The following is a 57,671-nucleotide window of genomic DNA, read 5'->3' on the forward strand; positions in this document are numbered from 1 at the left end:
TTGCAGCAAAATAAAATCATAAAAAAGAATTTTTTGGAAGTCGTTTTTTATTCTGTACTCATTGAGTTTGTCGGAATAGCTCATTTGTATATTGCTATGATTGCTTTGGGCTTTACACCTTCGCTTGCTGCCGCCGTACTGGGCTATATTATTTCAGTTATATTTTTGATTGTTTCTCCCTTTCTCCGTGGGCTCGGTGCGATCGAAATTTCGATGAGTTTTATATTGATACAATTTGGTTTTGATAGTGTCAGTGCTATAGCCATTACTTTTTTATACCGTTTCTTTGAATTTTGGATTCCATTGTTGGCCGGGGCACTCATTTTTGCTTTCAATGCTAATAAATTATTGATGCGTGTTTTGCCTTCTTTTTTGCTTTTTGTTTTGGGATTAGTAAACATAGTATCCGTTTTAACTCCGGCTATCTCAGAACGTTTACACATTTTGAAAAATATTATCGCTGTTTCGGCTATTAAAGCCTCGAATTATTTTGTGATAACGGCGGGCTTATTTATGCTGGTGAATGCTGCTTTTATGCTAAAGGGGCTTCGTAATGCCTGGTGGTCTGCTGTTTTTTTAACTACTATTTCAATTATCGGGCACCTTACCAAAGCGATCGATTATGAAGAAGCTGTAATTGCCCTGATTGTACTCGTGAGTTTAATTATTACCAGAAAAGAATATTATATAAAAAGTAACTCCCATTTGCAAAGTATTGGGCTAAAAACGGTTTTAATTAGCATTGCAGCAGTCTTATTGTATGGGATTCTGGGGTTCTATTTTCTGGATAAAAGACATTTTGATATTGACTTTCATTGGCAGGAATCCATAAAATATGCACTGCAAAACTTTTTTTTAATCGGAAGTTCAGATTTGGTACCGCTTGACAGATTTGCAAGACACTTTTTACTATCGATCAACATCTGTGGTTTTTTATCAATTACATTTCTAGTTTTTGCTTTAATACGGCCTTACACCATAAAAAAAGAAGCGGTAGAAGATGATTTTTTGTCGGCATCCGAACTTTTGAAACAGTATGGGACCTCTTCTTTGGATTATTTTAAAACCTATGATGATAAAAACATCTTTATCGCTGAAAGTAAAAGATCCTTTCTGGCCTATCGTGTTGCCGATAGTTTTGCTGTAGTCTTAGAAAACCCCGTAGCGGCATCAGTAGATGAAATCAAACAATGTATAATCGAATTTGATGTTTATTGTTACGAGAACGGCTTAAGAAGCATTTATTATCGGGTGCCGGAAGACAACTTAGATTTGTTTGCTTCACTGCATAAAAAAAGCTTATTTATCGGACAGGAAGCTGTTGTCGATCTGTCTGTATTTACAATGGAAGGGGGAGCCAAAAAATCATTACGTAATGCGATTAGTAAAGTCAAAGAGAAAGGCTTTCAAACAACAATTTATACTGCACCCGTAAAAGACGGATTGCTGCAAAAAATAAAAGCAGTAAGTGATGAGTGGCTCGTGAGCACCGGGAGAAGTGAAATTGTTTTTTCGCAAGGCAAGTTTGAATGGGAAGAACTCAAACAGCAAACCATTATTACAGTAGAAAATGCCGAAGAGAAAATAGTTGCCTTTTTAAATGTCATTCCTGATTTTGCCAAAGGAGAAGGGACTTATGATTTGATTCGTAAAACCAATGATGCCCCAAACGGAATCATCGATTTTATACTTTTGGAACTTTTCGCTTATTTAAAATCGCAGGGCTGTACTTCAGTCAATTTAGGATTGGCGGCAATGAGCGGAATTGAAGATGCAGATAGTTTTCCCGAAAAATCGATGAAGTTTGCCTATGAAAGAATTAAATATTTTTCGCACTACAAAGGATTGCGTGATTTTAAAGAAAAATTCTCTCCGGTATGGTACAACAAGTACTTGGTTTATGCGCATGATTACGATTTGCTACAGGCTCCATTAGTTTTAAACAAAGTTGTAAAACCATAAGTGAGAACATGAAAATGAGGAAGGCAGTGCATGTAAATTGGGTTAAGATCATGGCAATAGTCTGTATTATTACCTGCATCTCTGATTTTCTGGTGTTATTTTTATTAGGAAGTTATTATCGGGGGTATAGTCAGATGCACAACACCATTAGTTATTTGGGGGCAACAGTGAGTCCGGTTTCAGAATCGATTTCCATATGGTGGATCATTGTCGGGGTTGTATTTATTTTTTTTGGAACCGTTTTAAAAAGAGCATTTGATAAAAACCATAAAGGAGTAAAGCTCGCTTCTTTGTTAATTATAATGTATGGCTTAGGAGAAGGGATTGGTTCGGGACTATTTAAAGCAGATGTAATAGACGGTAAAAGGACTCTTTCATTTTTGCTGCATGACATTGCCGGGGGTATTGGAATTGTTGCTGCTTTGCTGTTGCCTTTAGTGATGTGTACCGTAATTTTAAAAGAAAACAACCCTCGTTTTTATAATTTCTCCTGGATTAGTTTTAGCATTGGAAGTCTTACTCTCTTATTATTTGCACTTCATTTTCCTTCTGATACGGGAGCTTTAATCGCTTCGTACAAAGGATTGTGGCAAAGACTTTTTCTGTTGAATTTGTATGCTTATTTTATATCAGTTTCAACCATAATGTATAATAAGAACACTATAGTTTAGGATTTCGTAACGTTAAAAAGTAATTCAAATGAGCAAAATCATAACACTTTTTCTGTCGGTTTTTATTTTTAGTACCAATGCTTTTGCTTTAACAACAGATACCATAAAAGTTGGAGCATTTGGAAAAGTCATGATATATAAACCAAAAACAGCACCAACTGCGGTTGTATTGTTTGTTTCCGGCGATGGAGGATGGAACAGTGGCGTTGTTGAAATGGCTAAAAATATTGTCGATCAGGGTGCTGTAGTTGCTGGTATTGATATTCAGCATTATTTTAAGGAAATAAAAAAAGAAAAAGAAAAATGTTATTACCCGGCCGGAGACTTTGAAGAGCTTAGTTTGCTGCTGCAAAAAAAGATCAGGATCAAACAATATTTAAAACCAATATTGGCCGGATATTCTTCAGGAGCAACTTTAATTTATGGAATGCTGGCTCAGGCACCTGCTAATACTTTTAGCGGAGCCATTGCTTTAGGTTTTTGTCCCGATATCGAAACAGACAGGACTTTATGCGACGGCTCAGGACTTACTTCGCATGTTTTAAAAGAAGGGAAGGCTTATTTTCTTGAAAAAACAGAAAAATTATCGGCTCCTTTTATCGTGCTTCAGGGAACTACAGATCAGGTTTGTAATTATGCCGACACAAAAAAATACATGGAAGGCATAAAGCAGGGAAAATTAATTACATTGCCAAAAGTGGGACATGGATTTACTGTTACTAAAAATTGGTTGCCGCAATTTATCGAGGCCTTTAGAGAGATCTTAAATACGCCAACATACAGCGAACAGAAATCACAACAAAATTCTTTGCTTAAAGAGCAGCATTTGATACCCTTGGCTTTCGAAATGCCGTTAACATTGATTCCGACAAAAAATAAAGACGAAGTTTTACCCATTGCCTTTTTAATTTCCGGGGATGGAGGATGGACAAGTTTTGATCAATCTGTTGGTGAAGCCCTGGCCGAAAAGGGAATTGCAGTAATAGGACTGGATGCCCAGAAATATTTTTGGAATGCAAAAGCACCCGGAGAGACCTCGGAAGCAATAGCTAAGGCCGTTGAACATTATTTACAGCAGTGGAAAAAAAAAACATTTATACTTGCAGGCTATTCATTTGGAGCCTCTATAATTCCGTTTGCTGCGGGTAATTTTCCAGAATCATTAAAAGAAAAATTAAAAGGCCTGTATCTATTGTCTCCTGACGTGAAAGCCGATTTTGAAATTCACATTGCAGACATGCTGAGTATGGAAAGTGCAAATGATACTTATGATGTTATTTCCGAAATAAAAAAAGTCAAATCGTATAATCCGATTTGTTTTTTTGGGGATGAAGAAGATGCCGCAACCCGTAACAGGTTTTCAGAATCGGGGATCAAAACTATTGAACTGCCAGGTTCGCACCATTACAACAATGACTACAATAAAATAGCAGAAAGTATTCTGAAAGAAATCAAATAAAGCAGGGGCTTTAAAAAAAACAAAACGACTCCTTTTGTTGAGTAAAAGGATAGCTAAATATAGATTTTAAGTTGTTGTTTTTTAAATGTTTGAAAATAATTTTGAAAAAAAGTCTTTTTTGAGGTAACAAATAATATAGCACTGCATCAAAAGGGAAACTTTAAAAAATTAAACATTATGAAAACGAAATCAATTTTACTTGTCGTGTTACTGCTTCTTATTTCAAAACCTGTTTTTTCTCAAACTGCCTTTAAGGTAGAAGTAAAAGGTAAAGGAGCACCGGTGTTGTTATTTCCTGGTTTTGGCTGTACAGGAGAAATGTGGAATGAAACCGTAGCCGAGCTTTCTAAAAATTACGAATGTCACATTTTTACTTTTGCAGGATTTGGCAACGTTCCTCCAATTGAAAGTCCATGGCTTTCTACCATAAAGAATCAGATTGTTTCTTATGTAAAAACCAAAAAATTGAAGAAAGCTACATTAATTGGTCACAGTTTGGGAGGGACTCTGAGTTTGTGGCTAGCCTCTGAAGAAACCAATTTGTTCAAAAAAGTAATTATAGTTGATGCGCTACCTGCAAGTGCGGCACTAATGATCCCTAACTACAAAGGAGAAGTTATTCCTTATGACAACCCGCAAAGCAAAATGATGCTGGCTATGGATCAAAAGGCATTCAATGCGATGAATTTCCAAACGGCCTCTTATATGTGTCTGAACAAAGAAAAACAAAAAACAATCAGTGAGTGGATGAATGCTGTCGATAGAAAAACCTATGTATACGGTTATATTGATATGCTTAATTTAGATTTGCGCAACGAAATTGCTAAAATTAAAATTCCGGTAGTAATTTTAGCAGCAACAAATCCGGATCTTGTTACTGTACAAAACACCTATAAAGCCCAGTACGAAAAGCTGCCGTCTGTTAAAATTTATTACGCAGCAAACTCAGCTCATTTTGTAATGTATGATCAACCGGAGTGGTTTATGGAAAAAGTAAAATCAGAAATAAAGTAGGGTGATTAAAAGAGAACAATTTAACGAGATATACAACAAACATTACAATAAAGTGTTTCGTTTGTGCAAGGGTTATTTTTGTGGAGATGTTGCATTAGCATCAGATGCAGCTCAGGAAATTTTCATAAAAGTATGGGAAAATTTAGATACATTCCGAAATGAATCGAGTATTAGTACCTGGATTTATAGGATTACAGTAAATACATGTCTTCTCTATTTACGCAAATCTTCTTCCAGAAAAGAAATCAGGGCAGATGTTCTTCCTCAGGTTGCTTCAGAAACCTATTCAAACGAAAAAGAAGAACAACTTCAGCAAATGTATCAATGTATACAAAAGCTTGAAGAGACCAATAAAATGATCATTCTGATGACCTTAGACGGTATAGAATATCCGGAAATATCAGAAGTAATCGGGATAACCGAAGAAACACTTCGGGTTAGAATTCATCGAATAAAAAAAAGTTTAACGCAATGTGTACAAAATGAAAACATTTGAAGAATTACAAAATATTTGGGATCAGCAAGCAGAATCCAATACAAAACCAGCTGCCACTGATATTATTAACAAAGCAGAGGCGCATACAAAAAAAATTAAACGCAACCATTTTTGGACCAGAGCAATTTTGAGTTTAACTTCGATCATACTCATCTTTTATTATATTTGGGTAGGAGCCTATAAACAAACATTGTTTAGTTTTGGATTGGGAACTATGATTGCAATGCTCGTATTTCGTATCGTTTTAGAGTGGGTTAGTGCAGAAAAATTAGAGCATTTAAAAACAGATGTTCCCTTATTGGAATACAGTAAACAGGCACAGCAGTTTTATCAGTGGAGGAAAAAAATCCACTACATCTTTACACCAATAATCTACCTGACCTATAGTGCCGGTTTTGCATTCCTTTTACCCATTTTTAAAGAAAATTTTTCCAGAGGCTTTTACCTTTATATTGTATGCAGTGGTTTTGGTTTTTTGCTGCTGTTCGGATTATTGATGATCCGAATTATTAAAAAAGAAATGCAGCTTTTGGATTTCTTAAAAAATGTCTCTTAGAAAAAGCGAAAAACAGGGAAGTTTCTGAAATTACATGGCGGATAACGAAGGGTTGTTCGCCATTAACCCGCAAAGGAATGATTTAGAATTTGGAATTTTTTATTTGAATTGTAACTGTTTTACAAACTGATTTCTTTGTCTATCTTTGTAAAATGAATGAAAACTTAGATCCCACCACAAAAGGATACAATCCGGAAGAATTAGATCTTGAAAAAAGATTGCGTCCACTGTCATTTGATGATTTTGCAGGACAAGATCAGGTTTTAGAGAACCTAAAGATTTTTGTTGCTGCGGCTAATCAGCGTGGTGAAGCACTCGATCACGCCCTTTTTCATGGACCTCCGGGATTAGGGAAAACTACTTTGGCTAATATCCTGGCCAATGAGCTCGAAGTGGGAATTAAAATTACTTCAGGGCCTGTTTTAGATAAACCGGGAGATTTGGCAGGCTTGCTTACCAATCTTGATGAAAGAGACGTTCTATTCATTGATGAAATACATCGTTTGAGCCCTATAGTCGAAGAATATTTGTACTCGGCTATGGAGGATTTCAAAATAGACATTATGATCGAATCCGGTCCAAATGCCAGAACGGTCCAAATCAATCTGAATCCTTTTACTCTGATAGGAGCCACAACGCGTTCGGGATTATTGACCGCTCCAATGCGAGCCCGTTTTGGAATTTCATCTCGTTTACAATATTATACTACTGAACTTTTGACGACAATTGTCGAAAGAAGTTCTTCTATACTTAAAATGCCAATTTCATTAGATGCCGCTATTGAAATAGCGGGCAGAAGCCGTGGGACACCTCGTATTGCAAACGCATTATTGCGAAGAGTTCGTGATTTTGCACAAATAAAAGGAAATGGAACGATAGACATCGAAATTGCACGTTATGCCCTAAAAGCCCTAAATGTCGATGCGCACGGATTGGATGAAATGGATAATAAAATTCTGTTGACAATCATTAATAAATTTAAGGGAGGACCAGTAGGGCTTTCTACTTTGGCGACGGCTGTCTCTGAGAGCAGTGAAACCATTGAAGAAGTCTACGAACCCTTTTTAATTCAGGAAGGATTCATTATGCGTACTCCACGCGGACGTGAGGTTACAGATAAAGCGTATAAACATTTAGGAAAAATAAATACCAACATTCAGGGCGGATTGTTTTAATCCTGTTAGACATGTCTGAAAATAAAAAATACAAGTACCCGAACAAGCTATCGATCGTTAGGTTCTTTTTGGATGCCGAAGGAGTGCGTAAAAACCCTATTCCTTTCCATAAAAGATACTTTGAGCAGTTTGGAGACTCTTTTTCGTTAAAAATAGGACGGTCGAAACATTTAATTTTATCTCGTGATAATGAGATTGCCCAACATATTTTACAGAAAAATCAGAAGAACTATCACAAATCTAAATTTCAGTCTGTTTACCTTTCAAAATACTTAGGAAAAGGACTTTTGACTGTTGATGGTGAATTATGGCTGAAACAAAGACGGCTGATTCAGCCTGCATTTCACAAGCAAAAGATGAATCAGTTGGTCATGAACATGAACAAAACGATTGTTTCAGAGCTAAAGGAAATAGTAGAGGAAAAACCCATTGATCTTTTTCCTGTTATGAGCCAGCTGGCATTTAATGTAGTGGCCAAGTCGCTGTTTCATCTCTCGGTTTCTGAAGAAAAATTAAATCGTATAAAATTTATCATTGAAGAAGTTCAGAACTTTTTAATCAAAGAAATTCGACTTCCGCACAAAGCGTGGTGGTTTTCGATAAGCGGTCAGGTTACAAAACATCTTGAACTGGCTGAAGAGAACAATCGAATTATTCAGGAAATTATCGAGGATCGAAACACTTCAGGAGAAGAAGTAAACGACTTACTTCAGTTGCTTTTGGAAACCCGTTATGAAGATACTGGTGAAGGAATGTCGGTAAAGCAATTGATAGATGAAATTAAAGTTCTTTTTATTGCCGGACACGAAACCACTGCAAATGCATTAACTTTTACACTGTACCTTTTAGGAAGAAATTCGGAAGTGCAGCAGAAAGTGCTGAATGAAATCCTGGAAATAGAATCGCAAACAGAGAACGTGGTAGAACAATTGCAGCAGATGACTTATCTGAATGCTGTTATAAATGAATCAATGCGTTTGTATCCACCTGCCTGGATAACAGACAGACAAAATGTTGAAGACGATATTATCGGGCAGTACCATTTAAAAAAAGGGACTTTAATTGGAGTTTCTTTTTATGAGTTACATAGAAACCCTAAATATTGGAAAAACCCGGAGGAATTTATTCCGGAACGCTTTCTGGGAGAACAGAAGAAACACTCCATGCAATATTTTTATCCTTTTGGTGCCGGACCAAGAATGTGTATTGGAGCTGGATTTGCGATCTATGAAATGTGCCTTACCGTGGCTCATATTGTGAAAAAGTATGAACTTAAATCAGAAGTTGATGCGATTAGGTTCAATCCGTTAATTACCTTAAAGCCTGTTGGAGTAGAAGTTTTATTCTTTAAAAGATGACAATCAATTCTAAAGAGACATATTCAGAATTCATAAAATCCGAAGCCAAAAGGCTTGGTTTTCTTTCTTGTGGAATATCCAAGGCGGGATTTCTGGAGGAGGAGGCGCCACGTCTTGAAAAATGGTTAAATAACAACCATCATGGGCAAATGGGGTATATGGAGAACTATTTTGACAAACGTTTAGATCCTACTTTATTAGTAGATGATGCCAAGAGTGTAGTGTCGCTTTTACTAAATTATTATCCAACAGAAACTCAGACCGAAGAAAGTTTTAAAATTTCAAAATATGCTTACGGTCAGGATTATCATTTTGTTATTAAAGAGAAATTAAAGGAATTTTTACACTCGATTCAGGAAAATATTGGCGAAGTATCAGGCCGGGCTTTTGTTGATTCAGCACCCGTTTTAGATCGGGCCTGGGCAGCAAAAAGTGGACTGGGCTGGATTGGTAAAAGCGGAAACCTGCTGACTCAGAAAGTAGGATCTTTTTATTTTATTGCAGAACTTATTCTTGATTTAGAATTGGAATATGATCATGCCACAACAGATCATTGCGGATCTTGTACCGCTTGTATTGATGCTTGTCCAACACAGGCAATAGTTGCTCCTCACGTAGTAGACGGCAGTAAATGCATCTCGTATTACACCATCGAACTCAAAGAAAACATTCCTTTTGAAATGAAAGGTAAATTTGATGAATGGATGTTTGGTTGTGATACCTGTCAGGATGTTTGTCCGTGGAATCGATTCTCAAAGCCGCATTCCGAGCCTTTATTTAATCCCAATCCTGAATTACTTTCTTTTTCAAAAAAGGATTGGATCGAAATTACCGAAGAAACTTTTCGATTAGTTTTTAAAAATTCCCCTATCAAAAGAACCAAATTTGATGGTTTAAAACGCAATATCATTTTTCTGGAGTAAAACTGAAAATAAGGCGCTATTTTTCTGTTTTTTTTTATTTTTTAACGATTTAAGATGCTTGTTATTAGTTTTTTAGAACAACAAATATAATCTTATTGATGTAACTGATTAAAAATCAACAACATAGTTTTTGTTGTTTTTTGTTATTTATAACTATCTAATAATCAATGTGTTTATGTGAGTGATAAGCTTTTTTTTATTAAATTTGTGTTAAGCCCCCCCAAGTTTTACTGTCATTACATTGTTTTTAATTCAAAAATTCTAATTTATGAAATTAAATTACTCTGATAGATTACATAAAGGACTAAATAAAACGCTTTTCTTTTTTTTATTTGTACTTCCAGTTTATACTTTTTCGCAAAATTGTACTGTAAATGCAAATGCGGACAGAACAATTTGTCCGGGTGGAGCTACAGCTTTACCTCCTGACCAGTTTTATTTACTGGGAACAGCAAATACAGCACCGGGTACTAGTTTTTTGGTAGATCCGGTATGGAGCCAGATCGCAGGGCCGGCGGTACAGATAGTCGATCCAAATTTACAGCAAACTTTAGTAACAGGAGCAGTTCCGGGAAATTCTTATACTTTTAGGTTAACCGCTAAATGTGCTGATGGTTCAACAGTATTTGATGATATTATAATGGTGATTTCACCACTCACCCTTGCAAATGCAGGAACAGATCAAACATATTGTCAGGGAACTTATGCCTTAAATGCAAATACAGTTGGAGGAACAGAAACGGGAACCTGGTCAGTTGTAGGAAATAATAATGCCGGAGTTACGGTTAATAGTCCAAATTCTCCAAGCAGTTCCATTACAGTCTCAGGAAATAGTTCGGGTTCAACTACTTTAAGATGGACTATAACAAATGGTTCCTGTACCTCAACGGATGATGTCATTATTTCAAGTCTGGGGGGAAGGATGCCAGTCACTGCGGGAGCTGATATTACACTTTCAAAGTGTTATTCATCTACCCAAACGGCAACCCTTAATGGAAGTTTTGGAGGGAATACTCCGGGGCAACAACAAGGAACCTGGACAGTTGTTTCCGGACCTAGTATACCTTCTTTTACCAATGCAAATAGGAATAATACAGCGGTAACCGGTTTATTAGAAGGAACCTATGTTTTTAGATGGACAGTTGCGGGAATCTGTGCAAATGGGGTAGACGAGATGACAGTGATAGTTCCGCCACCAACGGCTGATGTTACTAATGTCAGTGGCTCTACAGCTTATTTTTGCGATGGACGAACCTCAACAATTCTACAGGGAACCATACCTTTATATGTAAATGAAAGTGTACAGTGGACGCAAACGGGAGGTCCAACGGCGGTAATTCAAAATCCGACTTCTCCTTCCACGGTGGTCTCAGGAATGACCACATTAGGGACTTATACTTTTTTATATACATTGACTAATAGTGTAACAAATTGTGTAACAACTGCTAATTACGTTGTTGTTTTAGAAGATATAATTTCGATTTCAGGAGGTCCGAATCAAACCTTGGGATGTGATGAATCTGAGGCTATAATTCCTGTAACTTTTACAGGTAATGGACAAATGAGTTGGCAATTAATAGATGGCCCAGCTGTAAACCCAGTTTTGAATCCGCCTTACCCTTCTTTTCCAACATCTCCAGTAAATTTTTCCGGCAATAGCTTTACGATTAGTCAATTGACATTTTCGGGCACGTATGTTGTTCGATTAATTAAAGCTCCAAATCCGGGATCTCAATGTGAAACGGTTTACAATACGGTGGTAATAGTAGTTTCAGCGCAACCGACCACTTCAAGTGCAGGAACAATGCAAATTGTTCCCTGTAATTCTACTTCTGCAACATTGGCTGGAAATTTGGTAATTTATGGAAAAGGAACCTGGTCTCAGATTTCCGGCCCAAGTGCCGTAACTTTCTCAGATATTAACAGCCCAACAACAACAGTGTCTCCTTTGATAAATGGAGGATATAAGTTTAGATGGACCATTTCGGGCGGATCAGATTGTGACGTAACCCAAAGTACTTCTGAAGTATTGGTGTCTAGTGTTGCTCCAACCACTGCTAATGCTGGAAACGATCAGGCGGTTTGTTTTGGAAGTACAATTCAATTGCAGGGAAATGCCATACAAAACAGTGAAAACGGAACTTGGACCGTTTCTCCTAATGCAGGTGTTGTTTTTAGTGATCAGGGGGATCCTAACAGTACAGTAAGCGGATTGGCAGCAAATACAACCTATACCTTTACATGGACAATCGCAAACGGATGTGGTACATCTGCAGATACAGTAGATGTTGTGACCAATAACACGCAAGGCGCAGATGCAGATGCCGGAGCAGACCAATGTTTACCAACGGGTACTAACACGATTACCTTAAACGGTAATGATCCCGTTCCGGGAACTGGTTTATGGACACAAACAGCAGGTACGACAGCAACAATAACAAATCCAACATTATACAATACAACAGTAACGGGACTAAGTGACGGAGATTATACTTTTAAGTGGACCGTTAGCAATGTGGGGTGCACAGATGGAGAAGATACTGTAGGTATAACTATAGCTCCGACTATTACGGCAGCTCAGGCGGGAATGGATCAAAGCTTGTGTAGTAATAGTACAACAGTAATTGGAAATACACCAGCTTCCGGAGAAAGTGGTTTATGGGAATTGGTTAGCGGAGGAGATGGACCTGTTATTACAAATCCAACGAATCCAACGACTACAATCACAGGACTGACTCCCGGTTCATGGGTTTATAAATGGACGATTTCCAGAGGATTTTGCGCGAGCACTTCAGATACCGTAAAGCTCAATATTGATGAAGCGCCTTCACCAGCAATAGCAGGACCGGATCAGACGGTTTGTAACCAAAGTTCGGTTATCCTCGGGGCAACTCCTCCCGTAATCGGTAGCGGGATATGGTCGCTAATTAGTGGCCCAAATTCACCTGTTTTTTCAGATGCAAGATCAGCAACTTCAACTTTATCAGGGCTTATAACGGGAGAATATATTTTAGAATGGGCTACCTATACAGGAATAAACTGTCCAACAAACAGAGATCAGGTGACGATAAAAGTAACAGAAGTTGCAGCAGCCGGTTCTGATTTTGCGACCTGTTTGGAAGGGCCTTTGTTTTTGGTCGGTAATGATGCCAGTACCGGAACCTGGACTTATGTTTCAGGGGGAGTCGGAGCACCAACAATTACAGCAACCAGTAACAATAGTGCTGCAGTAACAAACTTAGTACCGGGTGTATATGTTTTTAGATATACCATCGCGGTACAAGGTCTTTGTCCTGAAAGTTTAGATGATATTCAGGTAACGGTGAACGGTCAGATCGTGACACCTCCTAATGCGGGCCCGGATCAGGAATATTGCGATGCGGGTGCAAATGAAATTCAGCTTGTAGCTTCGGCACTTGATCCAGGAACAACAGGAAAATGGACTAAATTATTTGGTCCGGCAGGAGGATCTTTTGTAAATGATACAGATCCCAACACAATATTTACAAATCCCGGTTATGGATTTTATGTATTTAACTGGACGGTTAGTTCTGGGACCTGTAGTGAATCAGATCAGATCAGAATTGAGAACTCCGAGCCACCTTCAACAGCAATGGCAGGTGGAGATAATGTTATTTGTGGATCTGTAACAGATCTTACGGCAATTTCTCCTTTAGCAGGTGTAGGAAATTGGACCCAGGTATCCGGTCCCACCATCGCCGTTTTTAGTTCTGAAATTTCACCTACAACCACAGTTAGTAATCTAACTCAAACGGGAGGTGTATATGTTTTTAGGTGGACGATTACCAACGGAGCGATATGTCCATCAACAACAGATACTGTTCAGATCACGGTTACAGCAGATCTAACTGTTCCTAATGCAGGACCTGATCAGACCATTTGTGTATCTGATAGTGCAACTTTAGCAGCTAACGCAATTACTGCAGGAACAGGACAATGGTCGAAAGTTAGTGGCCCTGCGGGATCTTTTTCGGATGTTACAAGCCCAACTTCGTTATTTACGCCAAGTGCCGGAGGAAGCTATGTGTTGCGATGGACAGCTACGAATCTCAGCTGTGTGTTCTTTGATGAGATGACCTTAATCGTTAGTCCGTTACCTTCAACTTCAAATGCAGGAACACCAATTAGCATATGTGAATTCCAAACGCTGACTTTGGCAGCAAACACGCCAATAATCGGAACCGGATTATGGACACAGGTTTCTGGACCTACAACGGCAGTTTTTACAGCTGCCACCTCGCCAACAACTACTGTGTTAGGGACACAACCAGGAGTATATATCTTTACCTGGACGATCTCAAACGGATTGTGCACACCAAGTTCCAGTAATGTTACGGTGACTATAAATGCGTTGCCGCCTTTGGCAGATGCCGGAGCTGATCAGATTATTTGTAATACCGGAATTGTGACCTTGAATGGAAATAATCCTGTAACCGGTATCGGTACCTGGACCTTTGTGGCGAATCCGGGGGGGACGGCATTAATTACTAATCCTAATGCTTTCAATACTACTGTAACCAATATATCAGTTGGAATAACGCGATTAAAATGGACAATTAGTAATGGTTCCTGTAACTCTTATGCTGATGAAGTGAATATTGTACGACCATCAGATTTAATACTTTCGACATTAACGAGTGATACCACAATTTGTCAGGGAGGAACCACAACTTTAACGATATCCCCAACAGGGAGTATAGCTCCTTACACTTATCAATGGCAAACATCTGCAGACGGAATAACGGGCTGGACGGATATTTCAGGACAAACAAATACTGCCTTTACAACCAATAGCGCCTTAACAAATGGAGAATATTATTACAGAGTAAACGTTTCAAGTACCTGTACACAGGTTACAAGCAACGTGGCAAAACTAACCATTATCCCGGATCCTGTTGTGACTCTTCAGCCAACAGGAAGCACAATTTGTTCGGGCGGAACGTACACAATGACCGTTGCTGCAACAACTACCAGTACAGCAGCCGGAACGATCGCTTATCAATGGCAAAGTTCGGTGAATGGAACTTCGGGTTGGACAAATGTTTCCGGTGGAAGCGGAGCCAATACTGCAAGTTATACCACCGCAGCACTAACATCCAATTTATATTTTAGAGTACAAATTACACAATCCGGAAGCGGTTGTGAAACCTTTTCAAATCCAGCATTGGTAAATGTTGCAAGAATTACAACACAACCAACAACTCCTGCAGCTGTTTGTGTAGGCGGGATTGTTAGTGTCAATATTGCTGCCACATTAGACGGCGGGGCAGGAACGCTAAGTTATCAATGGCAAAGTAACTCAGGTGCCGGTTTTGTAAATGAAACGAATCCAACAGCAACGACTGCCAATTTTACTTCAGATATTTTGAATACGACCACGCAGTTCAGATGTCTCATAACTTCATCAACAACTAATTGTGTACTAACTTCAAATACAGTTACAGCAACTGTAGTACCTGATCCTGCAATATCAGTTCAGCCAACCGGAGGAATTGTCTGTTCAGGCGGAGCATTTACGCTGTCAGTTTCAGCAACTGGCGGAACACCCTCTTTAAATTATCAATGGTACAGCAGTTCGGATAACCTAAGTTTTACGTTACTTTCCGGGGCAACTTCAAGTACTTACACGACTCCGGCGCTCACACAAGATACTTATTATCGAGTAGACGTTTCTGCTACAGGAAGTGGCTGTGGTCTGGTGTCTTCAAATAGTGTATTGGTGGATGTAATTCCGAATCTTGTGGTGAACCAGCAGCCAGTTGGAAATACCATCTGTTCCGGAGCAACACATACCATGACAGTAGTAGCTTCAGGAGATCCTTTGGGCGGAGCTTTGGTTTATCAATGGCAAAGATCTGCAAATGGAACAACAGGTTGGGCAAATACAACAGGTGGAAGCGGTGCAACAACAGCATCTTATACTACCGGAGCATTAGCATCTACTTTTTATTACAGAGTCAGAGTGACACAGGCAGCCAATGGTTGTGAAGTATATTCGGATGCAGTTCCGGTATTTGTGGCAACAATTACAACTCAGCCAGCAACTCCGGCAAATATTTGTGTTGGAGGTATTGTAAGTATCAATATTGCGGCTTCTTTAAACGGAGGTGCGGGAACACTTAGTTATCAATGGCAGAGTAATCCGGGTTCAGGTTTTGTGAATGAAACCAATGCAACTGCAACAACCGCTAATTTTACTTCAGATATATTAAATGCTACCACACAATTCAGATGTTTGGTAACATCATCTACTACTAATTGTACCATAACCTCTAATACTGTTACGGCAACAGTGGTTCCCGATCCATCGATTACAGTTCAGCCGGCAGGAACAACAATTTGTTCAGGAGGAAATCATACCTTGTCAGTAACAGGTGCAAATGGAACCCCTGCTTTAACTTATCAGTGGTTTAGCAGTACAAATAATGCTACTTTTACACCCATTAGCGGTGCAGCCTCAGCAACTTATACTACTCCGGCTTTAACCCAGACCACCTACTATAAAGTAGATGTTTCGGCCAGCGGAAGCGGTTGCAATACTATTACTTCCAATGTGGCTACTGTAACCGTTTTATCAGCGATCACCATAATAACACAGCCGGTAGTAAAAACAAATATTTGCAGTGGCTCAAATGCTACTTTAAATGTAGTAGTTGGGGGAGGCTCAGGAAATTATAGTTATCAATGGAAAAGCTCTACTCTTTTAGCAGGACCTTATACTAACATTGCAGGAGCAAATTCGGCAAGCTATACCACTCCAAATTTAACGCAAACTACCTTTTATCAGGTGACAATTTCTGATTCTACTCAGGGTTGTACCCCAGTTGTATCTGGTATTGCTGCAGTTATTATTCCAAGTATTGAGACTCAACCGGTAAATCCAACTACCGTTTGTGTGGGAGGTACAGTGGCGATTTCAACAGCTGCTTCGGCAAATAATGGTTCTGCTTCCTTTAGCTATCAATGGCAGCGTTCTACAGATGGCGTGAGTGGCTGGGCCAACATAACAGGAGAAATTAGAGCGACAAATCCGCACTATTTATCAGGACCACTTAGCGCTACGACTTATTACCGCTGTGTAATAACCTCATCAAATCCAACCTGTACTCTTATTACGAATGTTGTAGTAGCAACCGTTATTCCCGATCCGACTATAACAATACAGCCGGTTGGAGGAAATATTTGCGAGGGAGGTGTATTCACCATGTCATCCGGTGCTCAAAATGGTTCCGGAAACTTTACCTATCAATGGCAAAAATCATTGGACGGAACAACAGGATGGGCAAATGTAACAGATGGCTCCGGTGCCAATACCACCACGTATACCACAGGTTTTGTAAATGCAGATGCTTTTTACAGGTTGCGTGTAACTGATTCAGGAATTGGATGTGGCGTTATAAACTCCAATCCGGCGAAAGTAGATGTTTTCGAAATCCCGATAATTACGACACAACCAAAAGATGGAGAAGCTTGTATCAACGAACCCCATACTTTTAGCGTTGTGGCTACAGGAAATATTCCTGCGAGCCCTTTATTGTATCAATGGCAGACCGCCAGTGTTTTGGCCGGCCCTTATACGGATGTTACAAACGGAACAGGTGGTACAACAGCTTCGTACACCACACCAACTTATGCAACAGCAGGAAACAGATATTTTAGAGTCATCATTTCTCAGGGAGAGTCAGGTTGTCGTACCATATCCAATCAGGTGATGTTAGAAGTTTTTGATATACCTGCAGCACCTACTGGGTCAATCACACAACAGCCTTCCTGTACCAATGCTACAGGAACACTAAGTATTGTAAATCCTGATTTAGGAACCGGTTACGAGTATAGCAGTGACGGAATCACTTTTCAGGCGAGTAACATTTTTGCAGGTTTGGCTCCTGGCTCTGTAACCACCATCTATGTAAGACGCGTGGGATTAAACACCTGTATTTCATCGGGTGCAACCTTTACTGTTTTTAACAGAATTTGTGCGGTTCCCGAAAACTTTACAGCCATCTCTGGAGATACGGGTGGAAGTACCGCACCACATTCCATATTAGATAGTGATACTATAAACGGAGTTATTTTAAACCCTTCATCAGTTAATGTTACTATAAACTCTATTTCAAGTTATTTAACGTATGATTTTAATCCGCTATCCAGAACTATTTCTGTGGCACCGGGTACTCCGCCGGGAGATTACACCTTAACCTATACCATATGCGAAATTGTAAATCCAGGGAATCCATCTGATCCGGCAAATTTTGTAAATTGTTCTACAACTACAGAAACCATTAGTGTAACCACCGCCGGAATCGATGCCCGAATAGATATTGTCAAATTTATTGTAAACGGTTATACCGGTATGAATAATGTGATTAATGCCTTAACAAACGATACTGTGGGCGGTGCACAGGCTACATTATCCAATGTAACGCTTAGTGTAGTCAATCCGGCATTGCCAATTAATCCTTTAATACCAATAGTTCCGTATCTGGATATTACAACCGGAAATGTGAATGTACCACCGGGAACAGTAAAAGGCTTGTATGAAATTGAGTATAAGATTTGTGAAATTGGAGCCCCTTTAAATTGTGATACCGCACTTATTATTGTTCCGGTTGGAAACGCATTAATTGTGGCAAATGACGACAGAGTCGAAAATATAAATGGCCATTTAGGACTCATGAATGCTGGGAATGCTTTAACCAATGATAGTTTAAACGGAGTACCAATTACAGGAGCAAACTTTAATGAAATAACCATTACACAAAATGTGTTTGCGACACCTTTATATCCTGGTGCCAATGTACCGGTCTTTAGTACAGCCACGGGAAGCATAAGCATTCCGGAAGGAACGCCTGCGAACACTTACTTTATGACCTATACCATTTGTGAGAAATTAAATCCAACCAATTGTGCAGACGGCAGTATTGCAGTGGTGGTAAAAGCCGCTCCGATCATTGTAAATGACGACCGTATAGACAATATAAACGGTTACGACGGAGGTGTAGATGTAATTAATGTGTATACAAATGCAGCCGGCGCCGATACTTTTGACGGACAGGTTATTAATATCAATTTGGCGAATGTACTGACCCCTTCAATTGTAACCCCTGCACAGCCTAAAGCTCCGGGAGCTCCAGTTCCTGTTTTAGATATTTCGTCAGGTTTTGTGACCGTTCCTCCGGGAACCCCGGCAGGGCAGTATCAAATTAAATATCAAATATGTGAGGACCTCAATCCGGGTAATTGTGATGACGCCATTGTGATCATTACTGTAATTGCGCCAGTTATCGAAGCAAATGATGATACTGTTTTAAACGTAAACGGTTATGAAGGAGCAGATGATGTTATCAATATTTATGATAACGACTTACTAAATGGCGGAATGCTGGATCTACCAGATATTACAACAACTGTTGTATCAACCCCGGCTCCAATAAACGGAGGTCCGGTTCCTACACTTGATAGTGTTACAGGTTTAGTAGATGTTCCGGCAGGAACACCGGCGGGAGAATATAAATTTGTTTATAAAATATGTGAGAACCTAAACCCGATGAATTGTGACCAGGCAGTTGTTACCATTGTAGTAATTCCTGCTCCAATTAATGCTGAAAATGATGCCAATTTTGCACCAATCAATGGTTTTGTCGGAAGTCCAAATGCCTTAAATGCTTTAGACAATGATACTCTTAATGGTCTTGCCGTAAATCCTTCTGAAGTTATTATTACGAATATCATTCCGGCTACGCCAATCAATGGAGGTCTGGTTCCGGTATTAAACGGAACATCCGGAATTGTAAGTGTACCTCCGGGAACTGCGGCAGGAATTTATTTTATTGGCTATCAGCTGAACGAAAAACTGAATTTATCCAATAACGATTTTGCCATCATAACCGTTGAGGTTTCGGCTCCGCCAATTGTAGCCAATGATGATACAATTGCCAATGTTAACGGCTATGTAAATACTATGAACGCAATTGACGTTTTATTGAATGATACCCTTAACGGAGTTACAGCAAACATTTCCAAAGTTACCATTACAGTTGATGTTGCCGCAACACCAATAAACGGGGGACCAATTCCGGTACTGGAGCCTTTAACAGGATTTGTAAGTGTTCCGGCAGGTACTCCGGCGGGAGATTATGAAATTCAATATCATATTTGCGAAAAGATTAACCCGCTGAATTGTGACAATACTACCGTTTTCATTACTGTGACAGGACCACAAATAGATGCGGTGAATGATGCCGTGGCCAATATCAATGGTTTTACAGGAGCAACTAATGCAGTGAATGCCCTGACCAATGATACTTTAAATGGAATGACCGTTATCCCTTCTCAGGTTACCATTAGCAATATAGTTCCGGCACTACCTATAAATGGAGGAGCTGTTCCGGTTCTAAATCCTTCAAACGGGAATGTAGATGTACCTCCGGGAACTGCAGCAGGTACTTACATCATCGAATACCGTTTGAGTGAAAACTTAAATTCTGCCAATTTTGATACAGCAACTATCACAATTGATGTTATTGCACCAAGTATTATTGCTAATGCGGACAGCACAGGTAATATTAATGGATATACCGGAGCAAATAACGCTGTAAATGCCATTACAAATGACAGATTAAACGGTTCCGATATTCAATTGATTAAAATTGATATTACATCGGTAAACACTACAACTCCGGTGGGATATGTTACAGGAAATCCGGTTCCGGTATTGAATACCGTTACAGGAAATGTAAATGTACCGGCAGGGACTTCTGCAGGAACTTATGTAATTCATTACCGTATTTGTGAAAAACTAAATCCATTAAATTGCAGTGAGACTGATATAACTATAAATGTCATTGCTCCAATTATTGATGCTAATAATGATTTTGCAAGTAATATTAATGGATATACTGGTGCTAACAATGTTGTAAATGCTTTGACTAATGATACTCTCAATGGAGTTACCGCACAGGCAGCTCAGGTTAACATTACTGTTTTGAGTACAACCCCTCCGGCAACATCAACAAATGGAATTGTTCCGCTATTGAATACCGTTACAGGAAATGTAGATGTACCGGCAGGAACTTCCGCAGGGACTTATTTTATTCAATACGAAATCTGCGAAAAAATAAACCCAAACAATTGTAGTCAGGCAACAATTATAATAATTGTAAATGCACCTGCAATCGTCGCTGAAGATGATACTATTACCAACATAAATGGTCTGTCTGGAACAAATAATATACTGAATGCATTTACAAGCAATGACAAGTATAACGGTGTTGGGTTAACAGATGTCAGTTTAATTATTCCAACAATATTAAGTCAGGCAACCTCTATAAACGGAGGTTTGGTTCCTGTCTTAGATATAACCACTGGTTTTGTTAGCATTCCGGCAGGAACACCAGCAGGAGCTTATCAGATTAGATATAGAATCTGTGATAAATTAAATCCGTCTAATTGCGATGATGCTGTTATAAATATAGTAGTATCCGTTCCGGTAATTATTGCGAATGATGATACAGCAGTGAATATTAATGGGTACAACGGAGTAAGCAATGTATTGAATGCATACTCCAACGACACATTAAACGGAACAGCGATTCTGCAGACCAACAGTAACGGTACTCTTGTTACTCCGGCAAATTCTATAAACGGAGCTGCAGTTCCTGTTTTAAATGTTCTTACCGGTAATGTAGATGTTCCAGCCGGAACAACTCCGGGAGAATACTCTATTGTATATAAAATCTGTGATAAATTAAATCCATCCAATTGTGATGAAGCGGTTATAAAAATCACGGTTATTGCAAGTCCAATTGACGCAGTTGATGACAATGTCGCAGGAATTAACGGAGTTATAGGGACGGCAAATGCAATAAATGCTTTGGATAATGATACTTTAAACGGAGTAAAGGTAATTCCGGCTGAGGTAATAATTACCAATATCATTCCTGCAACGGTTATAAACTCAGGTTTAGTGCCTGTTCTGGATCCTGCAACAGGTATCGTTAGTGTTCCGGCAGGCACTTCTGCAGGAACGTATACGATTACCTATACCTTAAGAGAAAAATCGAATTTGATCAACACAGATACCGCAGTAATTACCATTATAGTCGGGGCTTCGACAATTGAAGCAAACGACGACACTCTATCTAATATCAACGGCTATATTGCAACAAATAATGCAATAGATGTTGTTGCTAATGACAGGCTTAACGGAGTAGCTACAAGCGTAAACAAAGTTGAAGTTACAGTAGATGTACCCGCAACGTCAATCAATGGCGGACCGGTTCCGGTATTAGAACCTTTGACAGGAACCGTAAGTATTCCGGCACGTACTCCGGCAGGCAATTATCAAATTAAATATCATATTTGCGAAAGATTAAATCCGATAAATTGTGATGATGCAACTGTATTTATTAATGTAATTGCAGCACCAATTCTCGCGGTTAATGATACAGCAAATAATGTTAACGGATTAACAGGAGCGACTAATGTAGTGAACTCGGTATCAAATGACTTGTTAAACGGAGTTACAGTTGTATTATCGGATATTAAAATTAAAGTGATAACACCAGCAGTTTCCATAAATAGCGGTCCGGTTCCGGCTTTAGATATCCTTACAGGAAATGTGAATGTTCCGGCCGGTACATCAAGCGGAACCTATACAATCCGTTATGAAATCTGTGAGGTTTTAAATCAGACCAATTGCAGTCAGGCCGATATTGTTGTAAATGTAACCTCAGGGCCTATCATTGCCAACGATGATACAGCAACAGGAATAAATGGTTTAGACGGGGTGGCGAATGCAGTCAATGTTTTAACAAATGATTTATTAGATGGTGTTGCACCTACTTTGGCACAGGTGAAAATAAATGTTGTTTCACCGGCTGATAGTATTAATTCAGCCCCTGTTCCGGTTTTAAATACCGCCACAGGGTTGGTAAGTGTTCCACCGGGCACTTCGGCAGGAATTTATACCATTGTATACGAAATCTGTCAAAGTACAAATACCTTGAATTGCGATCGGGCTGTGATTAAAATTGCGGTAGCGCAGCCATCCATTCTATTGCTTAAACAAGGAGTTTTTGTGGATAGCAATGGCGATGGTTATGCACAGCCGGGAGAGCTAATCCATTATTCTTTCGTTATTACGAATACTGGGACTCTAGATTTAAACAACGTAATTGTAACAGATCCAAAGGCAACAGTTATTGGTACTCCAATTGCAGTATTGGGAGTTGGACAATCGAATACAACAAGTTTTAAAGGAACTTATGTTTTAACTCAGGCTGATATTAATCGAGGTTATGTTGAAAATCAGGCTTTGGTTACAGCTCAGCCTGTAAGCGGATCGGCAATTCAGGACTTATCAGACAGTAATGACCTTACCTTGATTGGACCTAATGACCCTACAATTACTCTGGTACCACAGCATAAAGAACTGACCTTGATAAAAGGAGGAGAATTAACAGGTAACGGAGGAGTAGGTTCGGTTATCAAATATACCTTTACAGTTAAGAATACCGGAAATGTGGTAGTTACTAATTTGGTAATAACCGATCCGATGTTAACAGCCACTGCCATAGCTGTTATTCCAAATGTATTGGTTCCGGGTGCAACAGGAACGGCTACGGCATCATATACCGTAACCTTAACAGATGTTGCCAATGGAGAAGTAATCAATTCAGCACTTGTGATTGGAGATGATCCACAAGGAAATCCGGTTATCGATATTTCTGATAGTGACGACCCAGCTTTAACCGGTGATGATGACCCAACGGTTGTAGATTTAGATCTTAAACCTTCTATTGCTCTTATCAAAACAGCGACTTTTAATGATGAGAATAAAAATGGATATGCCGAGATAGGAGAAACGATTACATATCATTTTAGCGTTACCAATACAGGAAATATTTTATTGGTAAATGTTGTGGTCAAAGATCCGAAACCGGGAATAACCGTTACTGGCGGTCCGGTGATTTTAAAACACGGAGAGACAAACTCAGATAGTTTTGTCGGAACTTATGTTTTAACAGCTGCCGATATCGAGGCAGGATCTGTAGAAAATCAGGCTGAGGTTACTGCCGCTAGTCCGGAGGGGAAAACTGCAAGTGATTTGTCTGATGGTAATTCTATTCTGGGTGATAATCCGACTGTACTACCAATTAATTCTTGTAAAGTCACAGTTTACAATGCGGTTTCTCCTAATGGTGATGGTATAAATGATACCTTCAAAATTAAAGGAATTGAATGTTATACTAATGCGTACGTAGAAATTTATGATCGCTGGGGTGTTTTAGTTTATGATGCTTACGGTTATGATAATGCGTCAGTTGCCTTTAGAGGAATTTCAGAAGGAAGAGCAACGGTCAATAAACAAAAGGGTTTACCGGCCGGAACTTATTTTTACGTTATTACGTATAAAACATATTTGAATGAGCCTGTAAGTTTAACCGGTTATTTATATCTTTCTAGATAGTGTAATTTGTTGATTTTTAATAAATTAGAATAAAAAAGGCGCGACATTGTTGCGCCTTTTTTATTGCGGTTTTGTCACTATATTCTGTAAAAGTGTAATATATACATAATGTACCTGCACATTTTTACCAGTTAGTTATCAAATAGTCATTTTTTTTGTAGTCAAAAGAGTATTACGGTCGACAAAAAGTGTTGTTCAACGTTAATCTGGGTAGTTTATCGAAAAATGTAGCTGATAGACAGTTGTTTGCATATTTTCGCGCCTCCAAAACTACTAATTTAACCAATAAGACAATTTGTGTCTTGAACCTAAATACTTATGGTCCAAACGCTACCTTTTTTTGATAAAGCCTTTAAGAAGTATTTTTTAAGACTTCAAAAATCCATTCATATTATTTTATCGTATCTATTCTGTATGCTGAATACTCCAGTTAGTTTTTCAGCATCTGGTATTTCTATTTCTAAAACCCCAGTTGTTTATGTGTAACTTTACTTTTAACAAGTTTAATTTTTTTAAGCAAATCTTTTTTGTTTTGTTTTTTGGGTTAACATCATTGCCTGCGTTTTCACAAGTTTGTGGAACACCTGGAGGTGACGGACCTGTTACCGTATCAAGTTCTGTAAATACATATTTCCCTATTTCGGGCAATATAACATTGAATGCAGGAGCTCAATCGATAGTATTAGCCGCAGTACCGGCAACAGATCAGTATTCTAATAATTTTGGGGCAGCCCCAATTTCGGTAGGAGATCTGATTTTGATTATTCAAATGCAGGATGCTACAATAGATTATACCAATACAACCAGCTATGGTTCAGGAACCTCAAACAGTGGTCCGGATAATTTAGGAGGTACAGGATTTACATCTCTTGGAAATACTGGAGTTTTTGAATATGTTATTGCAACGAATAATGTCCCGCTAACTGGTGGGAATTTAACGTTTAAAGGTACTGGTACCAATGGCGGTGTTCTAAACAGTTTTTATAATGCAGATGCTACAACAACAAGAGGGAAAAGAACATTTCAAATTGTCAGAGTACCACAATATTCTAATCTAACACTAACTTCTTCTATCACGACACCTCCTTTTAACGGTGTTGCTGGTGGTGTTATTGCTTTTAATGTTTCCGGGACATTCAATTTTGCCGGATTTTCTATTGATGGAAATGCTCGTGGTTTTAGAGGAGGTTATAGTCCTATAGCTCCATCTAATCTTAATAATGCAACAACTTATGTCGGGTTATCTGGTAATAATGCAATTTCAGGAAAGGGAGAAGGAATAGCCGGTACACCCCGCTATATGTGGGATGGATTTAACCAGGTTGATAATTTAGTGGAAGGAATGCCTGGAGGATCTGCAGGAAGAGGAGCTCCCGCTAATGCCGGAGGAGGAGGTAATGACCACAATTCTGGCGGTGGTGGTGGCGGTAATGGCGGATTCGGAGGCTTAGGTGGTGCAGGCTGGCAAGGTGGAGGAGGTAATGTTCTTCCCCTAACAGGAGGAGGAAGACCGGGTTTCAGATCTTATATTACAGCAACTCCGTTTCCAAGACTTGTCATGGGAGGCGGTGGAGGTGCTGGAGATGCCAATAATGCCTCAACTGGAGTAAAAGGAGGAGTAGGTGGTGCCATAATTCTTATTAATGCCGGTACAGTTCAGGGGACCGGTAATATATATGCCAATGGAGGAAAAGGAGCACCAGGTGCTTTTTCAGGCGCGCCGGATGGAGCAGGTGGTGGTGGAGCCGGAGGAACGGTATTATTAAACATCTCAAATAATAGCAATACGACCATCAGAATAGAAGCTGATGGAGGTGCAGGAGGGAATACTGAAAATGATAATAATAATTCACATGGACCCGGTGGTGGTGGTGGTGGTGGAATGATTAGACATAATCTTACCGGTACAGTTACACTAACGACCACTGTATTAGGAGGGATTTCAGGAAAATCTAATGCAGGTGCCGGAATTACGAATGGGGCTATGGGTGGAACAGCAGGAAGTGTGGCAACTTTTACAGCGCAGGAGGTACCACCAAATTTGCAGGTGAACTCAAATTGTTTTCCTATTTTGGATACAAAGGTAAAAGCATTATCGACAGCTTCAGCCTGTAATTCTATTGGAGAGAAGGTTTCTTATGAAATTCAGATCAAAAATACAGGAGTAGGGAATGCTGCGGGAGTTCTTTTAGACTTTCTTTTTCCAACAGGTATCGAGTTTGATTCAGCTACAGCAACTTATTCAGCTGAAGCTACAGGACCTTCAGGAGCATTGACAAATACTGCTACAGCTAATAATCCGCAATTCGGAGGTTTTAATATTGCACAAAACGGAGTGGTAACAATAACCTTAACAGGAAAAGTAGCGGCTTCTATTGCTGCGGGAACCTATAGTGTTAATGCGCAGGCTTTGTATCTTGATCCAACACGTACAACTACTAATTCAAGTAGAAGAATAACACCATTTGTAAATGCTTATGGTTCTGCGAATAAGAACTATGAAGGGGCAAGCCAGGCAAATGTACCTGGAATAAACTTTAAGGGCAGTGGAGAAACGGTTGATGATATCACAATTTTGGCTTTGCCAGCCACTCCAACTGCTACAGTGTTGCAATCCACTTGTCTTACACCAACAGGAACAATAACAGTAAACACTCCTGCTCCAGGGCCGGGAATCAGTTACACCTTAAGAGGAACAAATCCTGTAACGGCACCAATAAACAATACAAACGGTATTTTTTCGGGATTGGTACCAAACAGCTATGTGCTGACTACAACAAATGCTCAGGGATGTACGTCGGCTCCCACTGCAAGTATGACTATTAATTCAGTTGCGGGAGCACCAACAACTACAGGAGTTTCGATTTGTCAGGGAGGAAGTGGGACATTAACGGCTACTTCTACCTGTTCAGGTTCGGGTACTATAGAGTGGTACACAACGTCTATAGGGGGGGCATCAATATTTACAGGTGCATCTTTTAACCCGGTAGGTGCTACAGGATCCGGTTTAGCAGATACCAATACAGCCAGAACAGTAACATATTATGCGGCTTGCTCAGGTATTGGAAACTGTAGAACGGCTACAAATTTTGTTATCAATGCAATACCAACAATTACCGCAACAGCACCGGCAGCAAGATGCGATGCAGGATCGGTAACATTAGGCGCGACAGCTTCGTCAGGAACAATTAACTGGTATGCTGCAGCTGCTGGTGGTACATCATTGGCAACCGGAACTAGTTTTGCTACACCAAATTTATCAACAACTACCACTTATTATGTAGATGCAACCGGAAATGGATGTACTACAGGAACGAGAACAGCAGTTGTAGCTACAATAAATACAAGACCTACAATAGATTCAACTACACAAGACTCCAGATGTGATGCAGGAACATTAACATTAAATGCAACAGCATCAGCAGGAGCGACTATTAACTGGTATGCTGCTTCCACAGGTGGTACATCATTAAAAACAGGAGCGAGTTATACCACACCAAGTTTATCAACTACCACTACTTATTACGTAGAAGCTACTTCACCGGAAGGATGTACTTCGTCATCAAGAGTTGCTGTTGCGGCAGTTGTGAATACAGCTTCTACAATTGTATTTACCAGTGGTACTCAAAATCCGGCAATTTGTAATGGAACAGCCATTCCAAGTGCCGTTTATACTTTTGGAGGAAGTGCTATCAATGCTACAGCATCAAACTTGCCGACTGGTTTATCGGTTTCAGTTGATTCTAGTGCAAAAACAATAACTGTTTCAGGAACACCAACAACAAGTGGTACTTACACTATAACAACCGTTGGTCATACAGCACCGTGTGCGGCCGCTACAATAAGTGGTACTGTTACGGTAACTACCGCATCAAATGCAGGTACTTTGTCGGGTGCTCAAAACATTTGTATTGGAGGGACTACTACATTCACTACAAACGGAAATTCAAATGGAAGCTGGTCAAGTGGTACTATAGGAGTTGCAACAGTAAATGCTTCAACAGGAGTAATTATTGGAGCTGCAGCAGGAACAGCAACAATATCGTATACGGTAACAGGAACAGGTGGTTGTGGTAATGTCACAGCTACCAGAACGGTAACGGTAACAGCTGCACCAAATGCAGGTACTTTATCGGGTACACAAAACATTTGTGTTGCTCAAAAAACAACATTCACTTCCAATGGAGCAAGTGGCGGAAGCTGGTCAAGCAATAATACAACAGTTGCTACAATAGATGCTTTAACAGGAGAAATTACAGGAGCTGCAGCAGGAACAGCCACAATATCTTATACAGTAACCGGAACAGGCGGTTGTGGAAATGCCACAGCTACCAGAACGGTAACGGTAACAGCAGCACCAAATGCGGGTACTTTATCAGGTACACAAAACATTTGTGTTGCTCAAAAAATAACATTCACTTCCAATGGAGCAAGTGGCGGAAGCTGGTCAAGTAATAATACAACAGTTGCTACAGTAGATGCTTTAACAGGAGAAATTACAGGAGCTGCAGCAGGTACTGCAACAATATCGTATACAGTAACCGGAACAGGCGGTTGTGGAAATGCCACAGCTACCAGAACAGTAACGGTAACAGCAGCACCAAATGCGGGTACTTTATCGGGTACACAAAACATTTGTGTTGCTCAAAAAACAACATTCACTTCCAATGGAGCAAGTGGCGGAAGCTGGTCAAGCAATAATACAACAGTTGCTACAGTAGATGCTTTAACAGGAGAAATTACAGGAGCTGCAGCAGGTACTGCAACAATATCGTATACAGTAACCGGAACAGGCGGTTGTGGAAATGCCACAGCTACCAGAACAGTAACGGTAACAGCAGCACCAAATGCGGGTACTTTATCGGGTACACAAAACATTTGTCCTGCAGCGACAACAACATTTATTTCTAATGGAACAGGTGGTGGAAGCTGGTCAAGCAATAATACAATAGTTGCTACAGTAGATGCTTCTGGAGTAATTACAGGAAAAGCGCTCGGTACAGCCACAATATCTTATACAGTAACGGGAACAGGAGGTTGTGCTGATGCAATTGTTACTAGAACGGTAACGATAAGTGACACTCAGAAACCGACAAAACCAGTTTTGGCGGATGTAATAGGTGAGTGCAGTGCTACAGCCACAGCACCTACTACGACAGATGCTTGTTCAGGTACTATTACAGGCACTACTACAGATCCTTTAACATACAACACTCAAGGAACACATAACATCACTTGGAGTTTTGATGATGGGAACGGTAATGTAGAAACAGCAGTTCAAAAAGTTATCGTAAAAGACACTCAGAAACCGACAAAACCAGTTTTGGCGGATGTAACAGGTGAGTGCAGTGCTACAGCCACAGCACCTACTACGACAGATGCTTGTTCAGGTACTATTACAGGCACTACTACAGATCCTTTAACATACAACACTCAAGGAACACATAACATCACTTGGAGTTTTGATGATGGGAACGGTAATGTAGAAACAGCAGTTCAAAAAGTTATTGTAAAAGACACTCAGAAACCGACAAAACCAGTTTTGGCGGATGTAACAGGTGAGTGCAGTGCTACAGCCACAGCACCTACTACGACAGATGCTTGTTCAGGTACTATTACAGGCACTACTACAGATCCTTTAACATACAACACTCAAGGAACACATAACATCACTTGGAGTTTTGATGATGGGAACGGTAATGTAGAAACAGCAGTTCAAAAAGTTATCGTAAAAGACACTCAGAAACCGACAAAACCAGTTTTGGCGGATGTAACAGGTGAGTGCAGTGCTACAGCCACAGCGCCTACTACGACAGATACTTGTTCAGGTACTATTACAGGCACTACTACAGATCCTTTAACATACAACACTCAAGGAACACATAACATCACTTGGAGTTTTGATGATGGGAACGGTAATGTAGAAACAGCAGTTCAAAAAGTTATTGTAAAAGACACTCAGAAACCGACAAAACCAGTTTTGGCGGATGTAACTGGTGAGTGCAGTGCTACAGCCACAGCACCTACTACGACAGATGCTTGTTCAGGTACTATTACAGGAACTACTACAGATCCTTTAACATACAACACTCAAGGAACACATAACATCACTTGGAGTTTTGATGACGGGAACGGTAATGTAGAAACAGCAGTTCAAAAAGTTATCGTAAAAGACACTCAGAAACCGACAAAACCAGTTTTGGCGGATGTAACTGGTGAGTGCAGTGCTACAGCCACAGCACCTACTACGACAGATGCTTGTTCAGGTACTATTACAGGCACTACTACAGATCCTTTAACATACAACACTCAAGGAACACATAACATCACTTGGAGTTTTGATGATGGGAACGGTAATGTAGAAACAGCAGTTCAAAAAGTTATCGTAAAAGACACTCAGAAACCGACAAAACCAGTTTTGGCGGATGTAACTGGTGAGTGCAGTGCTACAGCCACAGCGCCTACTACGACAGATACTTGTTCAGGTACTATTACAGGCACTACTACAGATCCTTTAACATACAACACTCAAGGAACACATAACATCACTTGGAGTTTTGATGATGGGAACGGTAATGTAGAAACAGCAGTTCAAAAAGTTATCGTAAAAGACACTCAGAAACCGACAAAACCAGTTTTGGCGGATGTAACAGGTGAGTGCAGTGCTACAGCCACAGCGCCTACTACGACAGATACTTGTTCAGGTACTATTACAGGCACTACTACAGATCCTTTAACATACAACACTCAAGGAACACATAACATCACTTGGAGTTTTGATGATGGGAACGGTAATGTAGAAACAGCAGTTCAAAAAGTTATCGTAAAAGACACTCAGAAACCGACAAAACCAGTTTTGGCGGATGTAACAGGTGAGTGCAGTGCTACAGCCACAGCGCCTACTACGACAGATACTTGTTCAGGTACTATTACAGGAACTACTACAGATCCTTTAACATACAACACTCAAGGAACACATAACATCACTTGGAGTTTTGATGATGGGAACGGTAATGTAGAAACAGCAGTTCAAAAAGTTATCGTAAAAGACACTCAGAAACCGACAAAACCAGTTTTGGCGGATGTAACAGGTGAGTGCAGTGCTACAGCCACAGCACCTACTACGACAGATGCTTGTTCAGGTACTATTACAGGCACTACTACAGATCCTTTAACATACAACACTCAAGGAACACATAACATCACTTGGAGTTTTGATGATGGGAACGGTAATGTAGAAACAGCAGTTCAAAAAGTTATCGTAAAAGACACTCAGAAACCGACAAAACCAGTTTTGGCGGATGTAACAGGTGAGTGCAGTGCTACAGCCACAGCGCCTACTACGACAGATACTTGTTCAGGTACTATTACAGGAACTACTACAGATCCTTTAACATACAACACTCAAGGAACACATAACATCACTTGGAGTTTTGATGATGGGAACGGTAATGTAGAAACAGCAGTTCAAAAAGTTATCGTAAAAGACACTCAGAAACCGACAAAACCAGTTTTGGCGGATGTAACAGGTGAGTGCAGTGCTACAGCCACAGCGCCTACTACGACAGATACTTGTTCAGGTACTATTACAGGCACTACTACAGATCCTTTAACATACAACACTCAAGGAACACATAACATCACTTGGAGTTTTGATGATGGGAACGGTAATGTAGAAACAGCAGTTCAAAAAGTTATCGTAAAAGACACTCAGAAACCGACAAAACCAGTTTTGGCGGATGTAACTGGTGAGTGCAGTGCTACAGCCACAGCACCTACTACGACAGATACTTGTTCAGGTACTATTACAGGCACTACTACAGATCCTTTAACATACAATACTCAAGGAACACATAACATCACTTGGAGTTTTGATGATGGGAACGGTAATGTAGAAACAGCAGTTCAAAAAGTTATCGTAAAAGACACTCAGAAACCGACAAAACCAGTTTTGGCGGATGTAACAGGTGAGTGCAGTGCTACAGCCACAGCGCCTACTACGACAGATACTTGTTCAGGTACTATTACAGGAACTACTACAGATCCTTTAACATACAACACTCAAGGAACACATAACATCACTTGGAGTTTTGATGATGGGAACGGTAATGTAGAAACAGCAGTTCAAAAAGTTATCGTAAAAGACACTCAGAAACCGACAAAACCAGTTTTGGCGGATGTAACAGGTGAGTGCAGTGCTACAGCCACAGCACCTACTACGACAGATGCTTGTTCAGGTACTATTACAGGCACTACTACAGATCCTTTAACATACAACACTCAAGGAACACATAACATCACTTGGAGTTTTGATGATGGGAACGGTAATGTAGAAACAGCAGTTCAAAAAGTTATCGTAAAAGACACTCAGAAACCGACAAAACCAGTTTTGGCGGATGTAACAGGTGAGTGCAGTGCTACAGCCACAGCGCCTACTACGACAGATACTTGTTCAGGTACTATTACAGGCACTACTACAGATCCTTTAACATACAACACTCAAGGAACACATAACATCACTTGGAGTTTTGATGATGGGAACGGTAATGTAGAAACAGCAGTTCAAAAAGTTATTGTAAAAGACACTCAGAAACCGACAAAACCAGTTTTGGCGGATGTAACTGGTGAGTGCAGTGCTACAGCCACAGCACCTACTACGACAGATGCTTGTTCAGGTACTATTACAGGAACTACTACAGATCCTTTAACATACAACACTCAAGGAACACATAACATCACTTGGAGTTTTGATGACGGGAACGGTAATGTAGAAACAGCAGTTCAAAAAGTTATCGTAAAAGACACTCAGAAACCGACAAAACCAGTTTTGGCGGATGTAACTGGTGAGTGCAGTGCTACAGCCACAGCACCTACTACGACAGATGCTTGTTCAGGTACTATTACAGGCACTACTACAGATCCTTTAACATACAACACTCAAGGAACACATAACATCACTTGGAGTTTTGATGATGGGAACGGTAATGTAGAAACAGCAGTTCAAAAAGTTATCGTAAAAGACACTCAGAAACCGACAAAACCAGTTTTGGCGGATGTAACTGGTGAGTGCAGTGCTACAGCCACAGCGCCTACTACGACAGATACTTGTTCAGGTACTATTACAGGAACTACTACAGATCCTTTAACATACAACACTCAAGGAACACATAACATCACTTGGAGTTTTGATGATGGGAACGGTAATGTAGAAACAGCAGTTCAAAAAGTTATCGTAAAAGACACTCAGAAACCGACTATTACGTGTCCAACTAATGTGACTGTTTTGGCGGATGCTGGTTCATGTATGGCTACCGGAGTTGCTTTAGGAACTCCAACAACAAGTGATAACTGCTCAGTAACGGTGACTAATGACGCGCCATCAAGCTTCCCAATCGGTATCACTACTGTAACGTGGACGGCTAAAGATGTGGCTGGAAATATAGAAACTTGTACGCAAACGGTGAAAGTAATTGGACCAATCAAAGCTAATGAAGATCGTGTAACATCCTTTAATGGAATTCTGGGAGGAATCGCAGTTCCAAGTGTTCTGGACAATGACTCTCTGAACTGTAAAAATGTAGTCAGTAATGAAGTTATAATTACTTCGACTACAACGTTACCTTCAAATTTAAATTTTGACACTAATACAGGAGCCGTTACAGTTCAGCCAAATACGCCAACTGGAACTTACACTTTTGATTATCAGATTTGCGAGGTTGCAAATCCAACAGCAAACTGTGCAACAACTACAGTTACTATTATTGTGCAAAATCCAATCGTAGCCAACATTGACAATACCTACCCAGTTCAAACACCAGGTACAACAACGGCAACCACAGTTGGAAACGTAACAGCGAATGATACCCTAAACGGGCAGCCGGTAACAGCAACCAATACCAGTGTAACCCCAATCAAAACAGGTCCATTGAGCATTGATGCAGACGGAGTATTAACCTTAAATCCAAACACTGTATCGGGCACTTACCAAATCACTTATACTATTTGTGAAGACGGTGCAACCCCTGTAAATTGTGCCACCACTACTGCTACAGTTGAAGTTAAAAATCCAATCGTAGCCACCATTGACAATACTTACCCAGTTCAAACACCGGGTACAACAACGGCAACCACAGTTGGAAACGTAACAGCAAACGATACCCTAAACAGACAGCCGGTAACAGCAGCCAATACCAATGTAACCCCAATCAAAACAGGTCCATTGAGCATTGATGCAGACGGAGTATTAACCTTAGATCCAAACACTGTATCGGGCACATACCAAATCACTTATACTATTTGTGAAGACGGTGCAACCCCTGTAAATTGTGCCACCACTACTGCTACAGTTGAAGTTAAAAATCCAATCGTAGCCACCATTGACAATACCTACCCAGTTCAAACACCGGGTACAACAACAGCAACCACAGTTGGAAACGTAACAGCAAACGATACCCTAAACGGACAGCCGGTAACAGCAGCCAATACCAATGTAACCCCAATCAAAACAGGTCCATTGAGCATTGATGCAGACGGAGTATTAACCTTAGATCCAAACACTGTATCGGGCACGTACCAAATCACTTATACTATTTGTGAAGACGGTGCAACCCCTGTAAATTGTGCAACCACTACTGCTACAGTTGAAGTTAAAAATCCAATCGTAGCCAACGTTGACAATACTTACCCAGTTCAAACACCGGGTACAACAACAGCAACCACAGTTGGAAACGTAACAACAAACGACACCTTAAACGGACAGCCGGTAACAGCAGCCAATACCAGTGTAACCCCAATCAAAACGGGTCCATTGAGCATTGATGCAGACGGAGTATTAACCTTAGATCCAAACACTGTATCGGGCACGTACCAAATCACTTATACTATTTGTGAAGACGGTGCAACCCCCGTAAATTGTGCAACCACTACTGCTACAGTTGAAGTTAAAAATCCAATTGTAGCCAACATTGACAATACTTACCCAGTTCAAACATCGGGTACAACAACGGCAACCACAGTTGGAAACGTAACAGCAAACGATACCCTAAACGGACAGCCGGTAACAGCAGCCAATACCAGTGTAACCCCAATCAAAACAGGTCCATTGAGCATTGATGCAGACGGAGTATTAACCTTAGATCCAAACACTGTATCGGGCACTTACCAAATCACTTATACTATTTGTGAAGACGGTGCAACCCCTGTAAATTGTGCAACCACTACTGCTACAGTTGAAGTTAAAAATCCAATCGTAGCCAACATTGACAATACCTACCCAGTTCAAACACCGGGTACAACAACAGCAACCACAGTTGGAAACGTAACAGCAAACGATACCCTAAACGGACAGCCGGTAACAGCAGCCAATACCAATGTAACCCCAATCAAAACAGGTCCATTGAGCATTGATGCAGACGGAGTATTAACCTTAGATCCAAACACTGTATCGAGCACGTACCAAATCACTTATACTATTTGTGAAGACGGTGCAACCCCTTTAAATTGTGCCACCACTACTGCTACAGTTGAAGTTAAAAATCCAATCGTAGCCAAGGTTGACAATACTTACCCAGTACAAACACCGGGTACAACAACGGCAACCACAGTTGGAAACGTAACAGCAAACGATATTCTAAACGGACAGCCGGTAACAGCAGCCAATACCAGTGTAACCCCAATCAAAACGGGTCCATTGAGCATTGATGCAGACGGAGTATTAACCTTAGATCCAAACACTGTATCGGGCACGTACCAAATCACTTATACTATTTGTGAAGACGGTGCAACCCCCGTAAATTGTGCAACCACTACTGCTACAGTTGAAGTTAAAAATCCAATTGTAGCCAACATTGACAATACTTACCCAGTTCAAACATCGGGTACAACAACGGCAACCACAGTTGGAAACGTAACAGCAAACGATACCCTAAACGGACAGCCGGTAACAGCAGCCAATACCAGTGTAACCCCAATCAAAACAGGTCCATTGAGCATTGATGCAGACGGAGTATTAACCTTAGATCCAAACACTGTATCGGGCACTTACCAAATCACTTATACTATTTGTGAAGACGGTGCAACCCCTGTAAATTGTGCAACCACTACTGCTACAGTTATAGTTGGAAATGGAGCGATTAAGGCATTGACGGAAACTACAGTTTCGGTAAATGGAAGTATAGGAGGAACTACAGCTTCATTAATAAATAATGATACTTTGAATGGAAATCCGGCAATAATCAAAAATAGTGTTGGAGGAGTAATCTTAAAGGCAATAAATGTTCCGACAGGATTGACTTTAAATGCAGACGGAACTGCAACCGTAAAAGCGGGAACTCCGATAGGAAGATATGAAGTAGAATATAGTATTTGCGAATATCTAAATCCAACAAACTGTGCGACTGTAAAAAGTTATGTTCCGGTAACAGGTGCAGTTATAAAAGCAAATAATGATAATGCCGGAACTGTTGACAGCAGTAAAGGACAAAGTTCGCCAACAAGTATTTTTCAAAATGATACTTTAAACGGTGTGTTATTGAATCCTTCGACTGTTATCTTAACTACCATTGTTCCAAATCCGAATTTAATTTTAGAATCTGATGGTACAATTGAAGTAAAATCAGGAACAGCATCTGGAACTTATGAATTAACATATCAAATTTGTGAAGCTTTAAACCCAACTAATTGCAGTCAGGCTGTTGCGAAGATTACAGTGATTAATGTTGTAGATCCAGATCCTCCAATACCTTTTGTGAAGATTGTGATTGTAAATGATGGTATTATAAATGTTGATGGTATAAATGGTTCTCTTGAATTTATCAATGTTTTGAACAATGATTTATTGAAAGGTTTACCAATTAATCCTTCAGAAGTTACACTTACGGATCTTTCAAAAAGTGCTTATTTTGAATTTAATTCTGACGGAACTGTAAATGTAAAACCAAACACTCCGGGCGGAAATTACACCTTAAATTATCAGGTTTGCGAAAAAGCACATCCAACTAATTGTGGTACCGCTACGCTAACTGTTTTTGTTGAAGTTCCTGCTATTGCAGTAATTAAAACAGCAGTATTTAATGATGAAAATGGAAGTGGATTTGCAAATGCCGGTGAAACCATTACATACAAATTTAAAGTAACCAATACCGGAAACGTTCCATTAACGGGTGTTATGATTTCTGACCCTTTACCAGGAGTTATAGTTTCAGGACAGGCAATTGATTTAGATGTAAACGAATCTGATGAACACAATTTTACTGCTACTTATAAAATCACACAAAATGATATCAACAAAGGTAGTGTAAGCAATCAGGCAAGCGTTCAGGGACGAAGTGGTAAAGGAGTTGTGGTCGATGATATTTCAGATGATGAAAGTAATCTGGAGGACAAACCTACCGTATTGCCTTTAACCGGATGTGTTATAAAAGTCTTTAATGCATTCTCACCAAATGGAGATTCTAAGAACGAACGTTTCTATATCCAGGGCTTGGAATGTTATCCAAGCAACACGGTTGAAATCTATAATCGTTGGGGAGTTTTGGTCTTTGAAATGGACAACTACAATAACGAAGATCGTGTTTTTAAAGGTTTCTCTGAAGGTCGTACCACTATAAAACAATCTGAAGGATTACCGGTAGGAACTTATTTCTACATTCTGAAATACAAAGACAACGTATCGAATCCGCATGAACAATCGGGTTATTTATATATCAACAAGTAAAAATTACGGCGGCCTGGTACTTCCGGGCCGCTTCTTAAAAGCCATTCAAATGAAAAAGATAATTTTAATGTTCCTGTTTTTTTCGGTTGTGTGTTCGGCTCAGCAAGATGCTCAATACACACAATATATGTACAATACCATCGCAATAAACCCTGCCTATGCGGGCTCTCGTGGTGCATTAAGTGTTTTTGGGTTGTACCGTACACAATGGATTGGACTGGACGGAGCACCCGAAACGAGTACTTTCTCCATCAATACACCTCTAAACAACAGTAATTTAGGATTAGGAGTTTCTTTGGTAAACGATAAAATTGGCCCTACCAACGAGAACACTTTATCAGCTGATTTGTCTTATAGTGTTCCAACCTCAGAAACTTTTAAGCTTTCTTTTGGAATAAAAGCCACAGCGAATCTTTTTAATCTGGATATCAACAAATTGAATCCCGAAAATCAGGGAGATCCTCAGTTTCAGAATCTAAACAATAGAATTACCCCTAACATTGGGGCCGGGGTTTATTGGCATTCTGACAAAGCGTATGTGGGATTATCAATTCCGAATTTTATCGAAACCAATCGTTTTAATGATGATGATACTGCAATTTTTAAAGATAAAATCAACTACTATTTAATGGCAGGTTATGTTTTTGATCTGGATTATTACATCAAATTCAAACCGGCAATATTAACCAAAATGGTTCAGGGGGCACCTTTACAAGTAGATGCTTCGGCTAACTTTATGTTCGATGATAAATTTGTCGTTGGACTGGCATATCGTTGGAGCGCCTCGCTCAGTGCAATGGCAGGTTTTCAGGTAACTGATGGTTTATATATTGGTTATGGCTACGATCATGAAACCACTAATTTAAGAAGATACAATTCCGGATCACATGAAATCTTCCTGCGTTTTGAGTTTCTTAATAATTATAATAGAATTACCTCACCAAGATTCTTCTAAAATGTTCCTCTATGAAAAGCCAAAAAATACTATATACCTTGTCATTTTTATTTCTTTTTTTTAATACAATTGCACAGACCGGCAGAATAAATTATGCCGATACCAAATACGAAAAGTACGCTTATATCGATGCCATAAAAATATACGAAAATGTGGCTGACAAAGGATATAAAGACGAAAAAATGTTTCAGCGTCTTGGGAATTCCTACTATTTTAACGGGGAGCTGGTAAAAGCTTTAAAGTGGTATGATGAATTGTTTGCAATGAAGGAACAGCAAGAGTCGGAATATTTGTACCGATATGCACAATGCCTTAAAGCTGCCGGAAATTATACTAAAGCAGATGCGACATTAGAAAAATTCAATCAAAAACTGACAACAGATAAAAGAGGGATCTTATTCGAATCCAATAAAAATTATTTGAACGAGATAAAAGCAAATTCAGGGAGATTTGAAATTGCCGATGCCGGAATAAACTCTAAATATTCAGATTACGGAAGCACCATCTTTGATAATAAATTAGTTTTTACCTCCGCCCGGGATACAGGAGGAGTGGCAAAGAAAAATTTTAAATGGACCAATAGTTCCTTTACTAATATATACACCGCCGAGATGTTACCGGACGGCAGTATAGGAATGCCGCAACGTTTTCAGAAAAAAGTAAACACAAAATTTAACGAATCGACTCCTGTTTTCACGAAGGATGGGCGAACCATGTACTTTACTCGAAATAATTTTTTAAATGGAAAAAGGGGCAGAAACGAGAATAAGGTCACTTTATTAAAATTATATAAAGCAAACCTGATTGAGGGTGAATGGAAAAACATACAAGCACTTCCGTTTAACAGTGATCAATATAGTGTAGCGCATCCAACCTTAAGTGTAGATGAAAAAACACTCTATTTTGCATCAGATATGCCGGGAACGTTAGGACAGTCGGACTTGTTTAAAGTTGCCATAAATGATGATGGAACTTTTGGGAAACCTCAAAATTTAGGAGTGGGAATCAATACCGAAGGAAGAGAAACCTTTCCTTTTATTTCCGAAGATAATGAACTTTATTTCGCAACAGATGGAAGACCCGGATTGGGCGGACTAGATGTATTCGTAGCAAAAATAAATAAAGAAGGAACCTTTGAAGAAATACAAAATATTGGAGAACCAGTAAACAGTCCACAGGATGATTTTGCTTTTATAATAAACAGTAAAAACAGAAACGGATTCTTCTCTTCCAACAGAGATAATGGCCACGGACTTGATGATGTTTACCGATTCACAGAAAGAAGAAAACTGAATTGCGAGCAGGAATTAATAGGTACTATAACCGATTCGGAAACCAACACAGTTCTTTCAAATACGAAAGTAGCATTGTTCGATGAAAATTTCCAGGCTGTTACAGAAGTTGTTTCTGATGAGAAAGGAAATTATATTTTTCCGAATGTAAAATGTGGTAAAAATTATTCTGTTCGAGCTTCAAAAACAGATTATGAGAGTAAAGAAACTCCGGTAACAATAAAAAGAAACACCGGAAAAACAATCTTATTGATTCAGCTGGAAAAGAGAGTTAAACCAATTGGAGTTGGGACCGATCTGGCAAAGACACTTGATATTCCGATTATTTATTTTGATCTGGATAAAGCGACTATTAAAAAGGAATCGGCCTATCAATTAGAGAAAATTGTTGAAATACTAAAACAATATCCAACCTTAAAATTGGATATCCGTTCTCATACAGACAGCCGACAAACCCTGCAATACAATCAGGTTTTATCTGATAAACGAGCCAAATCGACTAGAAACTGGCTGATTCAAAAAGGAGTAGATCCCGCGCGATTAACTGCAAAAGGATACGGCGAAACCCAATTGGTAAACCAATGTTCTGATGGAGTAAAATGTACCGATGAAGAACATGAACGCAACCGAAGAAGCGAATTTGTAATCACCAATTTGTAAATAAAAAGTAATAGTTTAAAGCTCTTTTCTAAATTTTAGAAAAGGGCTTTTTTCGTTGTTATCAAATTATTCACAATCTTGTCATCCCGAGGAACGAGGGATCACACTAGTAATTCGACAAAGATTGACGATATTGAGAATGGAGTTTTGAATGTATTTACTTCGTCAGTCGTTATCGCTCGAGTTTCCTTCGTCGAAAGGACTAAACGATGCGTAAAATACAAATTGGTACCAAACAGCCCACAACAAAAAACTTTGCGCCTTAGCGTCTTTGCGAGCAAAAAAATAGTGATTTATTCATTCATTGGCAGGGTGAGAATTCATAGCAACCATCTGGCTAATTTCACTTAAAAACTCAAATTCATCCGCGGGAAATATCTGGAGAACAGTTTCTAAAATGAGACCTACATTAATGCCAGTCTCTGAATTTTCATATCGATTCTGATTCAATGCGAGAACGCATAATTTAAGCATTTCGGTAATCACACTGCCTAACTCAGAATAATTTGCAAACTTAATTTGAGCCATACTGGTTTCTGCATTATCATTGGCCGATTTTTGAGTGTGGAAATATCGGGCGGTTAATTTTTGTAGTTGTTCTAGATTTTTAAATTCATTTGTTTCCATCATCATTCCATATTTATAGTTAAATAACAAACGTACGAAAATTTTTAAATAACATACTATAGTATGTTAAAAATAATAAATAGAAAACGCAAATTGTCTGAAATTAAAAGAAATGGATAAGTCAGAAGAATTAAAACGGTTAGGTGCTCGGATTAAAGAGTTAAGGAATTCCAAAGGATTATCACAGGCTAAATTAGGCTTATTGATCTTTAAAGATCAGCAGTCTATTCATAAAGTTGAAGCGGGTGAATTCAATCCTTCATATCTTTATTTGCTTGCATTATCTAAAGGTTTAGGAATATCAATAAAAGAACTTTTTGATTTTGAATAATTAAGTAAACTCAGAATAAAAGAAATAATAAAAAGCACTTTTCTAAACATAGAAAGGTGTTTTTTTTGTTTAATAAAATTGTAGCATGTTACTATATGTTAATTTTTTTAGGTTTTTTCTTATAAAATTAATTAGATTTGCGATTGTAAATTGTTAGGAGTTAAAAAAATGGGCTGAAAGCCCCTAAAGCGTAGTGCATCGCACTACGATTAAATAGACAAGTACCGCCCTGAAAGGGCAAAAGCAAAAGACAACAGTAAATAAAAGAACATTATGCCACAATCATTATCAAAAGTATATGTTCATTTAGTATTTAGTACTAAAAGACGTTATCCCTTTATTGACAATGTTATACAAGAGCGTTTATGGGAATATCTTGGCGGAATTTGTAAAGGATTAGAATGCAATCCAATTCAGATAGGAGGATATAAAGATCATGTACATGTATTATGTTTACTATCTAAAAAAGTCACCCAAATGAAATTGGTTGAAGAAGTAAAAAAGCAATCCTCAAAATGGATAAAAACAATAGACGATTGTTACGCGAAATTCTATTGGCAAGATGGTTATGGAATCTTTTCTGTTAATCCATCAGAATTAGAGAAAGTAGTGCAATACATTAAGAACCAGGAAGAGCATCATAAAAAGCGCAAATTCAAAGAAGAGTTGGTGGCATTTTTAAACAAATATCATGTAGCTTATGATGAACGTTTTCTATGGGATTAGTGCTTTCGCCCTTTCAGGGCTTAGGTGACAATCGTTTTTATATTCGTAGTGCGGTGCACTACGCTATTGCTAAAGCTCTTTCAGAGCAAGTTTCATTCACATTCTTGTCATCCCGAGGAACGAGGGATCTCCACCAGTAGCTCGTCAACAGTATGCATTTTGTGTAAGTTTCTTGCGAAGATTCCTCGTTCCTCAGAAAGACAAAACGATGCGTAAAACACACATTGACATCAACTGCCTACAATAAAAAACTTTGCGCCTTAGCATCTCTGTGAGCAAAAAACCTCCCCTACGTAATATAATTCGCAAAAAAGCCCTAAAATTCATTCCTTTCTTTAAACTAAAATTCATAAAACATAAAATAATGGTTATTTTATTTAAAATGAACGAGTTATGTCTTAAAAAGTCATTTTTCTTATGGTGTGTGTGCATTTTTTTCTAACTTTATAAATCTAAAATTTTTCAGATATGACTGTAGATCAAATACTAAACACAAAAGGGAAAAATGTTTATTCAGTTCTTTCAACGACAACGGTTTATGAAGCCTTAAAGGTGATGGGAGAGAAAAACATAGGAGCCATTCTTGTTATTGATGGTTCCGATTTAAAAGGAATATTGTCTGAAAGGGATTATGCCCGAAAAATTGTTTTAAAAGATAAATCATCAAAAGAAACCTTTGTGCATGAAATTATGGAAAGCAATATTTTCTCGGTAAAACTTTCAAATAATATCGAAGACTGTATGGAACTGATGAGTACCAAAAGAATCAGGCATTTACCGGTTTTAGAGGATGGAATTGTGGTAGGAATAATATCTATAAGTGATGTGGTTAAGGCCATTATCGAAATTCAGAAAGACACTATACATCATTTAAACTCTTATATTTCGCAATAAAACAAACCAAAAAATAAAACGTGTAAAATAGTCCAAATTATTTTGGGCTATTTTTTTGATGGTCCCGGATTTTATTTTTAAGAAAAGAAACTGGTAAAAATATGCCATTTTAAAACAAGACTTATATCTTTGTAAGCTAGAATAAAAGCTAAAATAAATGAACAAAGAGAGTAAAAGAAGAGAAGCGTTACTGTACCATTCAGAACCAACTCCAGGAAAAATTCAGGTAGTTCCAACAAAAAAATATGCAACCCAAAGAGATTTATCTTTGGCTTATTCGCCGGGAGTTGCAGAGCCATGTTTAGACATTGCAGCAAACGTAGAAGACGTTTACAAATATACAGCAAAAGGAAATTTAGTTGCCGTAATCTCAAACGGTACAGCAGTTTTAGGACTTGGGGACATTGGTCCTGAGGCTTCTAAGCCTGTAATGGAAGGAAAAGGATTGTTATTCAAGATATTCTCTGACATTGATGTTTTTGATATTGAAATCGGTACAAAAGATATTGAAGAATTTATTCAGACCGTAAAAAATATTGCCCCAACTTTTGGAGGGATAAATCTGGAAGATATTAAAGCACCGGAATCTTTTGAAATCGAAAGAAGACTGGTAGAAGAATTAGATATTCCGGTAATGCACGATGATCAGCACGGTACCGCAATTATCTCGTCAGCGGCTTTAATTAATGCACTTGAATTAGCAGAAAAGAAAGCAGAAGATGTAAAAGTTGTAGTTTCGGGTGCAGGTTCTGCCGCGATTGCTTGTACAGATTTATATGTTTTGTTAGGAGTTCAGGTTAAGAACATCAAGATGTTTAATAGTAAAGGACTTTTAACAAAAGACAACGCTTCATTATCAGAACTGCAATTGAAGTATGCTGTTGATGGACCTAAAATTGAATTGGCTGAAGCGATAAAAGGAGCTGACGTTTTCATCGGATTATCTTCAGGTGACATCTTGACGCCTGCAATGTTATTGACAATGAAAGAAAATCCGATTGTTTTTGCGATGGCAAATCCAAATCCGGAAATCGATTATAACTTAGCTACAGAAACTCGTAAAGATGTTATTATGGCTACAGGACGTTCAGACTTTCCTAACCAGGTAAATAACGTTTTAGGTTTTCCATATATTTTCAGAGGAGCATTAGACGTACGTGCTACAAAAATAAACGAAGCTATGAAAATGGCTGCGGTAAAAGCATTGGCTATTTTGGCAAAAGAACCGGTACCGGAGCAGGTTAACGTAGCATACGGAGCAACAAAATTAGGTTTTGGTCAGGAATATATCATTCCTAAGCCATTCGATCCTAGATTGATTACTGTAGTGGCGCCAGCCGTTGCAAGAGCAGCAATGGAATCGGGAGTAGCAAAAAATCCTATTACTGACTGGGCAGCTTATGAAGATGTGCTTCGCGAACGTATGGGGAATGACAATAAAATGGTGCGTTTGATTACCAACCGTGCTAAAGTGAGTCCTAAAAGAATTGTTTTTGCTGAGGCAGATCAGTTAAATGTACTTAAAGCCGCGCAAATTGTACATGAGGACGGAATTGGTTTCCCAATTTTACTAGGAAACAAAGAAGTTATTTTAGAGCTTAAAGAAGAATTAGGTTTTGATGCTGAACTTGAGATCATCGACCCTAAAACGAATGAAGAAGAAGGAAGACGTAACCGATTTGCAAATTCTTACTGGGAAACAAGAGGAAGAAGAGGCGTTTCGTTACTTGATTCACAAAAATTCATGCGTGAAAGAAACTATTTTGCAGCTATGATGGTGAATGAAGGTGAAGCGGATGCTTTGGTTACAGGTCACACAAGAAGTTACCCAAGTGTGGTAAAACCAATGTTGCAATTGATTGAAAAAGCACCAGGAGCATCATTAGTTGCTACAGCCAACATGATGTTGACTTCACGCGGACCAATGTTCTTGTCGGATACAGCAATCAATATAAATCCTTCAACAGAAGACTTGATTAATATTGCAATCATGACGGCTAAAACAGCTAAAATGTTTGGTGTAGAGCCTGTTATTGCAATGGTTTCTTATTCAAATTTTGGATCTTCAACAAGCCCGAATGCATCAAAAGTTAGAGAAGCAGTAGCGTATTTGCATAAAAATCACCCGGAAATGATTGTTGACGGAGAGATTCAGGCTGATTTTGCATTGAATCAGGAAATGCTTGCAGAAAAATTCCCGTTCTCTAAATTAGCAGGTAAGAAAGTTAATACCTTGATTTTTCCTAACTTAGATTCAGCTAACATTACTTATAAATTGCTAAAAGAATTATATAAAGTAAACTCTATTGGACCAATTATGATGGGAATGGGTAAGCCGGTTCACATTTTCCAATTAGGAGCAAGCGTTGAAGAAATGGTGAATATGGCTGCAATTGCGGTTATTGACGCTCAGGAAAAAGAGAGTAAAAAGATTAAATTAGCAAAATAGTATAGATAATAAGGTTCCAATAATATTGTCGTATTTTTAATGCATTTTTATTATATTTGACCTTAATAAATTATACTATGATAGCACATTTACAGGGGAAATTAGTAGAGAAAAATCCAACAGAAGTCGTAATTGAATGTGGCGGAGTGGGGTACCAGGTAAACATTTCTTTACATACCTTTTCATTAATTCCCAATGTAGAAAATATAAAATTGTATACGCATCTTCAAATCAAAGAAGATGCGCATACATTATTTGGTTTTGTAGAAAAATCAGAGCGCGAAATATTCAGAATGTTATTGTCGGTTTCCGGAATTGGAGCGAACATTGCCAGAACAATGTTGTCGTCTATAGAACCAAGACAAATTATCAATGCTATTGCCTCGGGAGATGTAGGCGTAATTCAGTCCATAAAAGGAATTGGAAGCAAAACAGCACAAAGAGTTATACTTGATTTAAAAGAAAAAGTGTTAAAATTGTACGATTTGGACGAAGTTTCAGTCGTTCAAAACAATACAAATCGAGATGAAGCGTTATCTGCTTTGGAGGTTTTAGGTTTTGTCCGTAAAACTTCTGAAAAAGTAGTAGAGAAAATCGTAAAAGAAGATCCCGAAGCTACGGTGGAAACCATCATCAAAAAAGCATTAAAAAGCCTATAAAACCAATTTATTTAAACCAAGAGTATGCGTAAAATTTGTATTTTTTTACTGTTTTTATTTTGCGGTAATGTTTTGCGTGCGCAAGTAAACCCAACAGTTCAAGATACAACTAAAACACAATTCTCAGTTGGTAAAGTAGAGTTAGGAAATCCGCCAAGCATCCTTTCAGCGTATCGGTACGATCCCATAACAGACCGATATATTTATACCAGTTCGGTAGATGGATTTTCAATCAATTATCCTATTGTATTAACTCCTAAAGAGTATGAAGATTTAGTTTTGAAAGAATCCAGAAGAGATTATTTCAGAAAAAAATCAGATGCGATAGACGGTAAAAAAACAGGAAGTGAAGCTAAGAAAAAAGATTTGCTGCCTCGATATTATATTAATTCAGGACTTTTTGAAAGTATCTTCGGAAGCAATACCATCGACGTAAAGCCAACAGGGTCAGTAGAAATGGACTTAGGGGTTCGATATACCAAACAAGATAATCCCGCTTTTTCACCTCGAAACAGATCGAGTCTTACCTTTGATTTTGATCAACGAATTAGCATGAGTTTACTGGGGAAAGTAGGAACCAGATTAGAAGTAAATGCTAATTATGATACGCAGTCTACCTTTGCTTTTCAAAACTTATTTAAGCTTGCATACACCCCTTCAGAAGATGATATTGTTCAAAAAGTTGAAGTAGGTAATGTGAGTATGCCTTTAAATAGTACTCTTATTCGTGGGGCTCAAAGTTTGTTTGGGGTTAAAACCGTGTTGCAATTTGGTAAGACAACCGTTACCGGTGTTTTCTCAGAACAGAAGTCGCAAACCAAGAGTATAGTTGCAGAAGGTGGTGGTACAGTTCAGAATTTTGATTTGTATGCGCTGGACTATGATAATGACAGACACTTCTTCTTATCACAGTATTTCAGAAACAAATACGACGCCTCTTTAAAAAAATATCCTTTTATCGAAAGCCGAGTTCAGGTGACAAGAATAGAAGTTTGGGTGACCAATAAACAAAACAGAGTAGCCACAAACAATAATAACTTGCGTAATATTATTGCGCTTCAGGATTTAGGAGAAGGACAGGTTACCGGAGTGCCGGACAATCAGGTGGTGGTGATAAGCAATCCGGTTGGTTTTTTTAACAACCCTATTGATACGCCAACAAACAACACCAACAATAAATACGATCCGGCTACTATTGGAAAACCCGGAGCCTACCTAAACTCTAATATTAGAGAAATCGTAACTGCAAAATCTGGATTCAATAATGCAAATACCAGTGAAGGAACAGATTATTCTGTATTGGAAAATGCCAGAAAGTTAACCGCAAACGAATTTACTTTCAATGCACAATTAGGATACATCTCTTTGCAGCAGCGTTTGGCTAATGACGAAATTTTGGCCGTAGCATTTGAATATACAGTTGGAGGGAAAATTTATCAGGTTGGAGAATTTGGTAGTGACGGAGTTGACGGGACAGTAGTTACCGGAAATAACAACGCAAATAAAGCGATCATCACACAAAGTTTAGTATTAAAAATGCTGAAAAGTAATTTGACAAACGTTCAGAATCCGGTTTGGAATCTGATGATGAAAAACGTTTATCAAATCCCTCAGGCTTATCAAATCAAACAAGACGATTTTAGATTAAATATACTTTACACAGATCCTTCTCCAATTAACTACATTACACCAGTTCTGGGAACCACTTTCCCTGCAAATCCAACCGCAGATAACAAAGTAGACCAGACACCATTATTGAATGTCTTTAATTTGGACCGATTGAATTACAACAATGATCCGCAAACTGGGGGTGATGGTTTCTTTGACTATATCCCTGGAGTTACAGTAGATGTTCAGAACGCACGGATTATTTTCACCACAAAAGAGCCTTTTGGAGAACTATTGTTTAGAAAGTTAAATACAGGTACAGGAGAAAATTATGACGATCCAAATTCCTACAATGCCAACCAGAAAAGATACGTTTTTAGGAACATGTACCGTAACACACAATCCGGAGCTTTACAGGACAGTGATAAAAATAAATTTTTATTAAGAGGAAAATACAAATCATCCGGAAGTAACGGTATTCCAATTGGAGCGTTTAACGTTCCTCAGGGATCTGTTGTTGTTATGGCTGCCGGAAGAAGACTGGTAGAAGGAATCGATTATAGTGTAGATTATCAATTAGGTCGCGTTCAGATTCTGGATCCTTCGCTTCAGGCTTCGAATACACCAATCGAGGTATCGTTGGAGAATAATTCAATTTTCGGACAGCAGACTCGAAGATTCATTGGTTTTAATGTTGAGCATAAAATCTCAGATAAATTTATCGTTGGAGGAACCTATTTGAAAATGAGTGAAAAACCATTTACTCAAAAGTCAAGTTATGGCCAGGAATCTGTAAACAATGCTATTTTTGGATTCAATGGAAATTACTCCACCGAAGTTCCTTTCTTCACCCGATTAGTAAATAAATTACCGAACATCGATACCGATGTTCCTTCAAATCTTTCGATAAGAGGAGAAGTAGCTTTCTTAAAACCGGATGCTCCTAAAGCTAGTGATTTTGAAGGAGAAGCAACTATTTATGTAGATGATTTTGAAGGATCACAGTCTACCATTGATATGCGATCTGCGTATGCATGGAGTCTGGCTTCAACACCATTTGTAAATTCTATAAACGACAATACTTTTAATGCTAATTCCAATACATTAGAGTATGGTTTTAAACGTGCAAAATTAGCCTGGTATACAATCGATCCTGTTTTTTATGCCTCAAAACCATCCGGTATTTCAAATGATGACTTATCATTGAATACCACCAGACGTATTTATAGCAGAGAATTATATCCAAATACAGACATTGCTCAAGGACAGATTCAGGTGGTTAACACTTTAGATTTAACATATTATCCGTCTGATCGTGGACCTTATAATAACAATCCAAACTTCGGTACAAGTCCCGCCAGTTCGAACTTTGGAGGAATCATGCGTGCTTTGAATTCTACCAACTTTGAACAGGGAAATGTTGAATACATTCAGTTTTGGGTAATGGATCCTTATGTGGGTAATGGACAAGCGGCAGTTAATAACACAGGGAAAATTTATTTCAACTTAGGAGAAGTTTCAGAAGACGTATTAAAAGACGGAAGAAAACAATATGAAAACGGACTAGGTCCGGATCAGATTATGGTGAATCCGCGACCATTATGGGGAGACGTTCCGGCATCGCAGTCTTTAATTTATGCCTTCGATAATAATGCTGGCAATCGAAGTAATCAGGATGTTGGTTTGGACGGTTTGCCAAATGGAAAAGAAGCTTCGGTATATACAAATTACGGAGGAGAAGAAGATCCCGCTGCAGACGATTATACTTATTATTTGAATACAGACGGAGGTGTTTTAGAGCGCTATAAAAATTACAATGGTACTGAGGGGAACTCGCCTGTAAGTATAGATTCTCCTAACCGTGGATCAACAACATTGCCGGATGTGGAAGACATTAACCGCGACAACACCATGAGTACGATCAATGCCTATTATGAATACAGTATTGATGTAAAGCCGGGAATGCAGGTAGGACAAAATTTCGTTACAGATATTCGTGAAGTTAGTAATGTTGAATTGCCAAACGGATCAACTACAACATCAAGATGGATTCAGTTTAAAATTCCGGTTTCTCAACCGCAAAATACCATTGGAAACATCACAGACTTCAGATCGATTCGTTTCATGCGTATGTTTATGACAGGCTTTAGTAATCAAATGACCGTTCGTTTTGGAGCCTTAGATTTAGTTAGAGGAGAATGGAGAAGGTATACCGGTACACTGGATGCTAATGATACTAATCCGAATGACGACGGAACGGAGTTTGATGTTTCGGCAGTAAACATTCAGGAAAATGGTACAAAATGCCCAGTGAATTACGTAGTGCCGCCAGGTGTTCAGAGAGAGCAACTGTACAATAACAATACAATTATCAATCAAAACGAGCAAGCTTTAGCATTGCGCGTAGGAGGGTCTGGTTTGCAATATACAGACGCAAGAGGAGTTTTTAAAAATGTAAGTGTAGACATGCGTCAGTATAAAAAACTAAAAATGTTTTTACACGCAGAATCATTGCCAAACGAGAATACTTTATTAGACGATGAAATGATTGGTTTTATTCGTTTTGGAAATGATTATACCCAAAACTTCTATCAGGTCGAAGTTCCGTTAAAAGTTACCAGAACAGGAGGATCTTGTACTATAAGTCCGGATCAGGTTTGGCTGGAAGAGAATAATATTGATTTGGCACTGGAATTACTGACCAGAATGAAAATTAAGGCCATGAGTATTGATATTAATTCTGACAAAAGAGACGTCAACGGAATTTATTATCCGGATGATGATTTAAGTATCAATGGAGGTGACGGAGACGGCAGGTTAAGATTAGGAATAAAAGGAAATCCTAATTTTGGATTAGTTAGAAATTTAATGGTAGGGGTTAAGAGTAGGGCAGATCATAAAGCGATAAAAGGAGAGGTTTGGTTCAATGAACTTCGAATGTCTGATTTGGAAAATAAGGGCGGTATGGCAGCCATCTTAAATATCGATACCAATATGGCCGATTTTGCTACCGTATCTGCTACGGGTAAGAAAAGTACAATTGGTTTCGGATCTTTAGAACAAGGAGCAAACGAAAGAAGTCGTGAAGATATTCAGCAGTATAATATTGTGACCAATTTGAATTTGGGTAAATTATTACCTCAAAAATGGGGAATTAACCTACCGTTTAATTATGCCATTGGAGAAGAAGTAATCACGCCGGAATACGATCCGTTCAATCAGGATATCAAGCTAGATCAGTTGATCAGAGAAACTACTGATCCGGCAGAGAAAGACAACATAAGAACCAGAGCTATTGATTATACAAAACGAAGAAGTATCAACTTTATCGGAGTGAGAAAAGACAGAGCGCCGGAACAGAAGCCGCATTTTTATGATGTAGAGAATTTGACTTTCTCGCAATCGTATAATCAGGTAGAACGTCACGATTATGAAGTAGCAGACTATGTAGACGAACAATCTAATACAGCTGTGAATTATGCCTACACTTTTCAGCCTAAAGAAGTAGTGCCTTTCAAGCAGACGAAATTCATGAAGAAAAGTGAGTACTGGAAAATGTTAAGTGATTTTAATTTTAATTATTTGCCCTCTAATATTTCTTTTAATACAAATGTTTTAAGACAAAGCAACCGCCAGCAATTTAGAGAAGTTGAAGTACAGGGAATCGGTCTGGATCCTTTGTACCGACGAAATTTTGCATTTAATTACCAGTACGGCTTTGGTTTTAATCTGACAAAATCCCTGAAAATTAATTACACGGCGGCATCCAATAACATCGTAAGGAATTTTCTAAACGATGATAATACGCCAAAACAGGATTTTAATATCTGGGACGACTATTTTGATATCGGAACACCAAATCAGCACTTACAGCAATTAGTACTGAACTATGATATTCCAATCAATAAAATTCCGGTTTTAAGCTTCGTAAAAGCGACCTATTCCTATACCGCCGATTACAGCTGGCAGCGTGCTTCGACGGCATTTTCTCAATATGTTGATAATAATGGAAACGAGTTTGATTTAGGGAATACCATCCAGAATGCTAATTCAAATACGCTTACCACAACACTTAATATGAATATGCTGTACAAGTATTTAGGATTAACGCCTGGAGCAAAAGCAGGAGCGAAACCTAAAGCAGTTGCCCCTCCAAAACCTGGAGAAAAAATTGTGAATACAGCAAAACCGGTAACCAGTAGCAGTCCGTTTTACGATGGCATGATTGGTATTCTGACAAGTGTAAAAAACATTCAGGTTAATTATACTAAAAATAGCGGAACGGTTTTACCGGGATATACTCCGGGTGTTGGTTTCTTCGGAACATCAAGGCCTACTTTAGGATTTGTTTTCGGAAGTCAGGATGATGTTCGTTTTGAAGCTGCAAAAAGAGGGTGGTTGACCACTTATCAGGATTTCAATCAAAGTTTTACGCAGGTAACAAATAAGCTCTTGAAAGTGACTGCGAATATCGATTTACTGCCGGATTTAAAAATTGATCTGAATATGGATCGCGCTTATTCTGAAAATAATTCAGAGCAGTATAGTGTTGTTAAAAATAATCTTACAGGAGATTTAGATTATAAGGCTTTGTCGCCGTATAATTATGGGATGTTCTCTATTTCAACAGTGCTTATCAAAACAGCATTCTCAACCAGTAGTGCCACAGAGTCCGCTGCATTTGATGATTTCAGAAACAACCGTTTGATTATAGCAAACCGTCTGGCGGAGGACCGTTATGGTGCGGGAACTGCAATTCCGAGATATGGAGATGCTAATAACCCGATTCCGGCACCAACAGATCCTAATTATAAAGTATATGTTGCTAATGAAGGGTATCCAATAGGATTTACCAAAAGCAATCAGGCTGTTTTATTGCCTGCATTCTTAGCGGCATATTCCGGAGGTAATGCGTCAAGCAGTTCGACAGATATTTTCAGAAGTTTCCCTATTCCAAACTGGAGTGTTAAATACAATGGTTTGATGCGTTATAAATATTTTAAAGATAAATTTAAGCGTTTCTCCTTACAGCATAACTACAGGGCGTCGTATACGATCAATCAGTTCCGATCAAACTTTGACTATAATGAAAAACCTAACGGGCAAGATGTGAACACCAATTTCTTTAACAAAACGATCATGTCAAACATTAACCTGGTGGAGCAGTTCAGTCCGTTAATCCGAATGGATTTTGAATTGAAAAGTTCATTGCGTGTACTTACAGAGATTAAAAAAGACAGAGCATTGTCTATGAGTTTTGACAATAATTTATTGACAGAAGTAAAAGGAATGGAATATGTTATTGGTCTGGGTTATCGTTTTAGAGATGTTATCTTCTCCTCGAGACTTGCAGATACTCCAACTGGAATTATTAAAAGTGATATCAATATTAAGGCTGATTTCTCGTATAGAAATAACGAAACATTAGTGCGTTATTTAGATTACGATAATAATCAGTTGGCAGCGGGACAAAATATTTGGTCGTTAAAACTTACGGCGGATTATGCTTTCAGTAAAAACCTGACCGCAATATTCTATTACGATCACTCCTTTTCAAAAGCTGTAATCTCGACATCATTTCCTTTAACCAACATTAGATCAGGATTTACACTTCGCTATAATTTTGGAAATTAATTTTTGGTTTCTAAAGGGGATTTTATTAGAAGATTATTACATTTGTGCCTCAATTATTAAATTACCAATTTTCAAACACAACTATTATGAGCATACCAGCAAATTTAAAGTACACAAAAGATCACGAATGGATTAACATCGAAGGAGATGTTGCAACAGTAGGAATCACTCATTTTGCGCAAAAAGAGTTAGGAGATATCGTGTATGTTGAAGTAGAAACTTTAGATCAGACACTTGACAAAGACGAAGTTTTTGGAACAGTTGAGGCTGTAAAAACAGTATCAGATTTGTTTTTACCATTAACAGGAGAAATCATTGCGTTTAATGACAGTCTTGAAAGTGCACCTGAAACCGTTAATTCTGATCCTTATGGAGATGGTTGGATGATTAAAATTAAAATTGCAGATGCATCAGAAATAGATTCATTATTATCTGCTGACGCTTATAAAGAACTTATAGGTGCCTAAACAATTGCTCTTAATCTGGGCAATTATCTGTTCAGGAATTATTACCTATTTTTGTTTGACGGATTCAAGTAATATTCCGGCAATAAATTTTCCGAGTATAGATAAGATTGTCCATTTTTGTTTTCATTTTGGATTTACAATTTCCTGGATTTTGTTTTTCAAAAAAGAGCTGAAAGGGAAAGCACCAGACGATTATAAAGCCTATTTAATTTCATTTATATTTTCTGTTTTTTTCGGAATTACAATCGAAATTCTGCAAGGTGTTTTAACGGTAACACGAGCATCAGATGTAACAGATGTTTTAGCCAATGCACTTGGAGCTATTTTTGGTATTTTTGCCGCAATAGTTTTTAAAAAACAAATAGATAAAATTTAGAAATATAGAAACCCACTTCGGTGGGTTTTTTTGTGCTCTAATTTTAACGCTTTCCAGGTTGGTCAAAACTTTGCGGCTTCGCGACTCTGTGAGCAATGTTATTTAGTCAGGAAAAAATGGATAAAAAAAATTTAGATTAGCAAGTTTTGATTTCAGATGTTTGAGTTGGTAAAAAACGAGGATTAAACTATTGGGAAAGATTAGATCAAAAAAACAGTAATTGTTAATCTTCATTCAAAAATCTATTAATTTAATGGTAGAACGCTGTCAGATTATTTTTAATGTTGTTTTGTTTTAAAAGAAACCCGCGTCGACTTTATGTAAATCTTCTCGGCCATGACTGTTAATTTTAATTTAAAATGTATTTTTGTCACAATTCACAGAACACCCACAAATCATGAATGTTAAGCAATATTTGGACTCTACTTATTTAAAAACAGCTTCACAAGCGGGATTGTCGGAAGCAGAAAACACCCTTGTGGTTAAAAATGCTATTGAAGAGGCAATTCGCGAAGGTTTTAAATTAATCATGATTAGGCCCGAACAGGTGGTTTTAGCGAAAGAAATGATTCATAAAGCCAATTCGACTTTGCTGGTGGGTACCGTTATTGACTTTCCTGAAGGTAGTTCAGATTTAGAATCTAAATTAAAAGAAGCAAACAAAGCAATTGAAGACGGAGCAGATGATCTGGATTTTGTTTGCAACTATACCGCTTTTAAAGAAGGTGATATCGATTTGGTAAAACAAGAGATCCTGGTGGGAACACAAATTGGTCTTGCAAGCAACAAAACAGTAAAGTGGATTATTGAGGTTGCGGCCTTAAATGATACGCAAATAATTCAGCTTTCGGCACTGATTAAAAATGTAGTCATGTCACATTTTAAAGAAGAAAACTATGCTTCGGTTTTTGTGAAATCATCTACCGGCTTTTATAAAACCGAAAATGATTTGCCAAACGGAGCAACGCTGCCAACAATTATAATGATGTTAGAGAACGCATCGCCTTTGCCGGTTAAAGCGGCCGGAGGAGTCCGGTCTTATGAAGATGCTATAGAAATGATTCGTTTAGGAGTAAAACGAATCGGAACCTCTGCTGCGAAAACAATTGCAGATGGAGGAAATACCCCAAATCAATATTAAATGAAAACCCAAATTTACGTAAATAAGATTTTCCTGTCTTGTGTTTTGACCTTAACCACTTTGTTTGCTTTTTCGCAGGAAAGTACTAATGCCTCTATTAAGCCCGGTTTTACCGCAGAACAATTTCCGGTTTTCCCAAATTGCGAAAATCTTCAGTCGAAACAACTGGAAAATTGTTTTTATAAAGAAGTGCAGGATTTTGTGTTTCAGAATTATCAGGTACCCGCAAATCTAAAACAAGCCAATTATAAAGGAGAAGTAAAAGTACTTTTCGAAGTAGATGCAAATGGTGAATTCAAAGTAATTTACGTAAATGCAGTAAACGATGCTTTGTCTGAAGAAGCCAAACGTGTTTTTGAGAAATTCCCGAAAATAAAACCTTCAACATATAACGGCAAACCAACCTACTCCAAATATACTATTTCAATAGATATTCCGTTAAAAAGCGCAAATCAGCTTGCTGAAGAAGCGCTGGCAGCGGCTCAAATTTTAAAACCTCTTGAGAAACCAATGACTGAACTGGATAGTATTGTGTACAAAAAATACAACAATCCGGAGTTTGAAAGTCATCTAAATATCCCGTTTTCACACAGCTATTATGCGCAGTTTGATGGAGCGATGAATCAGGTGGGGAGCAACAATCACACTGCGTCTAAGCCTTATGCGTATACCGAAGTTTCGAAATACTACAATTTAAAAGCGGTAAATCAATCGCTTCAAAAAAATGTTTCTACCTGGCTGGGAAGAAAATTTTGGAATGAAAACATGGTTCAGATTCAGGGGGAAGATTATTGGCTGTCCCTAAATCCAATTCTGGACTTGCAAATGGGTAAAGCATCGGATTTGGATGCTTCATACACCTACGTAAATACACGTGCCTTGAATTTTAGAGGAGGATTAGGAAAGCAAATTAATTTTACGACAACCATCTTTGAAAGCCAGGGAAGATTTGCGGATTATTATAACGATTTTGCTGAAACATTAAAGCCATCTGGAGGAAATCCGGCAATTATTCCGGGAATGGGAATTGCTAAACGATTTAAAACTGACTCTTATGATTTTCCTTTAGCAGAAGCAAACATAACCTATGCGCCAAGTAAAATCTTTGATCTGCAATTGGGTTACGGAAGAAATTTTATTGGTGACGGATATCGTTCTTTGCTGGAAAGTGACGGAGCAAGTCCGTATCCGTATTTTAAAATCAATACCACTTTCTGGAAAATAAAATACACAAATACCTATATGTGGCTTAAAGATGTTCGTCCGGATGTTACATTGGAAAAAACCTATGCGACAAAATTCATGGCCAATCATTATTTAAGCTGGAATGTCTCGAACAAACTGAATTTAGGTTTTTTTGAATCAGTAGTCTGGACAGATACAAATAACAGAGGCTTTGATATTAATTTTGTGAACCCAATTATTTTCTATCGTTCCGTTGAATTTGCTTCATCGTCAAGAAGTGGAAATGCATTATTGGGGTTGACCTCTAAGTACAAATGGAACAATAGCGTTAATTTATATGCTCAGTTTTTATTGGATGAATTTTCATTGGGAGATATTAAAAGCGGAAACAATAGCTGGAAAAATAAATTTGGATACCAGATTGGGGCGAAATATTTCAATGCTTTTAAAGTGAAAGATCTGTTATTGCAGTTCGAGTACAATCATGTTCGTCCGTATGTATACTCACACAGTGCGGTGATTACCAACTATGGGCATAACAATCAGAGTGTCGGGCACCAATGGGGTGGGAATTTTAAAGAGCTAGTGGCGATCGGACGTTACCACAGAGGGCGTTATTTTGCAGATGCCAAGTTTACCATTGGAACAAGAGGACTGGACTTTGATACTGCTGAGGATGGTTTTAATTACGGAGGTAATATTTACAAAAGTTATGATGATAAACGTCCGTACGATAGCGAGGTAAAAGTAGGGCAGGGAAACAAAACAAGCGTTTTTATTGCTGACATACAAGGTGGCTATCTGATAAACCCGATGACGAATTTGAAACTGTTTGGAAGTTTCTTATA

At 38.6% G+C, this 57,671-nt stretch carries 24 protein-coding genes (2 of these 24 running past the window's edge); 23 read left to right on the forward strand and 1 reads right to left on the reverse strand.

What is annotated here, in order from left to right; genetic code table 11:
- The 13 genes from mprF to AC3IS6_RS08350 all read left to right on the forward strand — a co-directional run.
- On the forward strand, positions 1-1,962 hold the 3' portion of the coding sequence (gene mprF, locus AC3IS6_RS08290; protein WP_489164453.1) for a bifunctional lysylphosphatidylglycerol flippase/synthetase MprF. Its footprint begins 666 nt before the window's first position; only the last 1,962 of its 2,628 coding nucleotides appear in the window; its start codon lies off the left edge, out of view; its stop codon occupies positions 1,960-1,962.
- 50 nt (positions 1,963-2,012) lie between these two features.
- Positions 2,013-2,633 (forward strand): DUF998 domain-containing protein, encoded by a 621-nt coding sequence (locus AC3IS6_RS08295; protein WP_489164454.1) that lies wholly within the window; start codon positions 2,013-2,015, stop codon positions 2,631-2,633.
- 28 nt (positions 2,634-2,661) lie between these two features.
- Positions 2,662-4,092 (forward strand): AcvB/VirJ family lysyl-phosphatidylglycerol hydrolase, encoded by a 1,431-nt coding sequence (locus tag AC3IS6_RS08300; protein WP_489164455.1) that lies wholly within the window; start codon positions 2,662-2,664, stop codon positions 4,090-4,092.
- Positions 4,093-4,269: 177 nt separating this feature from the next.
- A complete protein-coding gene (locus AC3IS6_RS08305) occupies positions 4,270-5,106 on the forward strand; it encodes an alpha/beta fold hydrolase (RefSeq protein ID WP_489164456.1) in 837 nt (278 codons plus the stop codon).
- 1 nt (position 5,107) lies between these two features.
- Entirely contained in the window at positions 5,108-5,602 is a 495-nt protein-coding gene (locus AC3IS6_RS08310) for an RNA polymerase sigma factor (RefSeq protein WP_173964105.1), read from the forward strand.
- The gene (locus tag AC3IS6_RS08315) at positions 5,589-6,158 is read left to right on the forward strand and encodes a hypothetical protein (RefSeq protein WP_489164457.1); all 570 of its coding nucleotides are present in this window, start codon (positions 5,589-5,591) and stop codon (positions 6,156-6,158) included. Before AC3IS6_RS08310 ends, AC3IS6_RS08315 begins: the two co-directional genes overlap by 14 nt.
- A 152-nt stretch (positions 6,159-6,310) precedes the next feature.
- A complete protein-coding gene (gene ruvB, locus AC3IS6_RS08320) occupies positions 6,311-7,333 on the forward strand; it encodes a Holliday junction branch migration DNA helicase RuvB (RefSeq protein ID WP_017498167.1) in 1,023 nt (340 codons plus the stop codon).
- Positions 7,334-7,344: 11 nt separating this feature from the next.
- Entirely contained in the window at positions 7,345-8,691 is a 1,347-nt protein-coding gene (locus AC3IS6_RS08325) for a cytochrome P450 (protein ID WP_489164458.1), read from the forward strand.
- Positions 8,688-9,614, forward strand: a complete 927-nt coding sequence (gene queG, locus AC3IS6_RS08330) for a tRNA epoxyqueuosine(34) reductase QueG (protein ID WP_263362687.1) — start codon at positions 8,688-8,690, stop codon at positions 9,612-9,614. The genes AC3IS6_RS08325 and queG overlap by 4 nt, the downstream gene beginning before the upstream one ends.
- A gap of 268 nt (positions 9,615-9,882) precedes the next feature.
- Positions 9,883-24,105: a DUF8696 domain-containing protein gene (locus tag AC3IS6_RS08335; protein ID WP_489164459.1), complete on the forward strand. Its 14,223-nt coding sequence runs from the start codon at positions 9,883-9,885 to the stop codon at positions 24,103-24,105.
- 478 nt (positions 24,106-24,583) lie between these two features.
- Positions 24,584-37,819 (forward strand): Ig-like domain-containing protein, encoded by a 13,236-nt coding sequence (locus AC3IS6_RS08340; RefSeq protein ID WP_489164460.1) that lies wholly within the window; start codon positions 24,584-24,586, stop codon positions 37,817-37,819.
- Between the two features lie 49 nt (positions 37,820-37,868).
- The gene (locus tag AC3IS6_RS08345) at positions 37,869-38,774 is read left to right on the forward strand and encodes a PorP/SprF family type IX secretion system membrane protein (protein ID WP_263362690.1); all 906 of its coding nucleotides are present in this window, start codon (positions 37,869-37,871) and stop codon (positions 38,772-38,774) included.
- 11 nt (positions 38,775-38,785) lie between these two features.
- Positions 38,786-40,726 carry an OmpA family protein gene (locus AC3IS6_RS08350; protein ID WP_489164461.1) on the forward strand — a complete coding sequence of 647 codons (1,941 nt, stop codon included), beginning with the start codon at positions 38,786-38,788 and terminating at the stop codon, positions 40,724-40,726.
- Positions 40,727-41,023: 297 nt separating this feature from the next.
- Here the strand turns inward: AC3IS6_RS08350 and AC3IS6_RS08355 are convergent, their stop codons facing one another.
- Positions 41,024-41,383 carry a hypothetical protein gene (locus AC3IS6_RS08355; protein ID WP_489164462.1) on the reverse strand — a complete coding sequence of 120 codons (360 nt, stop codon included), beginning with the start codon at positions 41,381-41,383 and terminating at the stop codon, positions 41,024-41,026.
- An 82-nt stretch (positions 41,384-41,465) separates the two neighbouring features.
- On the opposite strand from AC3IS6_RS08355, the gene AC3IS6_RS08360 reads away from it, so the two are divergent.
- The 10 genes from AC3IS6_RS08360 to AC3IS6_RS08405 form a co-directional block, all read left to right on the forward strand.
- Positions 41,466-41,684, forward strand: coding sequence for a helix-turn-helix transcriptional regulator (locus AC3IS6_RS08360; protein WP_263362692.1), 219 nt, complete (start codon positions 41,466-41,468; stop codon positions 41,682-41,684).
- A gap of 273 nt (positions 41,685-41,957) precedes the next feature.
- Positions 41,958-42,410, forward strand: a complete 453-nt coding sequence (gene tnpA / locus AC3IS6_RS08365) for an IS200/IS605 family transposase (protein WP_489164463.1) — start codon at positions 41,958-41,960, stop codon at positions 42,408-42,410.
- A 468-nt stretch (positions 42,411-42,878) separates the two neighbouring features.
- Entirely contained in the window at positions 42,879-43,304 is a 426-nt protein-coding gene (locus AC3IS6_RS08370) for a CBS domain-containing protein (RefSeq protein WP_489164464.1), read from the forward strand.
- 157 nt (positions 43,305-43,461) lie between these two features.
- Entirely contained in the window at positions 43,462-45,753 is a 2,292-nt protein-coding gene (locus tag AC3IS6_RS08375) for an NADP-dependent malic enzyme (RefSeq protein ID WP_489164465.1), read from the forward strand.
- A gap of 77 nt (positions 45,754-45,830) precedes the next feature.
- A complete protein-coding gene (ruvA, locus tag AC3IS6_RS08380) occupies positions 45,831-46,412 on the forward strand; it encodes a Holliday junction branch migration protein RuvA (RefSeq protein ID WP_489164466.1) in 582 nt (193 codons plus the stop codon).
- Positions 46,413-46,436: 24 nt separating this feature from the next.
- Positions 46,437-53,654: a T9SS outer membrane translocon Sov/SprA gene (sov, locus tag AC3IS6_RS08385; protein ID WP_489164467.1), complete on the forward strand. Its 7,218-nt coding sequence runs from the start codon at positions 46,437-46,439 to the stop codon at positions 53,652-53,654.
- A gap of 86 nt (positions 53,655-53,740) precedes the next feature.
- Positions 53,741-54,121, forward strand: a complete 381-nt coding sequence (gene gcvH, locus AC3IS6_RS08390; RefSeq protein WP_489164468.1) for a glycine cleavage system protein GcvH — start codon at positions 53,741-53,743, stop codon at positions 54,119-54,121.
- Positions 54,114-54,497: a VanZ family protein gene (locus AC3IS6_RS08395; protein WP_263362695.1), complete on the forward strand. Its 384-nt coding sequence runs from the start codon at positions 54,114-54,116 to the stop codon at positions 54,495-54,497. Before gcvH ends, AC3IS6_RS08395 begins: the two co-directional genes overlap by 8 nt.
- 397 nt (positions 54,498-54,894) lie before the next feature.
- Positions 54,895-55,638 carry a deoxyribose-phosphate aldolase gene (gene deoC / locus AC3IS6_RS08400; protein ID WP_489164914.1) on the forward strand — a complete coding sequence of 248 codons (744 nt, stop codon included), beginning with the start codon at positions 54,895-54,897 and terminating at the stop codon, positions 55,636-55,638.
- Positions 55,639-57,671, forward strand: partial view of an energy transducer TonB gene (locus AC3IS6_RS08405; protein ID WP_489164469.1) — the 5' portion only. The gene runs 109 nt beyond the window's last position; only the first 2,033 of its 2,142 coding nucleotides appear in the window; the start codon lies at positions 55,639-55,641; its stop codon lies off the right edge, out of view.

The organism is Flavobacterium sp. KH_035, assembly GCF_057839565.1.

Coding starts and splice junctions, on each gene's coding strand:
- AC3IS6_RS08295 (WP_489164454.1), top strand. CDS start 2,013: ATGGCAATAGTCTGTATTATTACCTGCATCTCTGATTTTCTGGTGTTA.
- AC3IS6_RS08300 (WP_489164455.1), top strand. CDS start 2,662: ATGAGCAAAATCATAACACTTTTTCTGTCGGTTTTTATTTTTAGTACC.
- AC3IS6_RS08305 (WP_489164456.1), top strand. CDS start 4,270: ATGAAAACGAAATCAATTTTACTTGTCGTGTTACTGCTTCTTATTTCA.
- AC3IS6_RS08315 (WP_489164457.1), top strand. CDS start 5,589: ATGAAAACATTTGAAGAATTACAAAATATTTGGGATCAGCAAGCAGAA.
- ruvB (WP_017498167.1), top strand. CDS start 6,311: ATGAATGAAAACTTAGATCCCACCACAAAAGGATACAATCCGGAAGAA.
- AC3IS6_RS08325 (WP_489164458.1), top strand. CDS start 7,345: ATGTCTGAAAATAAAAAATACAAGTACCCGAACAAGCTATCGATCGTT.
- queG (WP_263362687.1), top strand. CDS start 8,688: ATGACAATCAATTCTAAAGAGACATATTCAGAATTCATAAAATCCGAA.
- AC3IS6_RS08335 (WP_489164459.1), top strand. CDS start 9,883: ATGAAATTAAATTACTCTGATAGATTACATAAAGGACTAAATAAAACG.
- AC3IS6_RS08340 (WP_489164460.1), top strand. CDS start 24,584: ATGTGTAACTTTACTTTTAACAAGTTTAATTTTTTTAAGCAAATCTTT.
- AC3IS6_RS08345 (WP_263362690.1), top strand. CDS start 37,869: ATGAAAAAGATAATTTTAATGTTCCTGTTTTTTTCGGTTGTGTGTTCG.
- AC3IS6_RS08350 (WP_489164461.1), top strand. CDS start 38,786: ATGAAAAGCCAAAAAATACTATATACCTTGTCATTTTTATTTCTTTTT.
- AC3IS6_RS08360 (WP_263362692.1), top strand. CDS start 41,466: ATGGATAAGTCAGAAGAATTAAAACGGTTAGGTGCTCGGATTAAAGAG.
- tnpA (WP_489164463.1), top strand. CDS start 41,958: ATGCCACAATCATTATCAAAAGTATATGTTCATTTAGTATTTAGTACT.
- AC3IS6_RS08370 (WP_489164464.1), top strand. CDS start 42,879: ATGACTGTAGATCAAATACTAAACACAAAAGGGAAAAATGTTTATTCA.
- AC3IS6_RS08375 (WP_489164465.1), top strand. CDS start 43,462: ATGAACAAAGAGAGTAAAAGAAGAGAAGCGTTACTGTACCATTCAGAA.
- ruvA (WP_489164466.1), top strand. CDS start 45,831: ATGATAGCACATTTACAGGGGAAATTAGTAGAGAAAAATCCAACAGAA.
- sov (WP_489164467.1), top strand. CDS start 46,437: ATGCGTAAAATTTGTATTTTTTTACTGTTTTTATTTTGCGGTAATGTT.
- gcvH (WP_489164468.1), top strand. CDS start 53,741: ATGAGCATACCAGCAAATTTAAAGTACACAAAAGATCACGAATGGATT.
- deoC (WP_489164914.1), top strand. CDS start 54,895: ATGAATGTTAAGCAATATTTGGACTCTACTTATTTAAAAACAGCTTCA.